Source organism: Aquimixticola soesokkakensis (assembly GCF_900172375.1).
Classification (GTDB): Bacteria; Pseudomonadota; Alphaproteobacteria; order Rhodobacterales; family Rhodobacteraceae; genus Aquimixticola; species Aquimixticola soesokkakensis.
Map to the genome: position 1 here is coordinate 565,146 of NZ_FWFS01000001.1, position 52,631 is coordinate 617,776.

Annotated in this window: 52 protein-coding genes (1 of these 52 only partly in view); 20 read left to right on the forward strand and 32 right to left on the reverse strand. The window is 62.5% G+C overall.

Translation table 11 applies throughout. The features are described 5' to 3' along the window. On the reverse strand, window positions 1–614 hold the 5' portion of the coding sequence (locus AQS8620_RS02765; RefSeq protein WP_085835275.1) for a response regulator. 100 nt of this gene lie to the left of the window's left edge; only the first 614 of its 714 coding nucleotides appear in the window; it begins with the start codon at window positions 612–614; its stop codon lies off the left edge, out of view. A 204-nt stretch (window positions 615–818) separates the two neighbouring features. Between AQS8620_RS02765 and mce the strand changes: the two genes are divergently transcribed. Both mce and AQS8620_RS02775 read left to right on the forward strand, forming a co-directional pair. Further along, the gene (mce, locus tag AQS8620_RS02770; RefSeq protein ID WP_085835276.1) at window positions 819–1,223 is read left to right on the forward strand and encodes a methylmalonyl-CoA epimerase; all 405 of its coding nucleotides are present in this window, start codon (window positions 819–821) and stop codon (window positions 1,221–1,223) included. A gap of 45 nt (window positions 1,224–1,268) precedes the next feature. Then, window positions 1,269–1,553 (forward strand): DUF1467 family protein, encoded by a 285-nt coding sequence (locus tag AQS8620_RS02775; RefSeq protein WP_085835277.1) that lies wholly within the window; start codon window positions 1,269–1,271, stop codon window positions 1,551–1,553. A gap of 12 nt (window positions 1,554–1,565) precedes the next feature. Here AQS8620_RS02775 and AQS8620_RS02780 read toward each other — a convergent pair whose 3' ends face one another. The 3 genes from AQS8620_RS02780 to AQS8620_RS02790 form a co-directional block, all read right to left on the reverse strand. Then, window positions 1,566–2,264, reverse strand: coding sequence for an EI24 domain-containing protein (locus tag AQS8620_RS02780; RefSeq protein WP_085835278.1), 699 nt, complete (start codon window positions 2,262–2,264; stop codon window positions 1,566–1,568). 3 nt (window positions 2,265–2,267) lie between these two features. Continuing rightward, window positions 2,268–2,846, reverse strand: a complete 579-nt coding sequence (locus tag AQS8620_RS02785; RefSeq protein ID WP_085835374.1) for a nitroreductase family protein — start codon at window positions 2,844–2,846, stop codon at window positions 2,268–2,270. A 213-nt stretch (window positions 2,847–3,059) separates the two neighbouring features. Next, window positions 3,060–3,308 carry a DUF8831 family protein gene (locus AQS8620_RS02790; protein WP_085835279.1) on the reverse strand — a complete coding sequence of 83 codons (249 nt, stop codon included), beginning with the start codon at window positions 3,306–3,308 and terminating at the stop codon, window positions 3,060–3,062. A gap of 143 nt (window positions 3,309–3,451) precedes the next feature. On the opposite strand from AQS8620_RS02790, the gene AQS8620_RS02795 reads away from it, so the two are divergent. Further along, window positions 3,452–4,213 carry a M48 family metallopeptidase gene (locus tag AQS8620_RS02795; RefSeq protein ID WP_085835280.1) on the forward strand — a complete coding sequence of 254 codons (762 nt, stop codon included), beginning with the start codon at window positions 3,452–3,454 and terminating at the stop codon, window positions 4,211–4,213. A 63-nt stretch (window positions 4,214–4,276) separates the two neighbouring features. On the opposite strand, the gene AQS8620_RS02800 is transcribed toward AQS8620_RS02795, so the two are convergent. From AQS8620_RS02800 to rimO, 3 genes are all read right to left on the reverse strand, one after another. Beyond that, window positions 4,277–4,663: a thiol-disulfide oxidoreductase DCC family protein gene (locus tag AQS8620_RS02800; protein ID WP_085835281.1), complete on the reverse strand. Its 387-nt coding sequence runs from the start codon at window positions 4,661–4,663 to the stop codon at window positions 4,277–4,279. Further along, the gene (locus tag AQS8620_RS02805) at window positions 4,650–5,552 is read right to left on the reverse strand and encodes a DUF5655 domain-containing protein (RefSeq protein WP_085835282.1); all 903 of its coding nucleotides are present in this window, start codon (window positions 5,550–5,552) and stop codon (window positions 4,650–4,652) included. Before AQS8620_RS02805 ends, AQS8620_RS02800 begins: the two co-directional genes overlap by 14 nt. Before the next feature lie 139 nt (window positions 5,553–5,691). Continuing rightward, on the reverse strand, window positions 5,692–7,092 hold the full coding sequence (gene rimO / locus AQS8620_RS02810) for a 30S ribosomal protein S12 methylthiotransferase RimO (protein ID WP_085835375.1): 1,401 nt from the start codon (window positions 7,090–7,092) through the stop codon (window positions 5,692–5,694). A 147-nt stretch (window positions 7,093–7,239) separates the two neighbouring features. Between rimO and AQS8620_RS02815 the strand changes: the two genes are divergently transcribed. Continuing rightward, on the forward strand, window positions 7,240–8,424 hold the full coding sequence (locus AQS8620_RS02815; RefSeq protein WP_085835283.1) for a cytochrome b/b6 domain-containing protein: 1,185 nt from the start codon (window positions 7,240–7,242) through the stop codon (window positions 8,422–8,424). A 77-nt stretch (window positions 8,425–8,501) separates the two neighbouring features. On the opposite strand, the gene AQS8620_RS02820 is transcribed toward AQS8620_RS02815, so the two are convergent. The 4 genes from AQS8620_RS02820 to ubiA all read right to left on the reverse strand — a co-directional run bounded on the left by AQS8620_RS02820 (window position 8,502) and on the right by ubiA (window position 12,655). Continuing rightward, window positions 8,502–9,080 (reverse strand): YceI family protein, encoded by a 579-nt coding sequence (locus AQS8620_RS02820; protein WP_085835376.1) that lies wholly within the window; start codon window positions 9,078–9,080, stop codon window positions 8,502–8,504. 276 nt (window positions 9,081–9,356) lie between these two features. After that, window positions 9,357–9,683 (reverse strand): hypothetical protein, encoded by a 327-nt coding sequence (locus tag AQS8620_RS02825; protein ID WP_085835284.1) that lies wholly within the window; start codon window positions 9,681–9,683, stop codon window positions 9,357–9,359. Further along, on the reverse strand, window positions 9,683–11,590 hold the full coding sequence (locus tag AQS8620_RS02830) for an OmpA family protein (protein ID WP_085835377.1): 1,908 nt from the start codon (window positions 11,588–11,590) through the stop codon (window positions 9,683–9,685). Before AQS8620_RS02830 ends, AQS8620_RS02825 begins: the two co-directional genes overlap by 1 nt. A 66-nt stretch (window positions 11,591–11,656) precedes the next feature. Then, complete coding sequence (ubiA, locus tag AQS8620_RS02835) at window positions 11,657–12,655, reverse strand: 4-hydroxybenzoate octaprenyltransferase (protein WP_085835285.1); 999 nt, start codon at window positions 12,653–12,655, stop codon at window positions 11,657–11,659. A 12-nt stretch (window positions 12,656–12,667) separates the two neighbouring features. Between ubiA and AQS8620_RS02840 the strand changes: the two genes are divergently transcribed. From AQS8620_RS02840 to AQS8620_RS02850, 3 genes are all read left to right on the forward strand, one after another. Further along, on the forward strand, window positions 12,668–13,420 hold the full coding sequence (locus AQS8620_RS02840) for a 16S rRNA (uracil(1498)-N(3))-methyltransferase (protein WP_143267388.1): 753 nt from the start codon (window positions 12,668–12,670) through the stop codon (window positions 13,418–13,420). Then, window positions 13,417–13,926, forward strand: coding sequence for a hypothetical protein (locus tag AQS8620_RS02845; protein WP_085835287.1), 510 nt, complete (start codon window positions 13,417–13,419; stop codon window positions 13,924–13,926). The genes AQS8620_RS02840 and AQS8620_RS02845 overlap by 4 nt, the downstream gene beginning before the upstream one ends. Before the next feature lie 103 nt (window positions 13,927–14,029). After that, window positions 14,030–15,400 carry a glutamate--cysteine ligase gene (locus AQS8620_RS02850; RefSeq protein ID WP_085835288.1) on the forward strand — a complete coding sequence of 457 codons (1,371 nt, stop codon included), beginning with the start codon at window positions 14,030–14,032 and terminating at the stop codon, window positions 15,398–15,400. A 74-nt stretch (window positions 15,401–15,474) separates the two neighbouring features. Here AQS8620_RS02850 and AQS8620_RS02855 read toward each other — a convergent pair whose 3' ends face one another. Genes AQS8620_RS02855 through AQS8620_RS02880 form a run of 6 tightly spaced genes read right to left on the reverse strand, consistent with a single transcriptional unit; the run spans window position 15,475 to window position 19,925 of the window. Further along, window positions 15,475–15,903, reverse strand: coding sequence for a DUF805 domain-containing protein (locus AQS8620_RS02855; protein ID WP_085835289.1), 429 nt, complete (start codon window positions 15,901–15,903; stop codon window positions 15,475–15,477). 20 nt (window positions 15,904–15,923) lie between these two features. Then, on the reverse strand, window positions 15,924–16,514 hold the full coding sequence (gene plsY, locus AQS8620_RS02860) for a glycerol-3-phosphate 1-O-acyltransferase PlsY (protein WP_085835290.1): 591 nt from the start codon (window positions 16,512–16,514) through the stop codon (window positions 15,924–15,926). A 48-nt stretch (window positions 16,515–16,562) separates the two neighbouring features. Next, entirely contained in the window at window positions 16,563–17,879 is a 1,317-nt protein-coding gene (gene pyrC, locus AQS8620_RS02865; protein ID WP_085835291.1) for a dihydroorotase, read from the reverse strand. After that, a complete protein-coding gene (locus AQS8620_RS02870; protein WP_085835292.1) occupies window positions 17,876–18,424 on the reverse strand; it encodes a hypothetical protein in 549 nt (182 codons plus the stop codon). Before AQS8620_RS02870 ends, pyrC begins: the two co-directional genes overlap by 4 nt. After that, entirely contained in the window at window positions 18,421–18,972 is a 552-nt protein-coding gene (locus AQS8620_RS02875) for a hypothetical protein (RefSeq protein ID WP_085835293.1), read from the reverse strand. Before AQS8620_RS02875 ends, AQS8620_RS02870 begins: the two co-directional genes overlap by 4 nt. Then, window positions 18,969–19,925 (reverse strand): aspartate carbamoyltransferase catalytic subunit, encoded by a 957-nt coding sequence (locus tag AQS8620_RS02880; RefSeq protein ID WP_085835294.1) that lies wholly within the window; start codon window positions 19,923–19,925, stop codon window positions 18,969–18,971. Before AQS8620_RS02880 ends, AQS8620_RS02875 begins: the two co-directional genes overlap by 4 nt. Window positions 19,926–20,143: 218 nt before the next feature. Between AQS8620_RS02880 and AQS8620_RS02885 the strand changes: the two genes are divergently transcribed. From AQS8620_RS02885 to AQS8620_RS02900, 4 genes are all read left to right on the forward strand, one after another. After that, on the forward strand, window positions 20,144–20,947 hold the full coding sequence (locus AQS8620_RS02885; RefSeq protein ID WP_085835295.1) for a uracil-DNA glycosylase: 804 nt from the start codon (window positions 20,144–20,146) through the stop codon (window positions 20,945–20,947). 109 nt (window positions 20,948–21,056) lie between these two features. Next, window positions 21,057–21,599, forward strand: coding sequence for a molybdenum cofactor biosynthesis protein B (moaB, locus tag AQS8620_RS02890; RefSeq protein ID WP_085835296.1), 543 nt, complete (start codon window positions 21,057–21,059; stop codon window positions 21,597–21,599). 137 nt (window positions 21,600–21,736) lie between these two features. Further along, window positions 21,737–23,236 (forward strand): efflux RND transporter periplasmic adaptor subunit, encoded by a 1,500-nt coding sequence (locus tag AQS8620_RS02895; RefSeq protein WP_085835297.1) that lies wholly within the window; start codon window positions 21,737–21,739, stop codon window positions 23,234–23,236. Window positions 23,237–23,239: 3 nt separating this feature from the next. Further along, on the forward strand, window positions 23,240–26,617 hold the full coding sequence (locus AQS8620_RS02900) for an efflux RND transporter permease subunit (protein ID WP_085835298.1): 3,378 nt from the start codon (window positions 23,240–23,242) through the stop codon (window positions 26,615–26,617). Between the two features lie 32 nt (window positions 26,618–26,649). Here AQS8620_RS02900 and AQS8620_RS02905 read toward each other — a convergent pair whose 3' ends face one another. Further along, complete coding sequence (locus tag AQS8620_RS02905; RefSeq protein ID WP_159453185.1) at window positions 26,650–27,456, reverse strand: protein-disulfide reductase DsbD domain-containing protein; 807 nt, start codon at window positions 27,454–27,456, stop codon at window positions 26,650–26,652. 157 nt (window positions 27,457–27,613) lie between these two features. On the opposite strand from AQS8620_RS02905, the gene AQS8620_RS02910 reads away from it, so the two are divergent. After that, entirely contained in the window at window positions 27,614–28,189 is a 576-nt protein-coding gene (locus tag AQS8620_RS02910) for a YqgE/AlgH family protein (protein ID WP_085835300.1), read from the forward strand. Window positions 28,190–28,192: 3 nt separating this feature from the next. Here AQS8620_RS02910 and AQS8620_RS02915 read toward each other — a convergent pair whose 3' ends face one another. Then, a complete protein-coding gene (locus tag AQS8620_RS02915) occupies window positions 28,193–29,170 on the reverse strand; it encodes an L-threonylcarbamoyladenylate synthase (RefSeq protein WP_234990354.1) in 978 nt (325 codons plus the stop codon). A gap of 173 nt (window positions 29,171–29,343) precedes the next feature. Between AQS8620_RS02915 and AQS8620_RS02920 the strand changes: the two genes are divergently transcribed. The 5 genes from AQS8620_RS02920 (at window position 29,344) to AQS8620_RS02940 (ending at window position 34,323) form a co-directional block, all read left to right on the forward strand. Beyond that, window positions 29,344–31,053: an acyl-CoA dehydrogenase gene (locus tag AQS8620_RS02920; RefSeq protein WP_085835301.1), complete on the forward strand. Its 1,710-nt coding sequence runs from the start codon at window positions 29,344–29,346 to the stop codon at window positions 31,051–31,053. A gap of 60 nt (window positions 31,054–31,113) precedes the next feature. After that, entirely contained in the window at window positions 31,114–31,635 is a 522-nt protein-coding gene (locus tag AQS8620_RS02925; protein ID WP_085835302.1) for a hypothetical protein, read from the forward strand. 75 nt (window positions 31,636–31,710) lie between these two features. Continuing rightward, window positions 31,711–31,845: an aa3-type cytochrome c oxidase subunit IV gene (locus tag AQS8620_RS02930; protein WP_085835303.1), complete on the forward strand. Its 135-nt coding sequence runs from the start codon at window positions 31,711–31,713 to the stop codon at window positions 31,843–31,845. A 36-nt stretch (window positions 31,846–31,881) separates the two neighbouring features. Next, window positions 31,882–32,502, forward strand: coding sequence for a hypothetical protein (locus AQS8620_RS02935; protein ID WP_085835379.1), 621 nt, complete (start codon window positions 31,882–31,884; stop codon window positions 32,500–32,502). A gap of 21 nt (window positions 32,503–32,523) precedes the next feature. Continuing rightward, the gene (locus tag AQS8620_RS02940) at window positions 32,524–34,323 is read left to right on the forward strand and encodes an NTP transferase domain-containing protein (protein WP_085835304.1); all 1,800 of its coding nucleotides are present in this window, start codon (window positions 32,524–32,526) and stop codon (window positions 34,321–34,323) included. Window positions 34,324–34,416: 93 nt separating this feature from the next. Here the strand turns inward: AQS8620_RS02940 and AQS8620_RS02945 are convergent, their stop codons facing one another. From AQS8620_RS02945 to AQS8620_RS03000, 12 genes are all read right to left on the reverse strand, one after another. Further along, on the reverse strand, window positions 34,417–34,635 hold the full coding sequence (locus tag AQS8620_RS02945; RefSeq protein WP_085835305.1) for a hypothetical protein: 219 nt from the start codon (window positions 34,633–34,635) through the stop codon (window positions 34,417–34,419). 192 nt (window positions 34,636–34,827) lie between these two features. Next, a complete protein-coding gene (locus AQS8620_RS02950; RefSeq protein ID WP_085835380.1) occupies window positions 34,828–36,741 on the reverse strand; it encodes an acyl-CoA synthetase in 1,914 nt (637 codons plus the stop codon). A gap of 294 nt (window positions 36,742–37,035) precedes the next feature. After that, on the reverse strand, window positions 37,036–37,473 hold the full coding sequence (gene lysM, locus AQS8620_RS02955; protein ID WP_085835306.1) for a peptidoglycan-binding protein LysM: 438 nt from the start codon (window positions 37,471–37,473) through the stop codon (window positions 37,036–37,038). Between the two features lie 77 nt (window positions 37,474–37,550). Next, window positions 37,551–39,344 carry an ABC transporter transmembrane domain-containing protein gene (locus tag AQS8620_RS02960; protein WP_085835307.1) on the reverse strand — a complete coding sequence of 598 codons (1,794 nt, stop codon included), beginning with the start codon at window positions 39,342–39,344 and terminating at the stop codon, window positions 37,551–37,553. A gap of 106 nt (window positions 39,345–39,450) precedes the next feature. Further along, complete coding sequence (locus AQS8620_RS02965; RefSeq protein ID WP_085835308.1) at window positions 39,451–41,007, reverse strand: FGGY-family carbohydrate kinase; 1,557 nt, start codon at window positions 41,005–41,007, stop codon at window positions 39,451–39,453. Window positions 41,008–41,043: 36 nt separating this feature from the next. Continuing rightward, complete coding sequence (locus AQS8620_RS02970) at window positions 41,044–41,724, reverse strand: HAD family hydrolase (RefSeq protein ID WP_200809579.1); 681 nt, start codon at window positions 41,722–41,724, stop codon at window positions 41,044–41,046. Between the two features lie 34 nt (window positions 41,725–41,758). Beyond that, window positions 41,759–43,237 carry a mannitol dehydrogenase family protein gene (locus AQS8620_RS02975; protein ID WP_085835310.1) on the reverse strand — a complete coding sequence of 493 codons (1,479 nt, stop codon included), beginning with the start codon at window positions 43,235–43,237 and terminating at the stop codon, window positions 41,759–41,761. A gap of 50 nt (window positions 43,238–43,287) precedes the next feature. Further along, window positions 43,288–44,289, reverse strand: coding sequence for an ABC transporter ATP-binding protein (locus AQS8620_RS02980; RefSeq protein WP_085835311.1), 1,002 nt, complete (start codon window positions 44,287–44,289; stop codon window positions 43,288–43,290). Window positions 44,290–44,303: 14 nt separating this feature from the next. Then, window positions 44,304–45,134, reverse strand: coding sequence for a carbohydrate ABC transporter permease (locus tag AQS8620_RS02985; protein WP_085835312.1), 831 nt, complete (start codon window positions 45,132–45,134; stop codon window positions 44,304–44,306). A 12-nt stretch (window positions 45,135–45,146) separates the two neighbouring features. Beyond that, window positions 45,147–46,019 carry a carbohydrate ABC transporter permease gene (locus AQS8620_RS02990; protein ID WP_085835313.1) on the reverse strand — a complete coding sequence of 291 codons (873 nt, stop codon included), beginning with the start codon at window positions 46,017–46,019 and terminating at the stop codon, window positions 45,147–45,149. A 246-nt stretch (window positions 46,020–46,265) separates the two neighbouring features. Further along, window positions 46,266–47,576 (reverse strand): ABC transporter substrate-binding protein, encoded by a 1,311-nt coding sequence (locus tag AQS8620_RS02995; protein ID WP_085835314.1) that lies wholly within the window; start codon window positions 47,574–47,576, stop codon window positions 46,266–46,268. 178 nt (window positions 47,577–47,754) lie between these two features. Then, complete coding sequence (locus AQS8620_RS03000; RefSeq protein WP_085835315.1) at window positions 47,755–48,690, reverse strand: sugar-binding transcriptional regulator; 936 nt, start codon at window positions 48,688–48,690, stop codon at window positions 47,755–47,757. Window positions 48,691–49,303: 613 nt separating this feature from the next. On the opposite strand from AQS8620_RS03000, the gene AQS8620_RS03005 reads away from it, so the two are divergent. From AQS8620_RS03005 to AQS8620_RS03015, 3 genes are all read left to right on the forward strand, one after another. Beyond that, window positions 49,304–50,314, forward strand: coding sequence for an ABC transporter substrate-binding protein (locus AQS8620_RS03005; RefSeq protein ID WP_085835316.1), 1,011 nt, complete (start codon window positions 49,304–49,306; stop codon window positions 50,312–50,314). 86 nt (window positions 50,315–50,400) lie between these two features. Further along, window positions 50,401–51,288 (forward strand): ABC transporter permease, encoded by an 888-nt coding sequence (locus tag AQS8620_RS03010; RefSeq protein ID WP_085835317.1) that lies wholly within the window; start codon window positions 50,401–50,403, stop codon window positions 51,286–51,288. Further along, a complete protein-coding gene (locus AQS8620_RS03015) occupies window positions 51,281–52,378 on the forward strand; it encodes a quaternary amine ABC transporter ATP-binding protein (protein WP_085835318.1) in 1,098 nt (365 codons plus the stop codon). Before AQS8620_RS03010 ends, AQS8620_RS03015 begins: the two co-directional genes overlap by 8 nt. On the opposite strand, the gene AQS8620_RS17200 is transcribed toward AQS8620_RS03015, so the two are convergent. Next, on the reverse strand, window positions 52,369–52,631 hold a 263-nt coding region (locus tag AQS8620_RS17200; protein WP_234990355.1), incomplete at its 5' end, for a hypothetical protein. The genes AQS8620_RS03015 and AQS8620_RS17200 overlap by 10 nt on opposite strands.

Here is a 52,631-nt window from a genome sequence, read left to right on the forward strand (position 1 = left end):
ATTTTGGCGGCTTGCGCCATTTCGCCATCGCCCGAAGACCGCGCGACACCGGCAAGGAATTGCGCGATGTAATCGAGCATATCGTCTCCGTTTTCGAGCGTCAGAAGGTCGGCGGCATGTTCGAGGTCGTCATGAAGCGCCATTTCATCAGGGCAGATTTCCTCATCGCTGACCCCGCGCAGGATCACGTCGATGTTGGGAAGGGCGCCCAGAATTGCGGCTTGAAACACGCCGAGGTTGGAAATCGGCTTGGCAAGGAAGGCATCGGCGCCGGCAGCTTTGGAGGTTGCCTCCACGCCGTCATCCCCGGAAATCGCGAGGATCGCATCCACGCGCGGCGTGGCGCGGTTCAACTCCTCGATCAGCTCAAGCCCCGAACCATCGGGCAGGCCGAGGTCGATCATCACGACGGTGGGACGATAGACATTGAGATGGCGGCGCGCGCTTGCCAGACTGTCGGCGCGGCGGATGCGCGCCCCCGATCGCAGGCACAACAGGCGCATGGCCTCGCAGGCAAAACGGCTGTCTTCGACGACCAGAACGGTGACACCGACCAGCGGTCTGTCGGCGCGCGCGGTCCGCGTCATCAAGAACTGTTCAAGATCGTCAGCCATTGCATGTCTCCCTGTTGCGTTGCCTTGATTAAGACCAAAAGTGGTGAACGGACCGTTAATGATACGCGGGTGCGTGGTTAAAATTTCGTGTCACCGTGCCCCCGGGCTGCGACCAATAGCGCGTGTCGCGCGCCGCTCTGGTGCTTGTCGTGTGGGCTATGGCACGCCATACCTATGGGCGAAGATGGCTGAGGAGGGCTTGAGATGATCGGACGTTTGAACCATGTGGCCATTGCTGTGCCGGATCTGGCAGCAGCAGCGGCGCAATATGAGACGACCTTGGGGGCAACCGTCGGTGCGCCTCAGGACGAACCGGACCACGGGGTGACGGTGGTGTTTATCGACTTGCCCAACACCAAGATCGAGCTGCTCTACCCGCTGGGAGAAGCCTCGCCTATTCAAGGGTTTCTGGACAAGAACCCCGCAGGTGGCATCCATCACATCTGCTATGAGGTCGATGACATCCTCGCCGCGCGCGACCATCTGGTCGCGTCGGGCGCACGGGTGCTGGGCAGCGGCGAGCCGAAGATCGGCGCGCATAAAAAGCCGGTGCTTTTCCTGCATCCCAAGGATTTCAACGGCTGCCTGATCGAGTTAGAACAAGTGTGACCGCGCGCGGCCTGGAACCTCGCCGATAATTGACAGGAGGCCCGCATGGCCATCACTTCTGCCCTCGTTCTTTTTGCCGTGAGCTGGTTCATGTGCATGTTGATTGCGCTGCCCATCGGGCTGAAAACCCAAGGTGACGTGGGGGAGATCGTCGCGGGCACCCATGCGGGGTCGCCGCATGAGTTCAATCTCAAGCGCAAGGTGCTTTGGGTGACGGCCTTTGCGACGCTGGTTTGGGCCGTGCTGATGTATGTGATTCTCTTTACCGACATCAGCTGGCGCGACTTTGACTGGACGCAGACCCTTCCGCCTGTGGGGCAGGACCAGTAAGGCGCGCGAAAATCAGGCCGCGCGCGTTTTCTCGACCCGCATGAACAGATGCGTGAAGGTCGCAACCCCGAGCACGGGCACGAGCAGATTGACCAGCGGAATCGTAAGCGGGACCGCCATCAACAGCCCTGCGGCCCAGATCAGCGGCAGGTGGCGCTTGCGGGCTTCTTTTGCGCCCGCGCGTCCCAGACGGCGCATGGCAACCAGTTGGAAATATTCGCGGCCAAGCAGAAACCCGTTAAGCCCCCAGAAAATCAGCGCCGCGCCAAAGGGCAGCGCCAGATAGACCAGCAGCGCGACGATATTCGCGACGATCAACACGCCCAGAAAGGCCAGTGTGTCGAGGGCCACATCCATCAAGGCTTGGCGTGGCACGGGCGCAAGATCGGGGTAGTGGCGTGCCTCGACAGCTTCGGCCACGTCTTCCAGGAAAAACCCGATGAAGGCCGAGGCAACCGGCACCATCAAAAACACCGAAAGCGCCAGCATCAACAGCACCGAGCCGAGTGAGGCCAGATTGTCGACCCAGCCAATGGTGCCAATGAGCGGCAGGGTGATCTCGTCGGGGACAACCGCGCCCACGCCAAGCGCAAAGATCACATAGATCGCCACCAAAAGCCCCGCCGTAAGGCCGATGCCCTTGGCCAGCACGCCGCGAAACCGAGGATCATCGAGCTGGCCGATGGCTTTGAAAAACGCGCCCAGAATCATCGATTACTCGGCGCACCAGGTGGTGAGCGCGGCGATGTCTGGGCGGGGGCGTTCGGGGGGCGTCGCGGTTTCGGTGCCGATGTGGATAAAACCCGCGATGGTTTCATGCGCCGCCAATCCCAATCCGCGTTCCACAAAGTCGCGGTCATGAGAGGCCCAGCCCGATAGCCAGTTCGCGCCCCAGCCGCTGGCAAGGGCTGCGTTGAGCAAAGACAGACAGACAGCGCCCGCCGAATAGAGCTGTTCGATTGCGGGGACTTTGTCCGATATTTTGGGCGCGGCAACAACCGCCACCGCAAGATCGGCACTGGCATATTGCGCCACGCCTTTTGCAGCCTTGTCGGGATCGATGTTCAGCCGCGTTGCGGTCTCTTGCGCCAGATGCGACAGCCGCGTGAGGGCGGCTTTTTCCAGCACGATGAAGCGCCAAGGTTCCAGCTTGCCGTGGTCGGGGGTACGCCCTGCGGCGGTCAACAGCTCCATAAGCGCGGCGCGATCCGGCACGGGACCGCTGAGCGTTTTGGCAGGCCGCGAGCGGCGGGTCAGAAGAAAGTCGAGTGCGGCGCGATTCGCGTCAGCCATGGTGTCCTCCCCAGACATTGGCCAAGCGACTGGCCGAAATACTTGATTGTTTATGTCGTGCATTTGGCGCGCCAGATCAAGCCACTTGCAAACGCCTTGGTCTGGCCACCTCGATCTGGCCACCTCAGTTTGGCGACATCTGCCGCGCGGTACCGGGACAGGCAGCGCTTGCGCGACGCAGGCTGTCGGGCCTGCTTTGGCAGTGATGTGGCGCTATGTGCCGCCAGCGCGATACACACCTTCGGGCAAGTTCAGCGCTGCGGCCAGTTCGCGGACCTGCGACATGGACAAAACGATGCGCTGGACCACGTCGGTGCGCGGATCAAGCTGCTCCAGCGTCACGCAATCCTCAAAAGCGTTGATGGTGATGTCCTCGTAGAGAAAACCACCCGAAGTGCCGCCTTCGCCCTCGTCAACAAGGGTTACAACGGTCGCGTCAAAATCGTGCTCGATGCTAAACATAGGCCCAGCCTAGCGCAGTGAGGCGCCTGCGCAATATGAATTTCGCGCCCCTTGCCCGTTGCACCCCCTGCGCTCTTGTGACTGGCAGCAGGACTGCAACGGGGCTAGTCTTGTGGCGCAACCACTTGAACAGGGATGACAGAATGCGCGTGACAGGCTTTGCGATCTTGGGACTGATATTGGCTGTGTCGGCTTGTGCCCCCGTGCCGGTCATGATGCCTGCCCCGACAACGGCCACCGCCAACACACCGGTCGCGCCCGCAATTCAATCCGCCCCCCAATCCGCCCCCCAATCCGCCCCCCAATCCGCCAGACAGGCGGTGGATACCTTTGTCGCTGTGGTGCGTCGCATGGAACCCTCGATCGAGCGCGAATGCCGCAACCGCGCGCCGCAACTGGATTGCGACTACGAGATCCTTGTGGACACCCGCGAGGGGCAGGGGGTCAATGCCTATCAAACCCTCAACGAGGCAGGTCGACCGATCATCGCCTTTACGGTGGGCCTGATCGCCGAAGCCCGCAACGCCGATGAAATCGCTTTCGTGATGGGGCATGAGGCCGCGCATCACATTGCCGGTCACCTGACCCGCACCCAAAGCAATGCGACCCTTGGCGGCGTGCTGGGCGGGGTGCTGATCGCGGGGCTGGGCGGCGATGCTTCAGCGATTGAAGCCGCCCAAAACATCGGGGCCACCGTGGGCGCGCGGCGCTATTCCAAAGGGTTCGAGCTGGAAGCAGACCGGCTTGGCACCATCATCGCCTCTCGCGCGGGCTATGATCCTGTGCGCGGCGCGCAGTTCTTTACCCGTTTGCCCGATCCGGGGGATCGTTTCCTTGGCTCGCACCCGCCCAACGCACAGCGCATCGACACGGTGCGCCAGACCTTGGCGGGGCTTGGAGGCTAGAAGGCTTCGGAGGTTAAAAGGCTTGGGAGGTTAAAAGGATCGGGAGGCTAAAAGGATTGGGGACTATAGGACTGGCGTCTTGCGCCGCCGCCGCAGGTGCCAGCGGTAAATCAACGGCGCCAGCGCATGGTCATAGAGTGCAGCGCTCAGCGGCTTGACCACGGGCCAGCCGGTGAGCCGCGCCAACCACTGATAGCGCGGCATCTGCGCCCAAAGCACACGAAAAGCCGGAATGCCCGAGGTCAGCACGCCGCCCTGCACCACATACAGCCTGCGCGCCGCCTGATCGGCACTCAGGCCCCACTGCGCAAGGGCGTCCGAGTTCAGATCGTCAAAGCGGATCGGCAGGCCGTTTTTCGCAGCGTAGCGCGCGTATAAGCTGATCTCGAAATTACAGACGGGACACTCGGCATTGTAGAGCACGGCGGTGGTGGGCTTAGGAGTTCTCATAGCTGATCCCAAAGAGATAGGAGTATTTTTCTAGGTCTTCTTGGGATCTGATCGTAACTTCCAAGTTTCCTGTGCCAAAATGCCCTATATCTTTCACATCTCGGATATTTGGTTGTGATGTAAGATCTTCGTCCGGTTTTACTTTTAAATAGACGAGGATTTTTCTCTCGACGGGTTTGACTTCGACGCAGGCGAAATTTTTGATTCGCTTGAAAGCGAAATAGAACTTGAGAGTCTTTTCTTGAACATCTTCTCCAAGACTTAGCAATGCGTCTCTAACCTGCGAAAAAAGCGCTTTCAGCTCGTCGTCGCTTTGATCCAGATAGCTTGTTACAGTCTTGTAGACAGATGCCTTGTTTGAGGGACTCAATTCTTGAGTTGTACTTGATGCTGATTGTGCCGTGAGAAGCTCGATCACGAGCATGTCGTTAGAGAATTTTTTAAATCGAATAAGCTCGATGTTGCGGTTTATTTGTTTAACCGCATGTTCGTCATATTTGCTGAAGTCAGCAGCGATGCAAATAAGCCGTGGAGCAGACCACGCAATGTTTCGCGCGGTCTCTCGGCCGATTTGGTCGGTCACCAAAAGTTCAAATTCTGCTTTGTGATCCATCAACCAGTCTAGATAAAAGAGGCCTTGGTTGATGACATTCTCACTTTTAGACCTTTTGTACTCGATGATGACAGGGCAATTGTCTTCATCTATTCCCAAGGTGTCCATGCGACCGCCATGTGAGGTGGAAAACTCACTGGCCAGAAGCTTTACCCCAAGCAAGGTTTCCAAGTTCCTCTCAAAGGCGACTTGAATGTGCTTTTCGAGCTCGGTCAATTCTGTTGCGAGTGGAACAGCGGTGCCGTTTGAAAACTTGAAAAGCTTGATGTCACTCACGCGCGTGTATCCTTGAAATTCAAAGCTTAGATGCGAGAGTACAAGAACGAACTAGGATTGAAATAACAAAGTCCCCCAGCGCTTCGTGCCTCCGGCACTTTCGCGCGCAGACTCTAAAAACGCTGCCCCGCAGCGTTTTTTAGACGAGTTTGCCCCACAAATCATATTCCCCAGCCTCGTCCACCTCGACAGAAACGATCTGACCGACTTCCAATCCCTCGAAGCCCTCGTCGATAAACAGGTTGCCGTCGATTTCCGGCGCGTCGGCTTTGGTGCGGCAGGTGGCGCCCTCTTCGTCGATTTCGTCGACGATCACATCCATCACGCGGCCGACTTTGGCCTGCAATTTTGCCTCGGAAATGGCTTGGGCCTTTTCCATGAAACGGTCCCAGCGTTCCTGTTTTACTTCTGCCGGCACATGGTCGGGCAAGGCGTTCGAGCGCGCGCCATCAACGTTTTCGTATTGGAAACAGCCCACGCGTTCCAATTGCGCCTCGTCCATCCAGTCCAGAAGATACTGGAATTCGGCCTCCGTTTCACCGGGGTACCCAACGATAAAGGTCGAGCGCAGCACGATTTCGGGGCAATCCTTGCGCCAGGCGGCGATTTCATCCAGCACTTTGGCCGAGGCCGCAGGGCGCGCCATGCGTTTGAGCACATCGGGATGGCCGTGTTGGAACGGAATATCCAGATAGGGCAGCAGGGCGTTCGACGTATCCGCCATCAGCGGGATCAACTCGCGCACATGCGGGTAGGGGTAGACATAGTGCAGCCGCACCCAGAGGTCCTCGGGCGTGCCAAGCCGCCCCAGTTCGCGCGCCAGATCCGTGATGTGGCTGCGCACCTCGCCGCCCTTCCACGGGTGGGTATCATAGCGCCGGTCCAGCCCGTAGGCAGAGGTGTCCTGAGAAATCACCAAGAGTTCGCGCACGCCCGCGTCCACCAGCTTTTCGGCCTCCCGCAGCACGCCGTGCACCGGGCGCGAGGCCAGTTTGCCGCGCATGTCGGGAATGATGCAGAATTTGCAGGCGTGATTACAGCCCTCGGAAATCTTGAGGTAGCTGTAATGGCGCGGTGTCAGGCTGACGCCGGTGGCGGGCAAGAGGTCGATAAAGGGATCGGGCGCGGGCGGCACAGCCTTGTGCACGGCATCGAGCACCTGTTCGTATTGATGCGGGCCGGTGACGGCGAGCACCTTGGGATGGACGCCGGTGATATACTCGGGATCGGCCCCCAGACAGCCGGTGACCAGAACCTTGCCGTTTTCCTGTAGCGCCTCGCCAATGGCCTCAAGGCTTTCGGCCTTGGCACTGTCGAGAAAGCCGCAGGTGTTGACGATCACCGCATCCGCACCGGCGTAATCGGCGGAAATCGCATAGCCCTCGGCGCGCAGCCGCGTGAGAATGCGTTCGCTATCGACCAGCGCTTTGGGGCAGCCAAGCGACACCATCCCGATTGTGGGCTGGCCATCGCGGCGGGCTGTATCGAATTTCGGCGCAGGCGCCAGATCGGGGCGGAGATTCGGAGGGTTCTGGGACATGAGTGCCATATAGCCGCGCGCGCGCGGTTCGCAAAGGAAAAGCCGCCGGGGGGCCTTTTGCACAAACCCTGTGCGCGGGCATGGCTGGGCGCGGGGGCGCAATCAAGCTAGGCTTTGGCCAGTTTTATCCTCTCTGACAGGTTCGCCATGATCGCCAATACCGCCACCCGCTACGGAACGCTCGCGCGTTTCTTTCACTGGGCGATTGCCCTCTTGATTCTCACCGACATAGCGCTGGGCCTTTATGGCGACAGCCAGCCGCGCAATGCGGAAACGGTGGATATGCTCAAGACGCTCTATTCGGCCCATAAGACCATCGGTGTGACGGTGCTGGGCCTTGCCGTGTTGCGCATCCTGTGGGCGCTGATCCAACCGCGCCCCGTTGCGCTGCACCCCGAGCGGCGCATGGAAACCCTGGCCGCCGAAACCGTCCATTGGGCGCTATACGGTGCGATCGTCATCATGCCGCTGTCGGGCTGGGTGTTGCATTCGGCCGAAGCGGGCTTTGCGCCGATCTGGTGGCCTTTCGGGCAGAACCTGCCCTTCGTGCCCAAATCCGAAAGCCTCGCGCATACGGCGGGGGCGGTACACGGGCTGGCGGCTTGGGTGATCTATGTCACTGTCGCCTTGCATGTGCTGGGCGCGCTCAAACACGCGCTGATCGACCGCGATGCAACGCTTTCGCGCATGACACGCGGTGTCGAGGCGGGCACACCCGCAACGGCCCATGGCAAGCTGGCACCTGTGCTGGCGCTGCTGGTTTGGGTCGCGGTGCTTGGCGTGGCTCTCCTGCCCAAAGGCGGCGAAGAAACGGCCCAGGCCGCGCCGCAAACGCCCGCACCGGCGGCCGCCGTAGCGGAGGCGGGGGCCAACAGCTGGCGCGTGACCGAAGGCACACTCGGGTTCACCGTGCGCCAGATGGGCGCGCAGGTGGGCGGCAGTTTCGCCGATTGGACCGCCGATATCGCCTATGACCCCGACAGTCAGACAGGGTCTGTCACGGTGGTGATCGACATGACCTCCGTTTCTTTGGGGACGGTGACAGAGCAAGCCAAGGGGGCGGAGTTTTTCAACACCGACACCTTCCAGACGGCAACTTTCGCCGCCGATATCGTGTCGCAGAGCCAAGCCGTCGGCACCTTGACGCTGGTGGGCCAGAGCGCGCCGGTGACGCTGGCGTTCACGCTCGACATCACGGGGGACACGGCAGTGATGCAGGGCACAACCACGCTGGACCGGCGTGATTTCGGGATCGGTCAGGGCTATGGTGACGAGGCCACGGTCGGCTTTGCGGTCGATGTGGCAGTGTCCCTGACAGCGACCCGCAACTGAGCAGACCCGACCAATCGCCCAACAAAAAGGCCCCCGCAGAGCGCGGGGGCCTTTCCTGTTTCAAGCGGTGGCGCGGTTTATTGCGCGGCTTGCATCGCTTCGATGGAAATGAGGATCGTCACCTCGTCCGACACGTAGGGCGCAAACTGACCCATGTCGAAATCCGAACGCAGCACCGTGGTTTCGCCTTTGAAGCCGATCCAGGGTTTGGCTTCCATCGGGTGGTCGGCCATTTGGGTCAGCGCCGCTTCGATCACGATGGATTTGGTGATGCCGTTGATGGTCAGATCGCCGGTGATGGCGCCGGTGTCTTCGCCCTCGACGGTGATGGCGGTCGATTTGAAGGTGATTTCGGGGTTTTCTTCGGCACCGAAGAAGTCGCCGGTCAGGAAGTGGGCCGTGCGGGCGTCCCAGCCGGTGATCAGGCTGTCGGTGGGGAATTCAACCTCGACCGAGCTATCGGCGGGGGCCTCGGCGTCGAACATGATCGTGCCTTCAAAACCCGAGTACATGCCGGTGGTGGTCGAGAAGCCGAGGTGCTCGTAGGTGAACACGATCTGGCTGTGCGACGGGTCGAGCGTGTATTCAACGGGGGCCGCAAACGCGGTTGCGGACAGGCCAAAGACGGCGGCGGTCGAAAGAAGGAGAGTTTTCATCAAGAAATCCAAATCAGGGCACGCTGTTGTGGCGCGCATGTGAGAGCAGGCTTCGGGAGGAAGCGTTCGAAAGATGCCCTATGCTGACCGCAAACCGCGCGCGGCTCAATCCGACACGCTCAAACAAGTTCTGCGCGCTGGCGCACATCCAAAAGGTCCCCATGCGCGCAAAACCGCCGGTTAGGCGCGGCCCTGCGCAGAGTGCACTTTGGGGGGCGCAGGAAAAAGGCCCGCAAAATGCGGGCCCTGAGGGATATGTACTGTCCTGAGCCGCGTTTACTGGCTGTTCACGCGCTCGATATAGGCGCGCAGTTCCTCGGCTTCATGGCGGGCTTCGCGCAGCCCCTCCATCGCGGCGCGCAATTCGGCCTCGGACTGGTTGGCCTGATTGGTCATCTCCGCTTCGCGCTGCTGGAAATAGGCAACGGCCTGATCGCGCGCCTCCTCGGCTTCGTGCAGCTGCTGGGCCATGCGGTCGACTTCGCCCATTTCCCCGCGCGACACGCGGGTAAAGCGGTGGATCAGCCAATGCGAAAACCACCCCATCAAATAGGTGATGAACAAGATGATGGCGGTGGCGATGATAAACTTGGCTCTATCCATTACTCGGTCGTTCCCTCGTCCGTCTCTGTCTCTGCGCCGCTGTCGGGCGCGTTTTCTGTGGGGGCATCGCCCGTTTCATCCGCCGTTTGCGCGCGCGCCGTGTCGCCTGCGAGGCGGAATTCGATGCGCCGGTTGGCCTCGCGGCCCTCTTCGGTGCCGTTGTCGGCAACCGGATCTGCCTCGCCATACCCCTTTGCCGTAAGCGCTACGTCCAGAACGCGGCGCCCGATCAACGCGTTGACGACGGCATCCGCGCGCGCTTGGGACAGGGACAGATTGCCCTCCTCGCCGCCGGAGCTGTCGGTGTATCCGGCGACTTCCATCGCGGCGCCGTCGCATTTGCGCAGCACGTCGGCCAGATCGTCCAGCGTGCGCGCGCTGTCTTGGGACACTTCAGCCGACCCGCTGTCAAAGATGATTTTATTGGCGGCCATCACGCTGTTGAGATCGGCAACGCATTCCGCAGGCGTGGGCAAGGCCAGCGTTTCGTCCAGGCGCTTCACATAGGTCACGTCGATGTCAAAAACCGCACCATCGCCAAGCTTGTCGGACAGGATGCGCGCGATTTCGGCTTTGGCCGTTTGCGCGCCGGAATTGCCGCTGACGCGGACCTCATCGGCCGTCATCGTCACCGATCCGTCGTTGAGCCAGCTGAGGGCCTCCAGCGCGGCCAGCGTGCGCAGCGACCAGCCCTCGGGCAGGGTTTCGTCGATATTCATCGCGCTATACACAAGCCCTGCGCCAAACAGCGCGCGCGCATAGCTTTCGGTGGCGGTTTCGGTGCGCTCGTCCGCGATGCGTCCGCGCAGTTGCACCCGCCCCTCGGTCGAACGCTGGGCGGTGAATTCGATCACCGCATCGCTGGGGGTAGCATCGACCACCACGGGCATTTCGGCATGCAGGGTAAAGGTCGAGGGCAGGGCCGCTTTCAGATCGCCCGAGACGACATCAAAGGCGGCGCGTGTGGTTTGGGGACCGGCCAAAAGGGAAACATCCGTGTCGGAAAAGGTCACAGACCCTGCGCCCATCGCGTTCACAGCCTCAAGGCCCGCGCGCACGGCCTCGGCCCAGCGCGGCGAGGGGGAGCCAAGCCCGAGCGTGCAGGCAGGGGAGTCCACACCTGCAGCGCGCGCTGCGGCCAGAATGCGTGCGTGGCCCTGCGGCGTTTCGGCGGAACAGGCATCGAAATGCGCACCATCATCATCGATGACGAAGCGTAGGGTGAAGGGCGTGATCACGGGGCGGGGGGCCGTAATGTCGATGGTCACCGGCATCCCGCGCGGCTTGGCGCGATTCAGGTCGGTTTCAAAGCGGCTTTTTTGCGTTTCGCTGTCGGCAAGCGCGGTGACAGTGATGCGATCCGCGGCCAGCGACAGTTTCGAGCGGGGCAATTCGCGCACGGCCATCAGGCCGAAATTCATCACCGCGTCCCAACGCTCGGGGACGGGGTAATCCGCGCTTTCGATAAAGTTGACAATTTCGCCGACCCCCGTTGTGGCCTCGATCGTTTCCATCGCGGCCTCCATGTCCCAGGCGGCGGGCACGAGGCCCATCATCGAGACGCCATCGTCATTGCGCAGGATTTCGATGGAAAAACGCGGGGCGGGGATGGCTTCGCGTTCGGCCACCTGCATGGCGTTGATCACGCGGGCACTGTCCACAACGTGACCGGCGGCGCGCAGGGCTTCGATGCGGGCGGTTTCCGAAGGCGCTTCGCCCTCGAGGATCACCTGCAACCCGTCGGTTTGCACCGTGGCCCACTCATGCCCCGAATTCATCATCTGCTGGGCGACGGTCCTGGCCGAGGACGTTTCGATCACGCGGACGGCCAGTGCGGCGGCCAGAAGACAGGCAATCGCCGCGAGGACGAGAGCACCTAAAACGGGAAGCGGGTTTTGCGGACGCATTGGGTCGGGCGGCACCATTCTTGTGAGCGTTGCGATGTCTTTAATTGCAGGGGGCGTCTATCGCAATCAAAGGAAAAGTGATGCGGCAAGAAATAGCGCAGCCAAAAGCCCCGTATCGCGATTGGCGCGAAACAGCATCATGCAGCGATCCGGGTTTTCGGTGTCGAGCTTGGCCATCTGCCAGACCAGATGCCAGCCAAAGGCCCAAGGGGCGATCAAGGCAACGACAAGGCGCAGGATGTTCTCTTGCGGTGCGACGGCCTCGACGATGCTCGCCGCCATCAAAACGACCGAGATCACCAGAAAGCGCTTGAGCCAGCGCGCGGTGTCGCTGCCAAACAGGCGCGCGGTGGACTTCACACCGATCAGCGCGTCGTCCTCCTTGTCCTGATGGGCGTAGATCGTGTCGTAAAACAGCGTCCAGGCGATGCCGCAGAGGTACAAAAATCCGGCCACACGATCGATGCGCCCCGTAGTGGCGGCATAGGCGAGCAGCGCCCCCCAGTTGAAGGCGAGGCCCAGAAACACCTGTGGCCACCACGTAAACCGCTTGGCGAAAGGGTAGATCGCGACCAGCGCCAGCGAGGCAACGCCAAGCCCGATTGCCAAAGGCCCGAAGCTGAGGAGAATCGCAAAGGCCACCAGCGCCTGCACCGCCATCCAGACGCCCGCCTGTTTGACGCTGACCTGCCCCGAAGGGATCGGCCGCGAGCGGGTGCGCGCCACCGAGGCGTCAAAATCGCGATCCGTGATATCGTTCCACGTACAGCCCGCGCCGCGCATCAACCACGCCCCAAGGGCGCAGCCGACCATCAGCCAGACGTCGCGCAGCCCGAATGCGCCGTTCACGCTTGCGCCCAAAAGCACCGCCCACCAGCAGGGGATCAGCAAAAGCCACGTGCCGATCGGGCGGTCCGCGCGGCTTAGACGCAGGTAGGGGCGCGTTGCGGCGGGCGCGCGGGTATCGACCCAATTGCCCGTGACCGCATCATGGACCTGACCTGTCACAGGCGCAGATGTCATTTCCGGCGTGCTTGCCTCTGGCGCTTGGCGCTCGCTGCTCATATCTTTGGCCCCATGTCGAATTCCAATTCCGCCAATGCGAAAGTCAGGCTGTTTGTAGAGCACCCTTTGCAGGCTTTACAAACCATTCCTCTGACCGAGGCCCAATCGCACTACCTCTTTTCGGTGATGCGGATGGGAGAGGGTGCGCCGGTTCTGCTGTTCAACGGCGTGGACGGCGAATGGCTGGCCACCGTCGAGACCGCTCATAAAAAGCGCGGCGCGCTGGCGTGCGTCGAACAAACACGCCCCCTGCATCTGCCGCCCGACCTGTGGCTGATGTTTGCGCCGCTCAAAAAGGCGCGCACCGATTTCATCGTGGAAAAAGCCGCCGAAATGGGGGCCGCCCGTATCGTGCCGGTGCAAACCGATTTCACCAATGCCGACCGCATCCGCCAGGACCGCCTGCAAGCCCATGCTCTGGAAGCCGCCGAGCAATGCGGCGGCACTTTTGTGCCTGAGGTGAGCGAGCTGATGCGCCTCGACAAGCTGCTGGAGGGCTGGGACGCAAGCCGGCGCATCCTGTTTTGCGACGAGGACCTTGTGGGGCAGGGGCGCTGGCTGGATCAGCAGGGTGCGGGCAGGGACACGGGCCCGTGGGCGATCCTGATCGGTCCCGAGGGCGGTTTTTCCGCGGCCGAGCGCAAGCGCCTGCACGCGTTGCCCTTTGCGCATCCCGTTTCGCTCGGCCCGCGCATCCTGCGCGCCGATACGGCCGCCGTGGCGGCGCTGACCCTGTGGCAAAACGCGCTGGGGGACTGGACGTGATCCGCGCCGAGCTTGCGCGCCGCCTCAAACGCTTTGCCGAGCCGCTCGGGGCGTTTGCGGGGGCACTTTTGTGCCTCTGGGCGGCGCTGACCACCTTTGGTGTGACGCGCTGGGTGATGGCAGTCTTTGCGCTGGCGGCTCTGTGCTTTGGCCTTGTGGCCTTGCAGCGTGCGCTGTTTCGGGCGCGCGGTGTGGGCACGGGGCTGGTCGAAGTGGACGAGGGCATGCTGCGCTACATGTCCGCCTTTGACGGCGGCGAGGTGGAAATTACCGCCATCGACAGCCTGTGGTTGCTGCCCGCCCAGCGCGGCGCGGCGCATTGGCAGGTCGAGGGCAAGGAGGGCAGCCGCCTGCGCATTCCGGTGGATGCCGCAGGGGCCGATCAACTGTTCGACGTTTTTGCACAGTTGCCCGGCATTGAAACAGGCCGGATGCTGCGCCAGCTGCGCGACGCCCCCGACACCCCCGTTGTCATCTGGTCCTCGCGTCGCGTCACCCTCCACTGAGGGGCTTTCGCCGCTGTGAAACGGCGTGGGTGCATTGACTTCCCCAAAGTCCTGCACCAACTCTGACCCAACCGATCAAAAGACACAAAAGCCGGAGAAACACATGTCGATACCCCAATCCGGCGGCGGCCTGATCCAATCTCACGACGACCTCGTCGCGTACCTCGCGTCCGGATGCAAACCCGCCGAGGCGTGGCGCATCGGAACCGAGCACGAAAAATTCGGCTACTGCAAAGACACGTTGAACCCCATCCCCTATTCGGGCGAACGCTCGGTGCAGGCGGTGCTCGAAGGGTTGCAAGACCGCTACGGCTGGGATCATGTGTTTGAGGGGGCCTATCTGATCGGCCTGACCAAAGAGGGCGCGAATGTGTCGCTCGAACCGGGTGGGCAACTGGAATTGTCGGGCGCACCGCTCGAAAATATCCACCAGACCTGCGACGAGGTGAACACGCATCTTCGCGAAGTCAAAGATATCGCGGATGAAATCGGCGTGCGCTTCATCGGGCTGGGCGCGGCCCCCCATTGGACCCACGACCAAATGCCGGTGATGCCCAAGGGGCGCTACCGCCTGATGACCGACTACATGGGGCGCGTTGGCACCCATGGCACGCAGATGATGTACCGGACCTGTACGGTGCAGGTGAACCTTGATTTCGCCTCCGAAGCCGACATGGTGCAAAAGTTCCGCACCTCTTTGGCGTTGCAACCCGTGGCCACCGCGCTTTTTGCCAATTCGCCCTTCTTCGAGGGCAAGTTGAACGGCCATAAATCGTGGCGTTCGCGCATCTGGCGCGACCTCGACGCTGCGCGTACCGGCATGTTGCCCTTCGTGTTCGAGGACGGCATGGGGTTCGAGCGCTACGTGGATTACGCCCTCGATGTGCCGATGTATTTCGTCTATCGCGACGGCAAATATATCGACGCGCTGGGCATGTCGTTTCGCGATTTCCTCAAAGGCAAACTGCCCGCCCTTCCCGGCGAAAAGCCCACACTTTCCGATTGGGCCGATCACCTTACCACCGCATTTCCCGAAGTGCGGATCAAGAAATACATGGAAATGCGCGGGGCCGATGGCGGCCCGTGGCGGCGCCTCTGTGCGCTGCCGGCCTTTTGGGTCGGTCTGCTTTACGATCAGTCCACGCTCGATGGGGCGTGGGATCTGGTCAAGGACTGGACGCCGCAGTTTCGCGAGGAATTGCGTGTTGCGGCCTCGGTCGACGGGCTTCAGGCCGAAGTGGACGGTGTCAAAATGATGGACCTTGCGCGGCGCGCGGTTGCGCTGTCCGAAGCGGGGCTGAAGGCGCGCGCACGCGTTGGTGCGGGGGGGCTGGTGCCGGATGAAACCCACTTCCTGTCGGCGCTCAAGGATACGTTGGAAACAGGCCAAACCCCTGCGGACGAGTTGATCGCCAAATTCAACGGCGACTGGAACGGCGATGTGACCAAAGTCTTCGACGAATACTCCTACTAAGTCCCGCCGACCCCGAGAGACAAAAAAGCCCCGCCAAATTTGCGGGGCTTTTGGTTTTCTGGGCGCTGCGCGGATCAGACCTCGTCGCGGCGCACCGAGGGGATGGCGGAGGTGTCGAGTGCGATATCGTCGGCCACAGGCGCGTTCGACAAAGGGTCGCTGCCAAAACGGTTGGTGCTGTCATCGCCCTTTTTGACATACCACACCAGCAGCACGATCCAGCCGATGATCGGGATCAGCGTGAGCAACTGCCACCAGCCGGTGCGATTGATGTCGTGCAAGCGGCGCGCGCCAGCGGCAAAGGTCGGGATGACAAGTGCCAGCGAGAACAAGCTGCTCAGAGGCGAAAGGTCGCCCATCCCCAACAGCATGTCGACAAGGCTGAGCAAGAATTGGCCAAGGACCGAAAACAGAATGAAATACCAATATTCCGAACGCGGCGCACGACCCGAAAAGGTGGCGTATTTCTGAAGACAGGTTTTGGTGGCAGTTTTGAAATCCATTTTGGATGTCCCTCGTTACTTTATTTTTTACCGATTTTCGGCTCGGTGCCTGCACGCAGACGGGCGATGTTTGACCTGTGTTTGAAAAAGATGAAAGCCGTCAGGATCAAAATAAGCAACGCCCCATGGGGATGGTACAGAAAAAACGCGAAAACCGGCGCGGCCAGCGCGGCAATTAGAGCCGAAAGCGACGAATAGCGCGTCAAAACAGCGACAAGCAGCCATGTGGCGCAGGCGAGCAGGCCGACAGGCCAGCTGAGCGCCAGAAGCGTGCCCAGAAAGGTTGCGACCCCTTTTCCGCCTTTGAAGTTCAAAAACACCGGATACAGATGGCCGAGCATGGCAAACAGCGCCGCGACACCGGCACCGCTTTCCCCGACCAGCGCGCGCGCAATGAGCACGGCCAGCGCGCCTTTGCCACTATCGCCCAGCAGGGTCAGAAAGGCGGCCGGTTTGTTGCCCGTGCGCAGCACGTTGGTCGCGCCGATATTGCCCGACCCGATGGCGCGCAGATCGCCAAGGCCGAACAGCCGCGCCATCACAATGCCAAAGGGAATGGAGCCCAGCAGATAGGCCAGCAGGGCGGTGAGGAACAGCAGCAAAAGCGTCATGTCAAAGACCTTTCTGGTCAGCAAAAAGGGGCGCTTGGCACCAAAGACCTAGGCCGCAAAAACCTGCGTGCCATCGACCCAGGTGCCCAGAACCTTACCTTCCATCCTTTGCCCGTCAAAGGGCGTGTTCTTGGATTTCGATTTCAGCTTGAAACGATCCAGCAGGAAGGGCGCATCCGGGTTGAACAGGACCAGATCGGCCGGCGCCCCGACGCTCAGGCGCCCGCTGTCCAACCCGAGCAATTTCGCAGGATTGAGCGCCATCGCGCGCCACAGCTGCGGCAAGGTCAACCCGCCCGCGTGATACAGGCGCATTGCGGCGGGCAGCAGCGTTTCCAACCCGACGGCGCCGCCTGCGGCCTCTTCGAACGGCAAGCGTTTGCTTTCCTCGTCCTGCGGCGTGTGCATCGAACAGATCACGTCGATCAGCCCGCTGGCCACCGCATCGACCATCGCCATCCGGTCCTCTTCCGAGCGCAGCGGCGGTTTCACTTTGAAAAACGTGCGGTAGTCGCCAACGTCGAATTCGTTGAGCGTCAGGTGGTGGATCGACACGCCGGCGGTCACGGGCAAACCGTTGGCCTTGGCGCGTTCCAGCGCGGGCAGGGCGCGCGCCGTGGTGATCTGGTCGGCATGATAGCGCGCGCCGGTCATCTCGATCAGCGCCATGTCGCGGTCAAACCCCATGCGCTCGGCCATGGGCGAGACGGCAGGCAGGCCGCGCAGCGACGCGAATTTTCCCGAGGTCACACAGGCCCCTTTGGAGAGGTCTGGATCCTGGGGGTGGGCGATGATGAGCGCGCCCAGCGACTTGGCATAGGTCATGCAGCGCTGGAAAATCTTGGTGTTGGTGACAACATGGTCACAGTCGGTGAAGGCCACTGCCCCTGCATCCAGCATAAAGCCGATTTCGACCATTTCGGCCCCCGCGCGCGCCTTGGTCAGGGCCGAGAGGTGGCGCACTTTGACGATGGCGTCGGCCTGCGCGCGCCTTTGCACGAATTCCAACCCTTCGGGCGTGTCGATGGCGGCGGCGGTGTCGGGGCGGGTGATCATCGTGGTGACCCCACCCGCCGCAGCCGCGCGTCCGGCTGTGGCAAAGCTTTCTTTGTTGCGCTCCCCCGGCTCGGAGACCTTGACCCCCAGATCAACGATCCCCGGAGCGAGGCATTTCCCCGCGCAATCGACGGTGTCACCGGCCTGCTCACCGGCCTGCTCACCGGCCTGCTCACGGGCCTGCTCATCGGCCTGCGGCGGGGTGGATGTGCCGGTTTCGGCGATCACGCCCTCAGCAACACGCAGCCAGCCGATCTGGTCCGTCAGCGTTTCAGGATCAATGAGGCGAGCGTTGATAAAAAGGGTCATGCGGAGCCTTTCTGAATGTCGCGCAGCAGGTCGAACACCTGTTGCCCATCCGGAATTCTAAGAAAAACAGTGCGGGAGCTTGGTCCCATGTCGGGGTTTTCCATGGCAATGGTCGCCGGAAAAGCCCCGTCGAAATCCAGCAGCGTGTCGGCGGAAATCGGGAGGCTTTTCAACTGGCGTCCCGACCAGGGATAGGCTGTTGCCACAAAGGCGCGCTTTGTGGTCAGCGTGTACCATGTGGCGCGGCGGCGCAACGTGTCGCGCAAAAGCGGCCCCAGGGCGAGGGAAAGTCCGACGGTGAAATGGATCAGGCCAAAGGTCCACATATAGCCGCCCATCAGCCCTGTCATGATCATCCAGATCAGGGCAAATCCGGCAAAAGCGAAGCCGAACATCATCCGTGCCGGGCGCAGATGCATCAGACGCAGGCCGCGTTCGGGGCGGCCTTGCCACAGGATGTCCTCGCCCGCAGTCAAAATGCCCGCCCAGGCCGCGGGTCCGGTCTGTGCGCGGGTCTGAGGGGCGTGTGTCAGCGTGTCGCTCATGCGCTGGCCCAGATAATGGCAAGCAACACCGCCATGACCACCGCCGTTCCGGCCGCAAGCCAGCCCCAGCGAATGCGGGGCGGTTCGGTTTTCTTGGCGGGGGTGACCAGCGTGCCGTCGGCGGCTTTGCTGTCAAGTTTCGTGTGGCTGTGGCGGGCAAATTCCGTGTCGAATTTGCCCAGAAACGTCAGCGGTGCTTGCGGCGTCAGCGTTACCGGACCGCTCAGCGCCCGCGAAAACACCAAAACCGTGCCCTTGGAATGGGCGTCAAGCGTGGTTCGCGCCGCAGCGACCTGTGCCTGCGACATGCCGTTGGCCTCGCAGAGGTAGCGCGCCAGGCCGAACTCTTCGATCGTGTCGGTTTCGAAAACCTCGACAAACCGGCGATCCAGCGCCGTGACGCCAAGCGCCTTGGCCAGGGGGCTCGCGGCGTCGGGGGTGTCTTTGGGCGCGGCCTGAAAGACGTCGAACTGGCTTTCGGGCAGGTCGAGGCCAAAAACCCAGACCGAGCGGCTGTGCCCCTCGGGCACCTGCAGCGCCTCGCTCATACCATCACCTCGGGATTGGCATGCGCCGCCCGCAGGTTGCGCGCCAGAAGGTCCATTGCCGCCATGCGCACGGCAACCCCCATTTCCACCTGTTCCTGAATCACCGAGCGGTTGATGTCATCCGCGATCTGCCCGTCAATTTCCACGCCACGGTTCATCGGTCCGGGATGCATGACAATCGCGTCGGGTTTGGCATAGGCCAGTTTTTCCGCGTCCAAGCCCCAGCGGTGGTAATATTCGCGCTCCGAGGGGATGAACCCGCCATCCATGCGTTCGCGTTGCAGGCGCAGCATCATCACCACATCCACATCCTTTAACCCTTCGCGCATGTCGTCAAAGACCTCGCAGCCGAATTCCTCCATGCCGCTTGGCATCAGGGTCGCAGGGCCGACCAGTCGCACGCGGTTCTCCATTTTTCCCAGCAACATCAGGTTTGAACGCGCCACACGGCTGTGGGCAATATCGCCGCAAATCGCGATGTTGAGGCGGTGCAAACGGCCCTTGGCGCGCCGGATCGTCAAAGCATCCAAAAGCGCCTGTGTGGGGTGTTCGTGTTTGCCATCGCCTGCGTTGAGCACCGCGCAGTTCACCTTTTCGGCCAATAGGTTCACCGCGCCGGAATGCGGGTGACGCACCACCAGCAGATCGGGGTGCATGGCGTTCAGCGTCAGCGCGGTGTCGATCAGGGTTTCGCCCTTTTTGATCGAACTGGCCTGCATCGACATGTTCATCACATCCGCGCCAAGGCGTTTGCCCGCCAGCTCGAAGGAGGCCTGCGTGCGGGTGGAGTTTTCAAAGAACATGTTGATCTGCGTGAGGCCGCGCAGCACGTCGGAATGTTTCTCGGCGGCGCGGTTCAGATCCACATAGCGCTCGGCCAGATCCAGAACGGTGCGAATCTCTTCGGGATGGAGCGGCTCGATCCCCAGAAGATGTTTCTGACGGAAAGTCATGGGGCCTCCAATGCGCATTTGGCGCGGCTCGTGGTCACGTGACTTGGCTTATAGGAAACCGCGCTGCAGGCGGCAAGACACCGGGCAGGTTTTGCCTGCATCAGACTTCGGCAGTCTGTGCCTGCAGCGGGCACGTGGCGGGCAGGGCGCAGGAGAAACTGGGGGGCGATGTGTCGAGGTTGATTTACCTTGGCGCGCGGGCGGCGTAGTTTGAGCCAATGAACGCCGAATTGGGATATTGGGAAGCGCATGCGCTTTTGGAGTGGCACCTCGAACTGGGGGTGGATGAGGCCATCTGCGATGCGCCCGTCAACCGCTACGATCTGCCCGACACTTCGGCCAAACCGCCACGCGCGACGCCCTCTGCGACCGAGAGACGCAAAGCGCCGCCCAAACTGCCGCCCAAACCCGAAATCGACTGCGAGGCGCTTGCGGTCGAATCGGCGCGCGGCGCAGGCAGCCTTGAGGCCTTGCGCAGCGCGCTGGAGGCCTTCGAGCATTGCGATCTGAAACGCGGCGCGCGCAGTCTGGTGTTTGGCGATGGCAACCCCCGCGCACGGGTGATGATTATCGGCGATATGCCGGATCGCGACGAGGATCAGCAGGGCAAGCCCTTTGTCGGCAAACAGGGCGCGCTGTTTGATGCGATGTTTGGGGCGATTGGCCTGTCGCGCGACGCGCCCGATACCGAATCTGCGATTTATGCTACGCCGATGCTGCCGTGGCATCCCCCGCAAAACCGTGACCCTTCGGCGGCGGATATCGCGATGATGCGTCCGTTTTTGCTGCGCCATATCGCGCTGGTCGATCCGGCGGTCGTGGTGCTGATGGGCAATTGGGCCTGCATGGCACTGATGGGGCGCGCGGGCATCACGCGGATGCGCGGCGACTGGAGCGAGGTGGCCGGCAAGCCCGCGCTGCCGATGTTGCACCCCTCCTATCTTTTGCGCCGTGCCGAGTCCAAGCGCGAGGCCTGGGCCGACCTGCTGGAGTTGCAAGCACGACTGCGGGTGTTGCCATGAGTTGTGCCAACACGCGTGTCATGGGCAACGCGCGGCCGCGCGCGCTATCTTTCCCGCCATCTTTCCTGACAGCCTGCCCGAACACGCGCCCCAAGGACGCAGACCGCCCATGAGCCGCATTGACGAGAGCATCGATTTTATTCCTGTGCGCATCGCGATCCTGACGGTTTCGGACACCCGCACCGCGTCCGATGACCGCTCGGGGCAGACCTTGGTGACGCTCGCCCAGGAAGACGGCCACCGGATCGTGGACCGCGCGATCTTGCGCGACGATCGCGCGCGCATCGCCGACAAGCTGCGCGCCTGGTGCGCCGACCCCGACATCGACGTTGTGATTTCCACGGGAGGGACGGGGCTTACGGGGCGCGACGTGACCGTCGAGGCGCACCGCGATGTCTACGAGAAGGAAATCGACGCGTTTGGCACGGTGTTCACGATGGTGTCGATGAAATCCATTGGCACCTCTGCGGTGCAAAGTCGCGCGACCGGCGGCGTGGCCCATGGCACCTATTTGTTTGCCCTGCCCGGATCGACGGGCGCCTGTCGGGATGCGTGGGAACAGATCCTGCGGTTCCAGCTCGATATGCGGCACCGCCCCTGCAACTTTGTCGAAATTTTTCCGCGCCTCGAAGAACACAAACGCCGCAAATAGCGCCATCGGGCGGGAAGGTTCTGCGACGGAAGTCACGAGCCCGTGCGTACCCCTTTAGACGTTGGCCAAATTCTGCGTGTTGCGCGTAGAGTGTCAAAAGCCTGCGCTTTGGGCTCTTTCGACGCACGAGGTACATAATGCGTTTCATCCGCCGCGCTCTGACGGGCGTTTTCCTGATCGGTCTCACCCTCGCCCTGCTGGGCGCTGCGGGCTGGACATTTTATTCTGCCTTTACGGCGCGCCTGCAGGCGCAAGGACAAGCGTTTCGCGGCTCCGAGCGGCAGTTCGCGGTCAATGTGATCACCGCCCAAAGCGGCAGCGTGACCCCGGTTCTGACCACCTTTGGCGAAGTTCTGGCGCGCCGCTCGTTGCAATTGCGGGTGCCCGTGGGGGGCACGATTGTGGACATCTCCCCGAATGTCGAAGATGGCGGATCGGTTGCGGCGGGGGAGGTCCTGTTGCGTCTGGACGACACCGACGCCCGCGCCGCGCTCAAAGTGGCCGAGGCCGATGTGCAGGAAGCGCGCGGCGAGATGTCGGACGCCACTGCGGCGCTTGACATTGCGCGCGACGATCTGACGGCGGCGCAAACCCAGTCGGAGCTGCGCACCGCGGCCCTTGCGCGCCAGCAGGGCCTGGCGGATCGCGGCATTGCGACCACCAGCGTTGTCGAGGATGCGGCCCTTTCGGATGCGTCGGCCAAACAGGCGGTGCTGTCCAAACGCACCGCGCTTGCAACGGCCTCGGCGCGGGTGAACCAAGCGCAAACGGCGGTGCTGCGCGCTGAAATTGCCCGCGACGAGGCGGCGCGCGCTTTGGCGGACACGGTGCTTGCGGCGCAATTTGCGGGCATTCTGTCGGATGTCGCGGTGACGATGGGCGGGCTGGTGACGGCGAATGAACAGATCGCCACGATGATCGACCCCACCGCGCTGGAAGTATCGTTTCGCCTGACCACAGATCAATATTCGCGCCTGCTGGACGCGGCGGGCACGCTGGTCAATGCGCCGGTGCAGATGACACTCGATGCCAGTGGCGCAGGGCTGACGGCGATGGGGCGGGTGACGCGCGAAAGTGCGGCCGTGGGCGAGGGGCAGTCAGGCCGTCTGCTCTTTGCCTCCGTGAGCGATGCGGGCCGCCTGCGTCCGGGTGATTTCGTGAGCGTGGCCATCGAGGAGCCGGCGCTTGAGGGTGTCGCATTGTTGCCCGCAACGGCGGTGGATGCGGCGGGCACCGTGCTGGCCGTCACCGCCGACAGCCGGTTGGAACAGCTGGACGCGCCTGTGCTGCGCCGTCAGGGCGACGATGTGATTGTGGACGCAAGCGCCATCGCAGGACGCCAGGTGGTGTCCGAACGCTCGCCCCTGCTTGGCGCGGGCATTCAGGTGCGCATCAGTGGCAGCGAAGCCGTGTCGCAGACCTCCCCGCGCGGCCCGCCAGATAGCCCGCCCGCAGCGCAGGACGACCCGGGGGATGTGGTCGCGCTGACCCCCGAACGGCGCGCCAAGCTGATCGCCTTTGTCGAATCCAACGAACGGATGCCCGCCCAGGCGCGCGCCAGTTTGCTGGATCAACTCACCGCCGATGAGGTGCCCGCCAGCGTGATCTTGCGTCTCGAAGCGCGGATGGGGAGCTAGGCGATGGCCCGCATTTCCACCCGCAACCTTGGGGCAGCCTCTGGCATCCTGTCCTATTTCACCCGCCACCGCACCGCCGCCAACCTGTTGCTGATGATCCTGCTTGTGGCCGGCATTGCCGCCACGCCGCGCATGCGCGCGCAGTTCTTTCCCGACGTGGTCATCGACAGCGTGACCGTGTCGGTGTCTTGGGACGGGGCGGGGGCCGAAGATGTCGACAGCGGCATTGTCCAGCTTCTGGAGCCGACCCTGCTTGCCGTCGAAGGGGTCACTGAATCCTCGGCCCGCTCTTCGGAAGGATCGGCGCGGATCTCGCTGGAATTCGAGCCGGGCTGGGACATGCAGCGCGCCGCCGATGATGTCAAAACCGCCATTGACGGTGTGAACAACCTGCCCGAGGGCGCGGATGATCCCTCGGTGCGCTGGGGGGGCTGGACCGACCGCGTCACCGATGTGGTGATCACCGGCCCCGTGGGCGTTGACCAATTGGGCCGGTTTTCGGACGAGCTGGTGTCGCGTCTCTTTGCCCAGGGCGTCACGCAGACCTCGATCAGCGGTGTTGCCGCGCCCGAGGTCATCGTCGAAGTGCCCACCGTCTCGCTCATCCGCAACAACGTCACCATGGCCGAAATCGCCAGCGCCATCGCGGGCCAGTCCGACGCCGATCCGGCCGGCACTCTGGGCGGTGACTCGCGGGTGCGCACGGGCACGGCGAAACGCTCGGCGCAGGACATCGCGGATATCGCCCTGCGCTCGGAGGCGGATGGATCAAAGCTGACCATCGGGGATGTGGCGCAGATACGGGTCGAGGGCGCGGACCGCGAAGCCGCCTATTTCGTCGGCCCCAACCCCGCCGTGTCGGTGCAGGTCGCACGTTCGGCCAAGGGCGACGCGATCGACATCCAGCGCACGGTCGAGGAGGTCGCGGCCCAGATGCAGCCGACCATGCCCGCCGGTGTGACGCTTGACTTGATCCGCACCCGTGCTGAAGAAATCACCAACCGGCTGGATTTGTTGATTGAAAACGGGTTGATGGGCCTCGCGCTGGTCGCGATCTTGCTGTTTCTCTTTTTGAATGCGCGCACGGCGATCTGGGTCGCTGCGGGCATCCCCGTGTCGATGCTGGCCGCCATTGCGGTGATGTATGCGGCGGGTCTGACGCTGAACATGATTTCGCTTTTCGCGCTGATCATCACGCTGGGCATCGTTGTCGATGATGCCATCGTTGTGGGCGAACACGCCGATTTTCGCGTGCGCCGGTTGGGCGAGGATGCGATTACCGCCTCGGAAAATGCCGCCAAGCGCATGTTTGCGCCGGTGTTTTCGGCCACGGTCACGACTGTCATCGCCTTTTTCGGCCTCTCGGCCATTTCGGGGCGGTTTGGCGATCTGATTTCCGACATTCCTTTCACGGTGATCACCGTGCTGCTCGCCTCGCTTGCGGAATGTTTTTTGATCCTCCCCAACCACCTGAGCCACTCCATCGGCTCGACGGCGAACAACCACTGGTACGACTGGCCCTCGCGCCAGGTGAACAAGGGGTTTCGCGTGGTGCGTACCCGCTTTTTCCGCCCGCTCACCGCCGGGGTGATCAAAGCGCGCTATCCGGTGGTGGCTTTCGCGGTGCTGCTGCTTGCCTGGCAAGCGGCGCTGCTGGTGGATGGCACGGTGCAGTGGCGGTTCTTCAACTCGCCTGAACAGCCTTCAATCACGGGCAACTTTGCAATGGCCCCCTCGGCCACACGCGAAGACACGGTCGCGATGATGCAGGAAATGCAGCGCGCAACGGCCGAAGTCGCCGCGCGCAAGGAAGCCGAATTTGGCGTCAACCCGGTGAGCTACGTGATCGCGCAGGTCGGCGGCACCTCGGGGCGGGGCCTTGCGGGAGCAGAGGACAAGGAAAGCTACCAGCTTGGGGCGATTTCCATCGAACTGATCGACGCCGACAGCCGTCCCTATTCCTCCGCCGAATTCGTGTCCGAATTGCAGCAGGCGGTGGTGAACCATCCATTGGCCGAAACCGTTGCCTTTCGCGGGCAGCGCTCGGGACCGGGGGGCGATGCGATCGACGTCGATCTTTACGGCGCGTCGGCGGGCGATCTCAAGGAAGCCGCAGAAGCGCTGAAGGCCGCGCTGGCGCAATATCCCGAAGTCTCCGCGCTTGAGGACAGCCTTGCCTACGACAAGGACGAGTTGATCCTCAACCTGACCGCGCAGGGCGAGGCGCTGGGCTTTACCACCGACACGCTTGGGGCGGACCTCAAGAACCGTCTGGGCGGAATCGAGGCGGCGACCTATCCCGATGGCACGCGCACGGCGACGATCACCGTGCAACTGCCCGAGGATGAATTGACCGCCGATTTCCTGTATCGCACACAATTGCGCGCCCCAAGCGGCGAATATGTCAATCTGGGCGATATCGTCACCGTCACGCGCCAGTCTGGCTTTAGCTCGGTGACCCGCGAAAACGGGCTGCGCGTTGTCACTGTGTCGGGCGACATGAGCGAAGACGATCCGGCGCGCGCGACGGAAATCACCGCAGCCCTGAGCGACGATATCCTCCCCCGCATCGAAGAAGAATACGGCGTCACCCACCGCTTGGGCGGATTGTCCGAGCAGGAAAACCAGTTCCTCTCGGATGCGATGTTCGGGCTGATGGCCTGTCTGATCGGCATCTATCTGACACTGAGCTGGATTTTCTCCAGCTGGACGCGCCCCCTGGTGGTGATGTCGGTGATCCCCTTCGGGCTGATCGGCGCGATCTGGGGGCATAATTTCTGGGGCATTCCCATGTCGATGTTCTCGGTCGTCGGGCTGATCGGGATGACCGGAATCATCATCAACGATTCCATCGTGCTGGTGACGACGATTGACGAATATGCGCAAAGTCGCGGCCTTGTGCCGGCCATTATCGACGCGACCGCAGACCGTTTGCGCCCCGTCCTGTTGACCACGCTCACCACGGTGCTGGGCCTTGCGCCGCTGCTTTACGAACGGTCGGCGGATGCGCAATTTCTCAAGCCGACGGTGGTGACGCTGGTGTACGGGTTGGGGTTTGGCATGGTTCTGGTGCTGCTGGTGGTCCCCGCGATCATCGCGATGCAGCTTGATGTGCGGCGTCAAATCACGGCGGCGCGGCGCGCCTTGCGGTTGATGCGTGCGGGCGGGGCTGCGCGGGTTGCGGGGCTGGCGGCGGGGGCAGGTTTGGGGCTGGCTCTGGTGTTGCTGGCCCCGACGCTGGGCGCGGTGATCCGTTTTGGGGCCCTGCCTGCGGCCTTGGGCGGCGGCGGCATCTGGGCGGCGGTAGGCCTGTTTGCGCTGGGCTTGGCGGTGCTTTTGCTGCTGATCTATGCGCTGGTGGCGTTGCGTTTGCGCCCGTGATCCTTGCGCCGCCCCTGAGCCGCGCATAAGGATCAGGGCGCGCTGCATCCCACGGTTTGCACCGCGCCCGCATCGCCAATGACGCTGATCGTGACTTTGGAGCGCTCCAGCGCAAAGGGCTGCGCGTTGGGCGGCACAAGGTCCGACGTGGCGCGGATGACAGCGCCGTCGCGCAGCACCTCGGCTTGCGAGACCCAAATCGCCGGATCGGAGGGTTCGATCACCATCACCTCGCGCCTGCCCAGGCGCGGCGTCTCGAGCGTGGCCGTCAGCCGCAGCCCGTCTGCGATGGGGGTGGCCGTGCAGGTCGCGCCATGCGCGGGCGTGGGGCCCTGCGCAAGAGCGGTTTGAATGGCGGGGACATCGCCGGTCGTTGACGGGTCAAACCGCGCCGAAACCTGTGAGGAGAGGGGCAAACAGACCTCGTCGCAGACGCCCAGGTCCAGAGCCACCGATAGGTCGATGGGTGCCGCAGGGTCGCGAGGGGTCAAGGTAATCGGCAAGACAAGCGTCCCCTCATAGCCCAACGTCGCGCTGCCGCTGGTGTCGAAAATCTGCGGATTGGGCCAGTGGATTTGCACAGCCGCGAGGTTGTGCGAGGCGGACCAGTCGAATTGCGGGGGAATGCCGGTATCGCCGGGGCGCCGCCAGTAGGTGTGCCAGCCCGCGTTCATCTCAAGGCGCAGCGCGGCGGTGCGGCTGCCATCGGCATGAGTCCAGCCGGCCAGAAGGCGCGGCGCGGCGGCAAGGGCCTGCGGTTCGAAGGCCAAAGCGGGCCCTGCGGCCAGCAGACTGAGCGCAAGCGCGAGGCAGGTGGGGGCGGCGGTGTTTTTGATCATAGCGGTGCATATAGAAACCAGATCGCCAGTGCGTAAAATCACAAAAGGGCGACGGTGGTGACTTTTGGGTGAAATCGCCCCAAAGCACGCCGCTTTGCCCGAGGGAAACCTTGCTTCTGCCCTTGCGCCGCGCCGCCGCATGCGGTGTCATGCCCGGATGGTAACTGATATAATTTCCCAAGACCTCACAGGGTCGCTTTTGATCGCCATGCCCGGCATGGGGGATGCGCGTTTTGAAAATGCGGTCGTCTATATTTGCGCGCATTCCGAAGAGGGCGCGATGGGGTTGATCGTGAATCGACAGGCGGACACGCTGATGTTCTCGGATTTGCTGGATCAACTGGATATCGCTCCGGGGCCGGGGTCTAAGGATGTCGCGATCTATGTGGGCGGTCCGGTGGAAACGGGGCGCGGCTTTGTCTTGCATAGCCCCGACTATATTTCCGAAGGCTCGACGATGCAGGTCGATGCGCGTTTCGCCATGACCGGAACCCGCGATATTTTGCGTGACATCGCAGGCGGCGGCGGCCCGACTGACAAGCTGTTGTGCCTGGGCTATGCGGGCTGGGGGCCGGGGCAGCTTGAGGACGAGATTTCGCAAAACGGCTGGCTGACGGCGGCGGCAAGCACCGAATTGGTCTTTGCCAAGGCCGATGCGGTGAAATGGGAGGCGGCGCTTTTGTCGATCGGCGTGCCGCCCGCAATGTTGTCAGGCGAAGCGGGCCACGCCTGAGGGCTAGTCGCGCGGCGCGGCGGCGCGGCGCAAACGGTCGTTGATCGCGCGCCCCAGCCCCGTCTCTGGAATGGGGGAAACGGCGATCTTGCGCAGGCCTTTTTGCGCGGCAAGGTCGTCAAGCTGGTGCATTGCGGCGAATAGATTGGCCGCCGCTTCCAGCAGATCGGCCGAGGGCGAGAGGTTCACATCTGCCGCAACCGCACCAAAACCCAGCAACAGTTCATCCTCTTGCGCCTCTTTGGCGTCCAGTCGCATTGCCGCATCAGGGGCGTAGTGTGACGCGAGTTGACCCGGAGCCGTCGGTGCGCTCGGGGTGGTGGGGGAGGCAGGCGCGGCAACGACGGTGCCAAGCAGCGCTTCGATCTCCTCGACGGGCAGGCCGCCCGCGCGCAAAAGTTGAAGCGGCGCAAGTCCGAGGATCGTGCTTTCGACGCCCACTCCACAGGGCCCGCCATCAAGCACCGCGTCGATGCGCCCCGACAACCCGTCAAGCACATGCGCAGCGGTGGTGGGGCTGATCTTGCCGGAGGGATTGGCGGAAGGGGCCGCGACGGGCGCTGCAACCGCGGCCAGAAGCGCGCGCGCCAGCGGATGGGCGGGCATGCGCACGGCCACGGTGGCAAGCCCCGCGCTGACCAGCGGCGAGAGGGCCGCCCCCGCGCGCAGCGGCAGCACCAATGTCAGCGGACCGGGCCAAAACGCCTGCGCCAGCCGCTCGGCTTGGGCATCGACCAGCGCGATGCTGTGCAGCATGTCCAGATCCGCCACATGTGCGATCAACGGATTGAAACTGGGTCGGTTTTTGGCCGCAAAGATCCCCGCCACGGCGCGATCATCCGACGCGAGCCCGCCAAGCCCGTAGACCGTTTCCGTGGGGAAGGCGACATTTGCCCCCGCGCGCAACAGCTCCGCGGCACGCGCCACGTCTCGGGCTGTCAGGTGCTCGGTCCCAAGCGGGGGCATGCGACGTTTGTCCATCTTGGTCTCCGGCCACGTGCAGGTGACGCTGCGTTTTGGTTGGTCGAGGCGCGCGCGGCGTTTAGAGTTTCGGTAAGCCCGCGATCCAAGCGCGAACGCCCTTTGGCGCGGCTGAATTGTGAATACAGCGGAGTGCGTCCGAAGGGAAGCGGCCCGCGTAAGGGAGGACTTCCATGCCATTTCGTGCGCCCGTTGCTGACTGCCAGTTCATTCTCGATCACGTGGTCGATTACGCCCAGGTCAGCGCCACCGAACGCTTCGCGCAGGCCGGTGCCGACACGGTCGCAGCGATTCTGGACGAGGCAGCCAAGCTTACGGACAATGTCCTCGCGCCCGTCAATCGCAACGGCGACACGGATCCGGCCCGGCTTGAAAACGGTGTGGTGGTGACGCCGAAAGGCTTTGCGCAGGCCTATGCCCAACTTGCCGAGGGCGGCTGGATGGGCCTGTCGGCCTCCGAGGAGGCAGGGGGGATGGGGTTGCCCGCCACGGTGGCCACGGCGGTGAATGAAATGATGCAATCGGGCTGTCTGGCGCTGATGCTCAACCCGCTGATGACCCAGGGCCAGATCGAGGCGCTCGAACATCACGCCAGCGATGACCTCAAGGCGATATACCTGCCCAAACTGATTTCGGGCGCGTGGTGCGGAACGATGAACCTCACCGAGCCGGGGGCAGGATCGGATGTGGGGGCCTTGCGCGCCAAGGCCGAGCCTCTGGACGATGGCACCTACGCGATCTCGGGGCAAAAGATCTTTATCACCTGGGGCGACAACGATTTCGCCGAAAACATCTGTCACCTCGTTTTGGCCCGTCTGCCCGATGGCGCGGCGGGCACCAAGGGAATTTCCCTGTTCATGGTGCCCAAATATCTGCCGCAGGCGGATGGCACGCTTGGCGCGCAAAACGACCTCAAAGTTGTGAGCCTCGAACACAAGCTGGGAATCCACGGCTCTCCGACCTGCGTGATGGAGTACAACGCCGCAAAAGGCTGGCTTGTGGGCGAGAAACACGGCGGTATGGCGGCGATGTTTACCATGATGAACAACGCCCGGCTCGGGGTCGGAGTTCAGGGCGTGGCCATGGCCGAAGCCGCCACGCAAAAGGCGCTGGACTATAGCCTTGAGCGCACCCAAGGGCGCACGAGTGGTCCCACGGGCAAGATTTTCGACCACACGGATGTGCGCCGGATGCTCGCGACCATGCGCGCCGACACCTATGCCGCGCGCGCTCTTGCGCTGGCCTGCGGTGTGGCGCTGGATCTGGGGCGGGCCACGGGGGATGCTGACTGGCAGGCCCGCGCGGCGCTGTTGATCCCGATTGCCAAGGCTTTTGGCACCGATACGGGCCACGATGTGGCGCAGATCGGGGTGCAGGTGCATGGCGGCATGGGCTACATCGAGGAAACCGGCGCGGCGCAATTTGCCCGCGACGCGCGGATCACCCAGATTTACGAGGGCACCAACGGCATTCAGGCGCTGGATCTGGTCGGGCGCAAGCTGGCCGATGGCGGTGAGGCGGCGGCGCGGCTTCTCGACGAAATCGAAGCTTTTGCCGAAAGTGTGCGCGCCAGCCACACCGCGCTTGCAGGGCCGCTTTGGGATGCCGCCGAGACGCTGCGCGAAACGACCGAACATCTGGTGACGCTGCCCGTGGGGGCGCGCGGCGCGGGCGCGGTGCCCTATCTGCGGGCTTTTGCGCGGGTTCTGGGGGGGTATTTCCACCTCAAGGCCGCCGTTGCTGAAGGCGGCAGTGGCAAGCGCAGCCGTCTGGCGTGCTTTTACATCGAGCGGTTGTTGCCCGAACATCGCGCGCTTCTTGCGGCGGTAAGTGCCGGCAGTGCGACGGTCGAGGCGCTGGAAGTGGGCGATCTGGAGGGCTGATCGGGGCTTGCACCTCTGCGCGCTCTGTCACAGGCTGGGCGCAACACAGAAAGGTCCGCCATGTCCAGCTTTGACGCCCCTTCGCAGCCCGAGCAATCGCGCGGCAGCCAGCATGACGCCATCAGCACCTCCGCCGATGCCCATGAAATCGACCCCAAACCCGACGCCCATGCGGTGCATGCCGATCCCGATACGCCCGCCACGCCGGAACAAAAGCCCCTTCCGCAGGCTTTGAAACGCAAAGCGCTGGGCGACAAAAGCCCGGCCGAATGGGCCTATGAGCGCCTGGTGCTCTACATCAAAAATTTCGAGGAACAGCTCGATAGCGCGCAAGAGGTCGCGATGGGGTTTACGGGGTCCAACAGCGGGGTGATGCGGATCGAAGGCATGGGGTTTTTCGCGCCTGATATCTTGACCTTTTATGGCTCCGAAGCCGATGGCACACGCACGCAATTGGTCCAGCATGTCAGCCAGTTGAACGTCATGCTGCGCGCTTTGGCGAAACCCGAAGCCCAGCCCGAGGCACAGCGCATCGGGTTTCGCCTCGTGGCCGATCTGGAACAGAGCGATCCGCAGGGGTAACTGCGGCTTTGTGACAGGTGACAGCGGCGCGGGAATCGTCTAATCGAAGGTCAAATCACGTGAAAGGCATGACAGATGGCTGAGTATAAAATCGGTTCGATGGATATTTCGGAGCACGAAAAGACCTACAAGGGTTTCATCAAGGTCGCGACCTATGTCGCCGTGGCCTCGATTGGGGTCCTCGTGTTCCTCGCTATTTTCAATAGCTAAGACCAATTCAGATTGCGCGCGCAGAAGGCCCAGACCATGACCAAACTCCTCAAGAGATGGGCCATGCTCGTCCTTTTGCCCGCGCTCCTCGCAGCCTGCGGCGCAGCCGAGCCCAAATGGGCGCCCGATGCCGAAGTGGCGCGTGCGACCTATGTGCATGGTGCGCCCTACACGCTGACGCTCTACACGGTTGTTGCGAATAAATCCGGCGTCGGCGCGCATAGCGCTTTGATGGTAAACGCCCCGGGGCAGCGGGCGATTTTCGACCCTGCCGGCACTTTTTATCACCCGCGCTTGCCCGAACGCAACGATGTGATCTTTGGCATGAGCGATCCGGCGGTGGCGTTTTACATCGATTACCACGCCCGTGAGGATTACGATGTGATCGCCGACACGATCGAGGTGTCGCCCGAGGTCGCGACCCAAGCCCTGCGGGAAATCATGGCCTATGGCGCGGTGCCCAAAGCCAATTGTGGGCGTGCAATTTCCACGCTTTTACAAAATGTTGCGGGTTTCGAAGACCTGCGCACGACGATGTTGCCCAACGCTTTGATGCGCCAGTTCAAGCGGGCGGGCGGCGCGGCGGTTGTCGAGGAAACCTTTGTCGATACCAGCCCGTCGCGTCCCGATGGCATGCTGCTTGCACCGGCGTTGTAATCACAGACAGGGAGCCTGCGCGTGACCGTTTCCGGCGCCGACCCGATCGCGACTGCCCATATCCTCGGGGTCATTCTCGCGGGGGGTACGGGGGAGCGTCTGGGGGGGGTGGACAAGGCACTTTTGCAGCTGGACGGTGTGGCCCTGGTAAGCCGCGTGAGCGCGCGGTTGGCCCCACAGGTCGGCGCTGTCGTGATCAGTGCCAACGGCGATCCGGCGCGCTTTGCGCGGCTCTGTGATCATGAGGTTCTGGCGGATGAGGCGCCGCTTGGACCGCTGTCGGGGGTGCTGTGTGGCCTCGACTATGCCGTGCGCCACGGATTTTCCCATGTGCTTAGCGTTGCGGTGGACACGCCGTTTTTTCCAAAGGATCTGGGCGCGCAGCTGGCGCAGGCCGGTTTTGCGCTGGCATGTGACACGGCGGGCGATTTGCACCCGACCTTTGGGGTGTGGCCTGTGTCGCTGCGCGCCGAGCTGCGCTTGAGCTTGCAGGCAGGGCGGCGGCGCCTGCGCGGTTTTGCGCGCGACCATGGCGCACAAGAATGCATATGCGGCGCGCCTTCGGCGTTTTTCAACATCAATACCCCCGCCGATATGGCCGGTGCAGAGGCGGTTTTGCGCGGCGAAACCTGCTTTGAACCGGCGCGCGATGCTTTGGTTGGTGATGTGTTGGCCCATCTTGATGCCGCATTTTCCCGCTGCGTGGGTGTTGAGACATCTGCGCCGGACCAAGCGGCAGGGCGGGTTCTGGCCGCCCCTGTCCGCGCGCAGCGCGCAAGCCCTGCCAGCCGTTGCGCTGCGGTCGATGGCTTTGCGCTGGGCGCAGGGGCGGGGCCGTGGCGGTTGCGCGTGGGGCGTGCGGCGGCGGGTCATCCGTTTCAGGGCGCTTTGCAAACAGGTCAGGCCGTTGCCATTTTGACGGGCGCACAGGTGCCGCACGGCACGCAGAGGGTCGCCATGCACGAGCGTGTCATCGTGACGGGCGATGAGGTCCATGCCCGTGAGGGACAAAGCGGGGGCAATATTCGCGAGCGCGGCGAAGATTTCGATGCAGGCGAGATGCTGTTGCCCGCCGGCCGCCGTCTGGAGGCCCGTGCGCTGGCGCTTTTGGCCGCGGGCGTGGTGCGCGAGGTCGCGGTTTGCCACCCGCTGCGCGTGGGCATTTTGTCGACGGGTGACGAGGTCAAACCCGTCGATCAGGTGCGCGCGCCCCATGAAATTGCCGATGTGAACGGCCCGATGCTGCGCAGCCTTGTGGCGGGATGGGGCTTTGAGGTCGTGGCTTTGGGTCATGCGCCCGATGACGAGAGCGCTTTGCGCGACACCCTGAACGCGGCCGCCGGGCGGGTCGATGTCCTGTTGACCTCCGGTGGCGCGGCCTCAGGGCAGGAGGACCATCTTGCGCGGCTGATGCAGGCAGAAGGCCGCGCGCAGCAATGGCATGTCGCGATGAAGCCGGGCCGCCCGCTGGTCACGGGGCAGTGGCGGGGCATGGCGGTGATGGGGTTGCCCGGCAATCCGGTCGCGGCCTTTACGTCGGCGCAGATATTTGCGTGGCCCCTGCTGGCGCGTCTGGCCGGCGAAAGCTATGCGCCGCGCATCGTCACGCTGCCGGCTGAATTCAGCTTTTCCAAACGGGCAGGGCGTCGGGAATTTCTGCGCGGCTGGCTGACGGACGCGGGCGGGCGCGTGGCGATGCATCCCTCGACCTCATCCGCCCATGTGTCGAGCCTTGCGCAGGCGGAGGGGTTGATCGACCTGCCTGAGACCGTCACGCAAGTGCAAAAGGGCGATTTGGTGCGTTTTCGCCTGTTGTCTTAGCGGCGTGTTGTCTTGACGGCGTGCTACGCCAACTGCCTGTCGCCGTGGGCGTGTGACGGGTGCACAGGCCGCCGCTCAAGACGCCGCAGGCAGTCAGTGCTCGATCTGGCGCAGGCGGGGGTAGGACGCGGGGCGCTGTGTGTGACGCATCTGCGACAGGCCGTATACCCCCAAAGCTGAAACGAGCAGCGTGAGCGAGCCGAGGACCATATAGGCCAGTAAAGCCGCCCAGACCGGCAGTCCGGCCGTGAGGGCCCCCGCGAGCCCCATCACACCGAACGCCAAAGCAAAAACCGTAAGCCCAATAACCATTCCTGATCTCCTGTCTGGCGGATCAGGCAGGGATCAAATGTCCGATCCTGCGCGATCCGTGATTGATCGTGTCACCTTGGGCGTCTTGCCCGTTGGGGCAGAATGGCGCTCGAAGCATGGCGAAATCATGGCTCAGGAATGGTTGAGATGGGCCTAATGTTCCCACTTTTTTGGTAAACTGTTTGCACAGATTTACGCGGACATGTGATCGTCTTTCGGCGCGGGCTCCCAAGCCACGGTAAACTTGCACAAAAGAGCCTCGACCGCCGCCAGATCGTCCTGCGCATCGATCCGCGCGACCAACCCGCGTTTGCGATCGTCAATCACCTCCCGGACCCGCGCTTCAAGGCCCGCTTGGGCAAAGGCAGCATCAAAGACCCGCGTGATCGCCTGTTTGCGCAGCGCAGGTTTGAACACTTTGCCTACGGCGGTTTTGGGCAGCTCTGCGAGGATGTCGATATGTTTGGGAAGGGCCGCGCGCTCGGTGATGTGGGTGCGCGCATAGTCCATCAACTCGTCCGGGGTGACGGTTGCGCCAGCCACCAGTTCGACAAAGGCGCAGGGCAGTTCGCCCGAATGCGCATCCGGTTGCCCGATGGCACCGGCCATTGCGACCGCAGAATGGCCCGCCAGCGCTTCCTCGATCACCGCAGGGTCGATGTTGTGCCCGCCGCGGATGATCAGATCCTTGGCGCGGCCGGTAATGTAGAGATAGCCCTCGTCGTCAATGCGGCCCAGATCGCCGGTGCGCAGGTAGAGTTCGTTGTGGAAGAGGTCGCGGTTTTTATCGACCTCGGTGTAGGTCGATCCGGCGAAAACCCCCGGACTCGAGACGCAGATTTCCCCGACCTCATCGGTGGCGCAGGCCATTGGACCCTCGGGGCCGGACTTGAGAATTTTGACCTCGCAATAGGGCAAGGGAATGCCGACAGAGCCGATCTTCTTGGCGCCCGAGGGCGGGTTGCACGACACAAGGCAGGTCGCTTCGGTAAGGCCGTAGCCCTCGACGATGGCCACGCCCGTGGCCGCCTCAAAACGGCGGAACAATTCCAGCGGCAGCGGGGAGGACCCCGAAAACGCCGTTTTGATCGTGGAAATATCCGCGTTGATCGGGCGCTGCATCAGCGCCGAGAGCGCCGTGGGCACGGTGATGACAAAGGTCACTTTCCAGCGCTCGACCAGCTTCCAGAAGTTGTCGAATACCCCGTCGCCGCGATAGCCAGCAGGGGTGGGGAAAATCCCCTGCGCGCCCGAGGCGATCATGGCCATGAAAATGACGTGGCAGGCAAAGACGTGAAACAGTGGCAGCGGGCACATCAGCACGTCTTTTTCGTCAAACAGAAGCTTGGCGCCAAGCCAGCCGTTGTAGACCATGCCGCTGTATTTATGCTGCGCGACCTTGGGCATGCCGGTGGTTCCGCCGGTGTGGAAATAGGCGGCAACGCGGTCGCCCGCGCTATCGGCAAAGGCGAGGGTCTCGGGCTGCAAATCGCAGGATTTGTTGAAATCCAGCACCTCGGCATGATGCGCGTGCGCTCCGGGGTTCTTGGGGCGCACCAGCGGCACGATCCAGCTTTTGGGGGGCGTGAGGTAGCGCAGCAGATCGACCTCAAGCACGGCCGTTACCCCGGGCGCGTCCTTGATGGCAGCGGCGACCTTTTGCGCCACATCCGTCTTGGGGAAGGCGCGCAGCGTGACAACCACCTTGGCTTTGGTTTCGCGCAGGATAGAGGCCATTTGTTCGGCCTCGAGCAGCGGGTTGATCGGGTTGACGATCCCCGCAATCATCCCGCCGACAAAGGTGACAGCGGTCTCGGTGCAATTGGGCATGATGTAGGCGATGGTGTCGCCCTCGCTCACGCCAAGGCTGCGAAACAGGTTTGCCGCCTGCACGCTGCGCGCGTGGAACTGTGCCCAGGTGAGGGTCTCGGCGGGGGCTTTGGGGTCTGACAGCAACTGGTAGGACATCGCGGGTCGCTCGGGAAAGCGGTCCTTGGTCGATGTGATGAATTCATACATGGTGCGCGGCAGATCGCGCGACTCCCATGGCATTTCGGCCTCGATTGCATCGCGATCCGCGCGGTTCTTGAAACTTGCCGCCGGCATGGTGGCGACCGACGCAGACGCAAAGTCTGTGGCCCCTTGGGTCAGACGTTCCATTTCATTTCCTCCCATATCGGCTTGCTGACGCAAACCGTCTCTCCTGTGGATCAGGATGGCGGCAGGGCCGCATCCGCGCAAGGGCAAGCCTGCGACTGAAACGCAACGTAAAACCTGATGTCTCAGGATACCGCCTGTGCGCGCGCTTCTCAAGAGCGGGCAAAATCAGGGCGACACACGCAAAAAGGGCATGACCTGCGCCATGCCCTCGGGGTGTTGCGATCGCTTGAGCTGCGCGGGTCAGGCGCTGGTATCTTGGGGGATGCGCAGTTTCTGACCGGGGTAGATTTTGTCGGGGTGGCTCAACATGGGTTTGTTGGCATCAAAGATTTCCATGTAGCGGTTGCCATTGCCCAGCGCGTCCTTGGCAATCGCCCAAAGCGTGTCGCCTTTTTTGACATCGTGATACACCGCCTCGTCTCCGGGGACGTCGTCTTGCACCGCTGCGATCCCTTCGACATTGCCGACCGCCAGAATGACCTTTTCCTTGGTTTCCTGGTCTTTGGCGGTGCCGCTCAGTTTGACCGTGTCGCCTTCGACGGCGATATCCATGCCATCGGCTTCCAGCCCGAGCGCCTCAAGTTCGGCAAGCAGCGCGTCCTTTTGGGGCGCGGCCTGGGATTTTTCCTTGTTGAAAAGTGATTTTCCTGCGTCTTTGACGAAGCTAAAAATGCCCATTTTTGATTATCCTTTGTCTCAAAGCCACCCGATGAAAATGTGAGGTAGGGCAGCAAATGTGTCGGTCTGTGTGCAGGTTATGCCGCGCCTGCACCGTCTGTAAACTGTAGCTTTGCAAGGCGCGCATAAAGTCCGCCCTCGGCCACCAATGCGGCATGCGTGCCTTGGGCCACGATGCGGCCGGCGTCGAAAACCACGATGCGATCGGCCTTTTTCACCGTGGCCAAGCGGTGCGCCACGATCAGGGTGGTGCGGCTGCGGGCCATATCGTCCACAGCCCCCTGAACCAGGCGCTCGCTTTCGGCATCCAGCGCCGATGTGGCTTCGTCCAGCAGCAAGACCGGCGTGTCGCGCAGAATGGCGCGGGCAATGGCGATGCGTTGTTTTTGCCCCCCCGACAGCATGATCCCGCGTTCGCCCACATAGGTGTCAAACCCTTGCGGCAGGGCAGCAAGAAAATCATAGGCGGCTGCGGCCCTTGCGGCGGCTTCGACCTCTGCATCGGTGGCCTCGGGGCGGCCAAAGCGGATGTTATCGCGCGCCGAGGCCGCGAAAATGACCGGATCCTGGGGCACAAGCGCCAGAAACTGGCGAAAGTCGGCTCGCGCCAGCTCGGGCAGGGGGATTCCGTCCAGCGTGATGCGCCCCGCCTGCGGATCGTAAAACCGTTGCAGCAACTGGATGATCGTCGATTTGCCCGCGCCCGAGGGCCCGACAAGCGCAACCGTTTCACCCGCGGCGATATGCAGGTCGATGTGATCGAGCGCCGAGGTTTCGGGGCGCGAGGGGTAGGAAAACCGCACGCCCTCAAAGCGGATGTCGCCGCGCACGGGGCGGGCGAGTTGCTGGGGCTTGGCGGGGTCGGTGACACTATCCGTGGCGCTGAGCAATTCCATCAGCCGTTCTGTCGCGCCCGCCGCGCGCTGCAATTCACCCCAAATCTCGGACAGCGCCCCAACGGCACCGGCGACCATGATCGCGTAGATCACGAATTGTACCAATTCGCCGACGCTCATCGTGTTGCCGCTGACATCGCGTGCGCCGATCCACAGCACGCCGACAACGCCCGAGAAAATCAGCGCAATCACGATGACCGTCATCGCGGCGCGGGTGCCGATGCGGATGCGCGCGGAGTCAAAGCTTTTTTCCGTCACCGTGTCAAAGCGGGCGGTGGTGGCGCTTTCGGCCGTGAAGGCCTGAACGGTCTGCGCGGACAGGAGCGCCTCGGAGGCATTGCCCGACGAATTGGCGATCCATTCCTGGTTCTCGCGGCTGAGCTTGCGCAAGCGCCGCCCAAGCACGACGATCGGGATGATCACAACCGGCACAATCAACAGCACCAAGCCCGTAAGCTTGGCGGAGGTAAAGAGCATCAGCACCAGCCCGCCAAGGAAAATCAACACGTTGCGCAGGGCCACCGAAATCGACGATCCGATCACGCTCAGGATCAGCGTGGTATCGGTGGTGATGCGCGACAGGACTTCGCCCGTCATGATATTTTCGAAAAACGCGGGCGACATGCGCACCATCCGGGCGAAAACGGCCTTGCGGATGTCGGTGACCACCCGTTCGCCCAACCGTGTCACAAGATAGTAGCGCAGCCCCGTGCCAAGCGCGAGCAGCAGCGCAATCGCAAGCGCCGCGCCGAAATAATTGTCGAGCATGAGGGTTTCGCTGGCCTGAAACCCGTCCACCACGCGGCGCACCGCGATGGGGAGGATCAGCGAAATACAGGCGGTCAGAACCAGCGCAACAAAGGCGGCAACCAGCAGGCGTTTGTAGGGGGTGATGTAGGGCCACAGCCCGCCCAGAGCACTGATCCGTTTGGATTTCTCGCGCTCGGCGGCGTCTTGAAGGGTCCGGTCAGCCATGGGTGTACCTCGTATTGCCCGTGTTGCGTCTGTGATAGACACAGGGGGGGCGGGGGGCAACCGGCGCCGGTGCGAAACTGCGCTTAAAGCGCGTCGCAGCCTTGCGTCAAATGCGCTCAGGCTCGGGGCGGGTGAGCGTCGCCTGAAACTGGCGCAGCGTGCAAAAGACCGCGAAGTCGCGGCTGCGCGCGGCAACGCCGGCAGGCTCTGGTGCAACGCTGAAATGGGGCTGCTGCATGCCGACACTTGCGGCGGCGAGGTCGTCAAACAGACCCGCGCCCGTGGCGGCCAGCATCGCGCTGCCCAAAAGCATGGTGTCTTGCGCGGCGGCGACGTCAAGCGGGGTCGCAAGGGCATCGGCATAGGTCTGCACCAGCAGTGGGCTGCGGGCATGGCCCCCCGCCAGATGCAGGCGGCTGACATCAAAGCCGGTTTTCCCCATGCCCGACACGATTTCGCGCAGCCCCAAGGCCAAAGCCACAGCGGTGCGCCAGTAGATTTTGCGTAAGGACCCCCGTCCGCTTTCCAGCGACAGGCCGGTGATCAATCCGCGCGCCATCGGGTCGGGGTTGGGGGAGCGCCTGCCGTTGAAATCGGGCAGAACGTTGATTTCATTGCCCCAATCCTGCCCATACTGCGCAAGGCAGTCGTTGATTTCGCGCGCAAGGGCCGTGTGCAGATCGGGGGAGGGTTCGCAATTTCCATAGAGACGGATCACGTGATCCAGCAGCGCACCGGAGGAGGATTGCCCCCCTTCGCAGGCGTAGTGATCGGGCAGGACCGTGCCGTAGAACGGCCCCCACAGACCCTGCGAGGCGAGAGGCGTGCGCGACAGCCCCATCACGCAGGTCGAGGTGCCGCCGATCAACGCCAGACCACGGGTTTTATGCGGACCGAGGGTCGCCAGCGCGCCGGCAAAGGCATCGACCGCCCCCGCCGCGACCATGCAGTGCGCCGTCAGACCCAGATCGGTGGCGGCTTGGGCGCTGAGGCGGGCGATGGGCGCGCCAAGCGCCACCACGTCGGATTTCAGCCCCGCGCGGTGGCGCATGTCGGCCAGACCCGCATCGCGAAACCATCCGTCCTGCCAGCCCGTTTGCGCGTCCCAGCCCCATTTCGCGGCCAGCACCGAGGCCGAGCGCGCCGGGCGGCCCGTGGCGCGATAGGCCAGAAAATCCGCCAGATCATAGGCGCCGCCAAGCTGCGCCCACAGATCGGGACGGGCGTTGCGCAGCCACGCGAGTTTGGGAATTTGCAACTCGGGAGAGATCGCGCCACCACTGCTGCGCACCAGCGGGTGGTTGGCCTGCGTCAGCGTCCGCGCTTCGGTGGCCGCGCGGTGATCGAACCAGGCGATCGTGTCGCGCCCGTCCGGACCCAAGGCAAGGGGGGCGTCATTTTGATCGCGCAGCACCAGCGAACAGGTCGCATCAAAGGCAAGGCCAAGGACGGTTTCAGGGGCCACGCCGCTGTCGTTCAGGGCAGCCTGCATCGCGGTGCAGACGGCACGCCAGATGTCTTGCGAGGCGTGTTCAGCCTGTTGTCCGTCCTGCATCCAGAGCCGGATCGGCGACACAGCCCGCGCCAACAGCGCGCCGGAGACATCGAAAATGCCCGCGCGTGCGCTGGTGGTCCCGACGTCCACGGCAGCCAGAAATCTCATGCGTTCGTGCCCTCTCCCGTGGCCTTGGTGCCCAGCTTAAAACGAGTTTGGCTGCGGGGCCAGCCACTGCGCAAGGTGAATTTCGAGCGCGGCCATTGTGGGGCATATCGCATCGGGACGCGGTGTGTCGCAGTCCAGCATCTGGGCCTCGAGGTTCGCGGCCAGCGCGTGGCTGCCGCCGGTGAACCCCAGCACCGTCATGCCAGCGGCGCGCGCAGCGGTGATGCCGGCCGGGCTGTCTTCGACGACGATACAGCGCGCGGGCGGCGTGGCCATTTGCGCTGCGGCGTGCAGGAACAGATCAGGCGCGGGTTTGCCGTGTTTAACCATCGTCGCGGAAAAGACCCGCGGGCCAAAACTGTCTGCAAGGCCGGTCTTTTCAAGCGAAAGCGCAATGCGGTCGGGATGGCTGGAGGAGGCCACGCAGACCGGCACGTCAAGGCGCGCAATCATGTCGCGCACACCCGGGATCGCGGTGAGATCACGGGTCAGCCGGTCAAACAGCCGGCCGCGAAACTGTGCCAGATGCGCATCCGACAAAGTTATCCCAAAGCTTTGGGACAGGGTTGCGCGCATCGTGTCTACGGAGCGTCCCAACAGGCGGTCGTAGGCCTCGGCTTCGGAAAGGGCGCAGCCCAGTTCGCTCAGCAAATCGCGCAGCTCAGCGATGGCCAGCGGTTCGCTGTCCACCAGCACCCCGTCGCAATCGAAGATCACCAGATCTGCCTGCCGCTCCTGCCCCATCCTGTGCTTAGTGCCCTGTGTCGATGTAGCGGGTCAATGTGGCGGCCGTGCCGGTTTCCCACAGCAGGCCCAGCCATTTGGCAAAGCTTTGCGCAAACCGCGCGTCCTTGCCGACGTCGCCGTAAACCTCGCCCATGTCGAGCCATGCCTGCGGGTTGGTTTTTGCCGCCGTGGCGACGGGCACAAGCGCGTCCCAATTGGGATCGTTGGGGTCGATCACCGCACCGGAGTCGGTGACCCCCGCGCAGTAACGACACCACAGGGCCGACTCCAGCGCCAGACCTTCGATCTTGCCGCCCGCTTTGAGGCTGTCGGCGATGGTCGGCACGATGAATTTGGGCTGGCGATTGGAGCCGTCCAGACAGAGGCGGCGCACCGTGTCCCCGATTTTGGGATTGGCAAAGCGGCGCTGGATCAGGGCAAAGTAGTCGTCCAGATTCGTGTCGGGCACCGGCGGGACAGCGGGGATGATTTCTTCATTCTCGATGCGCGCAAGAAAGGCGGCGACAAGCGGGTTTTCCATTGCCTCATGCACGAAATGGATGTCCATCAGCCCCGCAGGATAGGCGATGACCGCGTGGCCGCCGTTCAAAATCCGCAGCTTCATCAACTCGAAGGGTTGCACGTCCTCGACGAATTGCACACCGACGTCTTCCAGCGGCGGGCGGCCTTGGGGGAAGTTATCTTCGAGCACCCACTGGATGTAATCTTCGCAAAACACCGGCCACTGATCGGCCACGCCGAACTCTTCGGCGGCGATTTTGCGCTCGCGCTCGGAGGTGGCGGGGGTGATGCGGTCGACCATGCCGTTGGGGAAGGCCACATTGGCCTCGATCCACTCGGCAAGCGCAGGATCGCTGAGGCGCGCAAGGCCTGCCACAGCGTTCTGGGCGACATGGCCGTTGTGGGGGATGTTGTCGCAGGACATGACGGTAAAGGGCGCAAGACCGGCATCGCGGCGGGCCTTGAGACCGGCAACCAGCATGCCAAAGACGGTTTTGGGGGCATCGGGCTGCGCGGCATCGGCCACAATGGCAGGATGGGCGGGGTCAAAGCGGTCGGTCTCGGCATTGATGAAATAGCCGCCCTCGGTGATGGTCATCGAGGCAATCTTGATCGCAGGGTCGCTCAGTTTGGCAATGATTTCGGCGGCGTTGCCCGCCTCAAGATAGTCGATCATGGCGCCGGTGACGCGGGCCTCGGCGCTGTCGGCTTCCTGGGCGACAACGCAGCACAGGTAGTCCTGGGACGCCAGAATGTCGCGCGCCCGCGCATCGGCGGCCATCACGCCCGCGCCAACCAGCGCGAAATCCTGCCCCAGACCTTTGTTGAACAGGGCATCAAGGTAGACCGCCTGATGGGCGCGGTGGAAGTTGCCCACGCCAAAGTGCAGGATGCCCGCGCTCAGATCACTGCGGGCGTAGGACGGGCGCGCGACGGCTGGGGGCAGACGGTCGAGCATGGCAAGCGAGAGAGGCGTAAACATGGGCAATCCCTGAAAAGCGGGGGCCGCGCCGCACAGGGCGCAGGCCGTTTTTAGTAAAGGGCGAGACCGGCAGCGTCGAAGCGGTGCAGGCGGGTCAGATCCGGCGTCATGTAAACCGTGTCGCCGTGTTTGACCTGGAAGTCGCCGATGGTGCGCACGTTCAACTCACCCAATTGCGCAGAATGGATGCGCAGGAAGGTGTCCGAGCCAAGGTGTTCGGCCAGACCCACAGTGCCCGACCACGGACCTTCGGTTTTGGACAGGGTGATGTGTTCCGGGCGCACGCCGATGGCATGGGCATCATGTTTTGCGGCCTCTGCCCCTTCGACAAAGTTCATCTTGGGCGAACCGATGAAACCGGCGACAAAACGGTTGCGCGGGCGCTCGTAAAGTTCGAGCGGGCTGCCGACCTGTTCGATGTTGCCCGCGCGCAGCACGACGATCTTGTCGGCCATGGTCATGGCTTCTACCTGATCGTGGGTCACATAGACCATTGTGGTTGCCAGCGTGCGGTGCAGGTCGGAAATCTCGGCGCGCATGTTGACGCGCAGCGCCGCATCGAGGTTCGAGAGCGGCTCGTCAAAGAGGAAGGCCGAGGGTTCGCGCACAATCGCGCGGCCAATCGCAACCCGCTGGCGCTGACCGCCCGACAATTGGCCCGGTCGGCGGTCCAGATAGTCGGTAAGGTTCAGCACATCGGCGGCGTTCTTGATCCGGCGGTCCTGTTCGTCCTGCGCCATGCCCGCCATCTTCATCGGGAAGGCGATGTTCTTGCGCACCGACATATGCGGGTAGAGCGCATAGGACTGGAACACCATCGCAAGACCGCGTTTGGCGGGCGATGCATCGGTGGCATTGGTGCCGTCGATGTCGATCTGGCCCGAGGACACATCCTCAAGCCCGGCGATCAGGCGCAACAGGGTGGATTTGCCGCAGCCCGAGGGGCCGACAAAGACCACGAATTCGCCGTCGTGGATTTCCAGATCGAGCGGGGGGATGACCTGAACGTCGCCGAAGCTTTTGGTCACTTGTTTGAGGGTAATGCTGCCCATTGGTCAGGGTCTCCTTATTTCACGGCGCCGAAGGTGAGGCCACGCACGAGTTGTTTCTGGCTGAACCAGCCGAGGATCATGATCGGCGCAATGGCCATGGTCGAGGCCGCCGAAAGCTTGGCGTAGAACAGGCCTTCCGGCGAGGAATACGACGCGATGAAGGCGGTAAGCGGGGCGGCTTTGGCCGCTGTCAGGTTGAGTGTCCAGAAGGCTTCGTTCCACGCAAGGATCACGTTGAGCAGGAGCGTGGAGGCGATGCCGGGGACGGCCATGGGCGTCAGGACATAGATGATTTCGTTGCGCAGGTTCGCCCCGTCCATCCGTGCTGCCTCAAGGATTTCGCCAGGGATTTCCTTGAAGTAGGTGTAGAGCATCCAGATGATGATCGGCAGGTTCATAAGCATCAGGACGACGACCAGACCGGAACGCGTATCGAGCAGGCCGAGGTTGCGAAACAGCAGGTAGATCGGGATCAACACACCCACGGCGGGCATCATTTTCGTGGACAGCATCCACATCAGCACATCTTTGGTGCGCTTGCCCGGCACAAAGGCCATGGCCCAGGCGGCGGGCACCGCGATCAACAGGCCGAGCAACGTAGAGCCGAGCGAAATGATCACAGAGTTCATGAAGTGGCGTGCGTAGTTGGAACGCTCCTGCACGGTGGCGTAGTTTTCCAACGTCCAGTCGAAGTTGAACCAGACGGGCGGGTCGGCGATGGCGACGGCTTCGGTTTTGAAACTGGTCAGCACCGTCCACAGGATGGGAAAGAAGATGACCAGAGCGATGATCCACGCGAGGGCCGTGACGCCGGCTTTGCGGGTTGCGGTGGTTTTACGGGCCATGGATGTGCCTCCTTACGCGTCGAGGTTCTTGCCGATCATCCGCATCAGGAAGAAGGCAACGATGTTGGCGAGGATGATGGCGACGACGCCACCGGCGGCACCCATGCCGACGTCATATTGCAACAGCGACTGGGCATAGATGAGGTAGGTGAGGTTGGTCGAGGCATATCCCGGGCCGCCGTTCGTGGTCACAAGGATTTCGGCAAAGACCGACAGCAAAAAGATGGTTTCGATCAGGATCACAACGGTGGCCGCGCGGCTGAGGTGGGGCACCACGATATAGAAAAAGCGCGACAGATAGCCCGCACCGTCCATTTCGGCGGCTTCGATCTGTTCGCTGTCCAGCGACTGCATCGCCGTGAGCAGGATCAGCGTGGCAAAGGGAAGCCATGCCCAGCTTACGATGACGATGATCGACATCAGCGGCGCTTGGGACAGAAAATCAAAGGGCTGCAGGCCGAGTGCCTTGAACAGATGGGCAAACAGACCGTTCACGGGGTTCATGAACATGTTCTTCCAGACCAGCGCCGAGACGGTCGGCATGACAAAGAACGGCGCAATGGTCAGGATGCGCACCACGCCCTGGCCCCAGAAATCCTGATCCAGCAGCAGGGCCAGAAGCACGCCGCCGACAACCGTGATCACCAGAACGCCGACCACGAGGAACAGCGTGTTGAACAGCGCGGCGGTAAAGGCGGGATCGGTCAAAAAGTAGTAGTAGTTATCCCAGCCGGCGAAGGTTTCCATCCCCGGCATCAACAGGTTGTAGCGTTGGAAGGAAAACCACAGGGTCATGCCCAGCGGGATCACCATCCAGGCCATCAACAGCAAGACAGAGGGGGCGATCATGAACCGCGCGGCGGATTTTGAATGTTCGGTCGCCATCGTGGACGGCTCCTTTCGGGCGTAGTCGGGTCAGGTCAATCGGGGGCGAGGGTCAGTCTCGGTTGGCAGGGGGCTGGGGCGTTGAACACACCGCAGGCCGCTGCCGGACAAGATGCATAGAGGGCGCGCAAGAGAGCACACAGGCAGAGGGGGAGAAGAACACCGTCCGGACTGGTCATTTTCCGGACGGTGCAGGTGCGGCAGGGGCGGGGAAGCACCCCTGCCGCGGAGGGTCCGAAAACGGGCTTACTTGATGTAGCCGGCTTTCTTCATCTCACGCTCGGTGAGCGACTGGGCCGCAGCAAGCGCGTCTTCTGCGGACATCTGGCCTGCGAGGGCCGCCGAGAACTGCTGGCCGACGGCAGTGCCGAGGCCCTGGAACTCGGGGATCGCCACGAACTGGACGCCGGTGTAGGGCACGGGGTCCACGGTCGGGTTGGTCGGGTCAGCCGAGTTGATCGACTGGAGCGTCATCATCGCAAAGGGGACCTCGATATACTCGGGGGTCTCATAGAGCGACTGACGGGTGCCCGGGGGAACGTTGGCCCAACCGTCTTTGGCCGCAACCAGTTCGGTGTAATGCTTGGAGGTGGCCCAAGCGACGAACTCTTTGGCGGCATCGGCTTTTTCGGTGCCCGCAGGGATGGCGAGGTTCCAAGCCCACAGCCAGTTGCCGCGCTTGCCAAGGCCGTTATCGGGCGCAAGGGCAAAGCCCACGTTGTCAGCGACCTGGCTGTCGTTGGGGTTGGTCACGAAAGAGGCTGCAACGGTTGCGTCGATCCACATGCCGCATTTGCCGGTCTGGAACAGCGACAGGTTTTCGTTGAACCCGTTGCCCGAGGCACCGGGAGGGCCGTAGTTGTTCATCAGGTCGAGGTAATCGGTCAGCGTTGCTTTCCATGCCTCGCCGTCAAACTGCGGGTTCCACTCTTCGTCGAACCAGCGGGCGCCGTAGGAGTTGGACATGGCGGTGAGGAAGGCCATGTTTTCGCCCCAGCCGGCTTTGCCGCGCAGGCAGATCCCGTAGACCTCGCCCTCTTTGTCGGTCATTGCGGCCGCAGCTTCCTTGATGAAATCCCAGGTGGGGGCGTCGGGCATTTCAAGACCGGCTTTTTCCATCAGGTCTGTGCGATACATGACCATGGAGCTTTCGGCATAGAAGGGCGCGGCATAGAGTTTGCCGTCATGGGTCAGGCCAGACCGGATCGCGGGCAGGATGTCATCGACATCATAGTCTTCGCCCATGTCTTCAAGCGGGACCAGCCAGCCCTGTGCGGCCCAGATCGGAGCCTCGTAGGTGCCGATGGTCATCACGTCATACTGACCGCCTTTGGTGGCGATGTCGGTGGTGACGCGCTGGCGCAGCACGTTTTCTTCCAGCGTCACCCATTCGAGCTCGATGTCGGGGTGCTGGGCGGTAAAGTCCTCGGTCAGGCCCTGCATGCGGATCATGTCACCGTTGTTCACGGTGGCGATGGTCAGCGTTTCGGCAGATGCGGCGGTTGCGAGTGCGGCAACTGCGGTGGCGCCCAACAGGGCGCGGGTCATGCTTTTCATGGTATCCTCCCAAAAAGATCGAGCCGGTGGTGCGCTTGCCGCCCCTCCTCAGGTTTGGGCAATTGCTACCAGCTTGAGCAAATACTCACATCCCCGCATGGCTCTTGTCAACAAGATTTCGCTCCGGCGTCGTCAAGACGCAGGTGCTATGGAGCTAACCAACAGATTAATAAATGATTTACGCGAGCAATGTGGCGGCGGTTTCTTCGTCGGTGATCAGGCCGTTGATCAGGCCGCCAAGGATTGCCGCGTGAATGCCGCGCGCTTTGCTCAGGCCTTTTGCCGCGCCCAGCACCAAAGTGGAATCGGTGGCCTGTGGCAGGGTCGAGGCGACCCGCGCGTTGCTCAGGTCCTGGATCAGCGCGCCGCTGGCATCAAAGGTCCAGCCCAGAATTTCGCCCACGGCGCCCGCCTCGACCAGGCGCTCGGCCTCATCGGCCCCGATAAACCCGTCGCGCACCAGCGGCGCGCCGGGGGCCATTTCCCCAACCCCGACAAAGGCAACATCGGCCCGCAAGCCCAGGGCGCGCGTGTTGGCGATGGTTTTTTGCGCCAGCAACAGGTCGCGCTCGGCGCTGGAGGCGGCAACGACAGGCATGGGCATGGGGTAGGTCTTCGCGGTAACTTTTTCCGAGATTGAAAACAGCACGTTGTAAAAAGCGGTCGAGCCATCGGGCGCGATATTGCCCGTAAGCGACACGATCCGGTGCTGGGCGCAGTCGATCGCGGGCAAATGCGCAATCGCGGCCCGCAGGGTGCGCCCCGTCCCGAGGGCGATGATGGCAGCGGTGTCGCGGGTCAGCCAGGTTTCGATCATATTTCCGGTGGCTTCGGCAACGCCTGCGGAACTGGAGGTATCGGGCAGGGTCGGCACGACTTCGCACACCCGTAGCCCGAACTGGTCCTTGAGGTCTTCGGCCAGGCCCAGACAGCGCGCAATCGGATGGTCAATGCGTACCTTGACGAGGCCCGCCTGCACCGCCTGACTGACGAGGCGCTGCGCGGTCTGGCGCGACACGCCCAGAATGGTCGCGATTTCTTCTTGGGTTTTGCCACCGATATGGGCAAGCCAAGCGGCCCGCGCCGCGTCATCCAGACGTTTGGAACTTTCCATCGGTGTGCCTCCCTGACTGTCTTTCCCTGTTGTGCCGTGGAACCGGGGAGATTTCCAGCGAGGATGGCGCAATTTTATGCCAAAGCCGGACGGCCAGCCCCGCGCAGGCGCCCTGAAAGGCCTTCTGACACGCGCGTGTAACGTAGGGTCACGGCGCGCGTGCGGGGCGGGGTGGGGGCGACAGGGGAGGGCGCGCATGCCCCTCTGGTTTCAGTGAATTTTTTGCAAAATACCGGCTATTTTCTTGACGCGAAGCGGGAACGGCATACCTTCACCGCCGTGCTTTATTCGAGTTCTGCGTTGTATTTCGCATCCCAGTGTGTTCTTTTTTGCACATGCTCCGACGGGTGGCTGCAAAGTTGCCCTGTGCGTTCTCTCGCACCACATGCGACCCAGAGTTCTGATTTGGCCGGTTCGGTCAAGGCGTGATCTGACGGGTGCCCGACGCGGATCCTGCGGGATCTTAAAGACCGTCGCGCAGCGCCGGCACGTCCGGGAGAACAGCGGCCCCCTTGGCCGCACGGAGAAATCGCCCATTCGGGTGGTGACCGACAGCAAGCGTTCCATCCGGAGCGCCCTCAGGATAACCAACGAACGACGGGGGAAATTCCCAATGACGATCCGTAAAATCTGCGCAGTTTCTGCGCTTGGCCTTATCGCGTCTGCTGGCGCTGCAATGGCGCAAGACAGCTGTGGCGCAGTTTCGATTGCCGAAATGGACTGGGCCTCGGCCGAGCTGATGGCCAATGTGGACGCCATCATCCTTGAAGAAGGCTATGGCTGCGACGTGACTTTGGTGCCGGGCGCCACGACAACGACTTTCGCGTCGATGTCCGAAAAGGGACAGCCCGATGTGGCCCCCGAGCTTTGGATCAACGCGGTGCGCGATCCGCTGATGGCCGCCAAAGAAGAGGGCACGCTTGTCACTCTCAACGAAGGCCCGATCACCGATCTGGGCGAAGGCTGGTGGGTCACCCCCGCGTTCCACGCTGAATATCCTGAACTGGACACGGTCGAGAAGCTGCTCGAACGCCCTGACCTCTTCCCCTATGACGAGGACGAAAGCAAAGGCGCGTTCTACGGCTGCCCTGCCGGTTGGGGTTGTCAGCTTGTGAACGCCAACCTGTTCCGTGCGTTCGACATGGAAGAAAAAGGCTGGGTTCTGGTTGATCCGGGTTCGGGCGCTGGTCTTGATGGCTCGCTCGCAAGCGCTGCCGAGCGCGGTGAAAACTGGTTTGGCTATTATTGGTCGCCCACGTCCATCATCGGGAAATATGAAATGGTGATGCTGCCCTTCGAGGCGGAATTTGCCGGTCGTGAAAACTGGGACGGCTGCGTTGCCCTGTCCGAACAGGATTGCGCCGATCCCCAACCCACTGCTTGGACCGTGTCCGAAGTGCAAACCGTGTCCACCGATGATTTCATCGAAAACGCGGGGCCCGCGGCGCAATACTTTGAAACCCGTGTCTTCCCCGGTGAGGTGATGAACGGCATGCTGGTCTATATGAGCGAAAACCAGGCGACCGGTGAAGACGCCGCCTTTGAGTTCCTCGCAACGCAAGAAGACATCTGGACGCCCTGGGTGTCCGAAGAGGTCGCTGCGAAAATCAAAGACGCCCTGTAAGCGTCCACTGACAGGCGGGCTTTGATCCGCTCAAGGGGTTCGCGCAACAAGCGCGGACCCTCACTTATATGTAAAGGAAACCATGCATGGAATTTCTGAAGGAATTTCCCTCACTCGGCCGGAGCCAGCTTAGCGCGTTCCGACAATTCGTAGACGGCCATTTTCGCGATTTTACCCGCGCTTACGGCGAGGGGATCGAGGCCTTCTTTAATCCGCTTCTCAAATTCCTCGTTTGGTTTGAAAAACTGCTCCAAGCCACGCCCTGGCCGATCATCATCCTTGTGATTGCCGCCCTCGCATGGGCTGGCTCGCGGTCGTGGAAAATCACGACAGGGGCGATCCTTGCGTTTCTGGCGATCGGCGTCATGGGCATGTGGGAGGACACGATGTCCACGCTTGCCATTATTTCCGTGGCGACGTTCCTCTGTATCGCGATCGGCATTCCCATCGGCATTCTGATGGCGCGCTATAACCGCGCCCAAAGCCTGATCACGCCGGTTCTGGATGTGATGCAGACCATTCCGAGCTTCGTCTATCTGATCCCTGTGGTCATGTTGCTGGGCATCGGCAAGGTGCCGGGCCTTCTGGCGGTATGTATCTACGCGCTGCCGCCCATCGTGCGCCTGACCAACCTTGGCATCCGGCTTGTGGACCGCGAAGTGATGGAGGCCGCAACGGCGTTCGGGGCCTCCAATCGTGAAAAGCTGTTCGGGGTGCAGATCCCGCTGGCGCTGCCCAATATTTTCGCCGGTGTGAACCAGACCATCATGATGGCGCTGTCGATGGTGGTGATTGCCTCGATGATCGGCGTGCAAGGCCTTGGTGTGCCCGTGCTGCGTGCCATTTCCAACCAATATCTTGCGCTGGGCTTGATGAACGGTCTGGCCATTGTGGCGCTGGCGATCATTTTTGACCGAGTCAGCCAGACCTACGGCAAACGCCTGCAATCCTATCGGGAGAATGGACATGGTTGATCAAGTGACACCGCCCCCCTCGCTGCGCGACGACGAGGAGGACCAGCCTCCCAAAGTGCAGATCAAGAACCTGTACAAGATTTTCGGCGACACCCCTGAAAAGGTGTTGGCCGACGCAAAGGCAGGCATGACCAAGGCGGAGCTTTTGGAAAAGGACAATCACGTCCTTGGCCTGCGCAACATCAACCTCGATATTCCCGCCCACAAGATTCAGGTGATCATGGGCCTGTCGGGCTCGGGGAAATCGACGCTGATCCGCCACCTCAACCGCCTCATTGATCCCACCGACGGGGAGATCCTTGTGGACGGTGTCGATGTGATGACCATGGACGACAAGGAATTGCGCGATCTGCGGCGGTTCAAGATGTCGATGGTGTTTCAAAAGTTCGGCCTGCTGCCGCACCGCACCGTTCTGGAAAACGCTCTTTACGGGGTCGAGATCCAAGGGGTGGACAAGGCCGAAGGCGAAGCGCGTGCGCGCAAGTGGCTGGAACGTGTCGGGCTTGGTGGCTTTGAGGACTACTATCCGGGACAACTGTCGGGCGGCATGCAGCAACGTGTGGGGCTGGCGCGCGCGCTGGCGACCGATGCGGATATCCTGTTGATGGACGAAGCCTTCTCGGCGCTTGATCCGCTGATCCGCACGGATATGCAGTCGATCCTGCTCGAACTTCAGGACGAGTTGCACAAGACGATTATCTTCATCACCCATGATCTCGATGAGGCGCTCAACATTGGCGACAATATCGCGATCCTGCGTGACGGGGAAATCATCCAGTCCGGCGACCCGCAAAACATCATCATGTCTCCGGCGGATGACTACATCACCGACTTTATCAAGGAGGTGAACCGCGCCAAGGTGATCCGCATCCGCTCGATCATGCAGCGCGATGTGACGGACGGGCAGGGCGCGCCGCTGACGACCCGCACCTCTATCGAGGAATCCTTGCCGGCGCTGCACAAGAGCCCCAACGGGCGGTGCAACGTGGTGAACCCCAAGGGGGTCACGGTGGGCTCTGTCAGTCTTGACGATGCGATTGCCGCCCTTGCGCCGCGTTTGAGCGAGGGGGACGACGTGCGCTACGCCTGAGGCTGGGTGGCGAGTCCGACAGATTTCGACAAAAGGGCGGCCCGGCGGGTCGCCCTTTTGCTTTTGAGGGCGACTCGGCCAGCTTGTGGGCGCCACTTTTGGGTGTTTGAGGCGAGTCGGTTGTGGGTTGTTTTGGATTTATTTGGTGATTTTTGTTTTGGTGACTCGGGGGTGATTTGGTGTGTTTGGTTTTGATTTTTCGAAAGTTGCGCTTTGGGGTGTGGGTAAGTGGTTTTTGTTATCGTTTGGGGTG

Coding starts and splice junctions, on each gene's coding strand:
- AQS8620_RS02915 (WP_234990354.1), bottom strand. CDS start 29,170: ATGGACAAACGTCGCATGCCCCCGCTTGGGACCGAGCACCTGACAGCC.
- mce (WP_085835276.1), top strand. CDS start 819: ATGATCGGACGTTTGAACCATGTGGCCATTGCTGTGCCGGATCTGGCA.
- AQS8620_RS02830 (WP_085835377.1), bottom strand. CDS start 11,590: ATGCGTCCGCAAAACCCGCTTCCCGTTTTAGGTGCTCTCGTCCTCGCG.
- AQS8620_RS02935 (WP_085835379.1), top strand. CDS start 31,882: ATGACCAAACTCCTCAAGAGATGGGCCATGCTCGTCCTTTTGCCCGCG.
- AQS8620_RS02975 (WP_085835310.1), bottom strand. CDS start 43,237: ATGTTTACGCCTCTCTCGCTTGCCATGCTCGACCGTCTGCCCCCAGCC.
- AQS8620_RS02800 (WP_085835281.1), bottom strand. CDS start 4,663: ATGAGAACTCCTAAGCCCACCACCGCCGTGCTCTACAATGCCGAGTGT.
- AQS8620_RS02880 (WP_085835294.1), bottom strand. CDS start 19,925: ATGACTTTCCGTCAGAAACATCTTCTGGGGATCGAGCCGCTCCATCCC.
- AQS8620_RS03005 (WP_085835316.1), top strand. CDS start 49,304: ATGACGATCCGTAAAATCTGCGCAGTTTCTGCGCTTGGCCTTATCGCG.
- AQS8620_RS02985 (WP_085835312.1), bottom strand. CDS start 45,134: ATGGCCCGTAAAACCACCGCAACCCGCAAAGCCGGCGTCACGGCCCTC.
- AQS8620_RS02965 (WP_085835308.1), bottom strand. CDS start 41,007: ATGAGATTTCTGGCTGCCGTGGACGTCGGGACCACCAGCGCACGCGCG.
- AQS8620_RS02825 (WP_085835284.1), bottom strand. CDS start 9,683: ATGGATAGAGCCAAGTTTATCATCGCCACCGCCATCATCTTGTTCATC.
- AQS8620_RS02785 (WP_085835374.1), bottom strand. CDS start 2,846: ATGGCTGACGCGAATCGCGCCGCACTCGACTTTCTTCTGACCCGCCGC.
- AQS8620_RS02840 (WP_143267388.1), top strand. CDS start 12,668: ATGTCGAATTCCAATTCCGCCAATGCGAAAGTCAGGCTGTTTGTAGAG.
- ubiA (WP_085835285.1), bottom strand. CDS start 12,655: ATGAGCAGCGAGCGCCAAGCGCCAGAGGCAAGCACGCCGGAAATGACA.
- AQS8620_RS02855 (WP_085835289.1), bottom strand. CDS start 15,903: ATGGATTTCAAAACTGCCACCAAAACCTGTCTTCAGAAATACGCCACC.
- AQS8620_RS02910 (WP_085835300.1), top strand. CDS start 27,614: ATGGTAACTGATATAATTTCCCAAGACCTCACAGGGTCGCTTTTGATC.
- AQS8620_RS02930 (WP_085835303.1), top strand. CDS start 31,711: ATGGCTGAGTATAAAATCGGTTCGATGGATATTTCGGAGCACGAAAAG.
- AQS8620_RS02850 (WP_085835288.1), top strand. CDS start 14,030: ATGTCGATACCCCAATCCGGCGGCGGCCTGATCCAATCTCACGACGAC.
- AQS8620_RS02820 (WP_085835376.1), bottom strand. CDS start 9,080: ATGAAAACTCTCCTTCTTTCGACCGCCGCCGTCTTTGGCCTGTCCGCA.
- rimO (WP_085835375.1), bottom strand. CDS start 7,092: ATGTCCCAGAACCCTCCGAATCTCCGCCCCGATCTGGCGCCTGCGCCG.
- AQS8620_RS02870 (WP_085835292.1), bottom strand. CDS start 18,424: ATGAGCGACACGCTGACACACGCCCCTCAGACCCGCGCACAGACCGGA.
- AQS8620_RS02885 (WP_085835295.1), top strand. CDS start 20,144: ATGAACGCCGAATTGGGATATTGGGAAGCGCATGCGCTTTTGGAGTGG.
- moaB (WP_085835296.1), top strand. CDS start 21,057: ATGAGCCGCATTGACGAGAGCATCGATTTTATTCCTGTGCGCATCGCG.
- lysM (WP_085835306.1), bottom strand. CDS start 37,473: ATGGGCATTTTTAGCTTCGTCAAAGACGCAGGAAAATCACTTTTCAAC.
- AQS8620_RS03010 (WP_085835317.1), top strand. CDS start 50,401: ATGGAATTTCTGAAGGAATTTCCCTCACTCGGCCGGAGCCAGCTTAGC.
- AQS8620_RS02795 (WP_085835280.1), top strand. CDS start 3,452: ATGCGCGTGACAGGCTTTGCGATCTTGGGACTGATATTGGCTGTGTCG.
- AQS8620_RS02950 (WP_085835380.1), bottom strand. CDS start 36,741: ATGCCGGCGGCAAGTTTCAAGAACCGCGCGGATCGCGATGCAATCGAG.
- AQS8620_RS02900 (WP_085835298.1), top strand. CDS start 23,240: ATGGCCCGCATTTCCACCCGCAACCTTGGGGCAGCCTCTGGCATCCTG.
- AQS8620_RS02995 (WP_085835314.1), bottom strand. CDS start 47,576: ATGAAAAGCATGACCCGCGCCCTGTTGGGCGCCACCGCAGTTGCCGCA.
- AQS8620_RS02895 (WP_085835297.1), top strand. CDS start 21,737: ATGCGTTTCATCCGCCGCGCTCTGACGGGCGTTTTCCTGATCGGTCTC.
- AQS8620_RS02925 (WP_085835302.1), top strand. CDS start 31,114: ATGTCCAGCTTTGACGCCCCTTCGCAGCCCGAGCAATCGCGCGGCAGC.
- AQS8620_RS03000 (WP_085835315.1), bottom strand. CDS start 48,690: ATGGAAAGTTCCAAACGTCTGGATGACGCGGCGCGGGCCGCTTGGCTT.
- AQS8620_RS02960 (WP_085835307.1), bottom strand. CDS start 39,344: ATGGCTGACCGGACCCTTCAAGACGCCGCCGAGCGCGAGAAATCCAAA.
- AQS8620_RS02905 (WP_159453185.1), bottom strand. CDS start 27,456: ATGATCAAAAACACCGCCGCCCCCACCTGCCTCGCGCTTGCGCTCAGT.
- AQS8620_RS02945 (WP_085835305.1), bottom strand. CDS start 34,635: ATGGTTATTGGGCTTACGGTTTTTGCTTTGGCGTTCGGTGTGATGGGG.
- AQS8620_RS02990 (WP_085835313.1), bottom strand. CDS start 46,019: ATGGCGACCGAACATTCAAAATCCGCCGCGCGGTTCATGATCGCCCCC.
- plsY (WP_085835290.1), bottom strand. CDS start 16,514: ATGACGCTTTTGCTGCTGTTCCTCACCGCCCTGCTGGCCTATCTGCTG.
- AQS8620_RS02780 (WP_085835278.1), bottom strand. CDS start 2,264: ATGATTCTGGGCGCGTTTTTCAAAGCCATCGGCCAGCTCGATGATCCT.
- AQS8620_RS02980 (WP_085835311.1), bottom strand. CDS start 44,289: ATGGGCAGCATTACCCTCAAACAAGTGACCAAAAGCTTCGGCGACGTT.
- AQS8620_RS02875 (WP_085835293.1), bottom strand. CDS start 18,972: ATGAGCGAGGCGCTGCAGGTGCCCGAGGGGCACAGCCGCTCGGTCTGG.
- AQS8620_RS02815 (WP_085835283.1), top strand. CDS start 7,240: ATGATCGCCAATACCGCCACCCGCTACGGAACGCTCGCGCGTTTCTTT.
- AQS8620_RS02790 (WP_085835279.1), bottom strand. CDS start 3,308: ATGTTTAGCATCGAGCACGATTTTGACGCGACCGTTGTAACCCTTGTT.
- AQS8620_RS03015 (WP_085835318.1), top strand. CDS start 51,281: ATGGTTGATCAAGTGACACCGCCCCCCTCGCTGCGCGACGACGAGGAG.
- AQS8620_RS02920 (WP_085835301.1), top strand. CDS start 29,344: ATGCCATTTCGTGCGCCCGTTGCTGACTGCCAGTTCATTCTCGATCAC.
- pyrC (WP_085835291.1), bottom strand. CDS start 17,879: ATGACCCTTTTTATCAACGCTCGCCTCATTGATCCTGAAACGCTGACG.
- AQS8620_RS02775 (WP_085835277.1), top strand. CDS start 1,269: ATGGCCATCACTTCTGCCCTCGTTCTTTTTGCCGTGAGCTGGTTCATG.